The organism is Stenotrophomonas maltophilia (assembly GCF_047497515.2).
Classification (GTDB): domain Bacteria; phylum Pseudomonadota; class Gammaproteobacteria; order Xanthomonadales; family Xanthomonadaceae; genus Stenotrophomonas.
Map to the genome: position 1 here is coordinate 4,390 of NZ_JAXAXL020000026.1, position 42,072 is coordinate 46,461.

The 42,072-nt window shown below is 67.5% G+C and carries 37 protein-coding genes and 2 pseudogenes; 12 read left to right on the forward strand and 27 right to left on the reverse strand.

Annotated features, from left to right (window positions below; all coding sequences use genetic code 11):
* Positions 1-167: 167 nt before the first annotated feature.
* From ACMZPQ_RS21675 to moaA, 14 genes are all read right to left on the reverse strand, one after another.
* Positions 168-1,499: an MFS transporter gene (locus tag ACMZPQ_RS21675; RefSeq protein ID WP_197581709.1), complete on the reverse strand. Its 1,332-nt coding sequence runs from the start codon at positions 1,497-1,499 to the stop codon at positions 168-170.
* Positions 1,500-1,522: 23 nt separating this feature from the next.
* The gene (locus ACMZPQ_RS21680; RefSeq protein ID WP_197581707.1) at positions 1,523-2,422 is read right to left on the reverse strand and encodes a peptidylprolyl isomerase; all 900 of its coding nucleotides are present in this window, start codon (positions 2,420-2,422) and stop codon (positions 1,523-1,525) included.
* A gap of 3 nt (positions 2,423-2,425) precedes the next feature.
* On the reverse strand, positions 2,426-3,133 hold the full coding sequence (gene narI, locus ACMZPQ_RS21685; protein WP_006449390.1) for a respiratory nitrate reductase subunit gamma: 708 nt from the start codon (positions 3,131-3,133) through the stop codon (positions 2,426-2,428).
* A complete protein-coding gene (gene narJ, locus ACMZPQ_RS21690) occupies positions 3,130-3,810 on the reverse strand; it encodes a nitrate reductase molybdenum cofactor assembly chaperone (RefSeq protein ID WP_197581705.1) in 681 nt (226 codons plus the stop codon). The genes narI and narJ overlap by 4 nt, the downstream gene beginning before the upstream one ends.
* A complete protein-coding gene (gene narH, locus ACMZPQ_RS21695) occupies positions 3,810-5,354 on the reverse strand; it encodes a nitrate reductase subunit beta (RefSeq protein WP_008268109.1) in 1,545 nt (514 codons plus the stop codon). The genes narJ and narH overlap by 1 nt, the downstream gene beginning before the upstream one ends.
* Complete coding sequence (locus tag ACMZPQ_RS21700) at positions 5,354-9,097, reverse strand: nitrate reductase subunit alpha (protein ID WP_197581703.1); 3,744 nt, start codon at positions 9,095-9,097, stop codon at positions 5,354-5,356. Before ACMZPQ_RS21700 ends, narH begins: the two co-directional genes overlap by 1 nt.
* A gap of 71 nt (positions 9,098-9,168) precedes the next feature.
* Positions 9,169-10,587 carry a NarK family nitrate/nitrite MFS transporter gene (locus tag ACMZPQ_RS21705; protein ID WP_197581702.1) on the reverse strand — a complete coding sequence of 473 codons (1,419 nt, stop codon included), beginning with the start codon at positions 10,585-10,587 and terminating at the stop codon, positions 9,169-9,171.
* Between the two features lie 145 nt (positions 10,588-10,732).
* Positions 10,733-11,098: a DUF7009 family protein gene (locus tag ACMZPQ_RS21710; RefSeq protein ID WP_197581700.1), complete on the reverse strand. Its 366-nt coding sequence runs from the start codon at positions 11,096-11,098 to the stop codon at positions 10,733-10,735.
* Positions 11,095-11,643, reverse strand: a complete 549-nt coding sequence (gene mobA / locus ACMZPQ_RS21715; RefSeq protein WP_197581698.1) for an NTP transferase domain-containing protein — start codon at positions 11,641-11,643, stop codon at positions 11,095-11,097. The genes ACMZPQ_RS21710 and mobA overlap by 4 nt, the downstream gene beginning before the upstream one ends.
* 186 nt (positions 11,644-11,829) lie before the next feature.
* A complete protein-coding gene (locus tag ACMZPQ_RS21720) occupies positions 11,830-12,318 on the reverse strand; it encodes a molybdenum cofactor biosynthesis protein MoaE (RefSeq protein WP_197581697.1) in 489 nt (162 codons plus the stop codon).
* 3 nt (positions 12,319-12,321) lie between these two features.
* The gene (locus tag ACMZPQ_RS21725) at positions 12,322-12,582 is read right to left on the reverse strand and encodes a MoaD/ThiS family protein (RefSeq protein ID WP_197581695.1); all 261 of its coding nucleotides are present in this window, start codon (positions 12,580-12,582) and stop codon (positions 12,322-12,324) included.
* A gap of 2 nt (positions 12,583-12,584) precedes the next feature.
* Positions 12,585-13,835, reverse strand: a complete 1,251-nt coding sequence (locus ACMZPQ_RS21730; protein WP_197581693.1) for a molybdopterin molybdotransferase MoeA — start codon at positions 13,833-13,835, stop codon at positions 12,585-12,587.
* Positions 13,835-14,830, reverse strand: coding sequence for a bifunctional molybdenum cofactor biosynthesis protein MoaC/MoaB (gene moaCB / locus ACMZPQ_RS21735; RefSeq protein WP_197581691.1), 996 nt, complete (start codon positions 14,828-14,830; stop codon positions 13,835-13,837). Before moaCB ends, ACMZPQ_RS21730 begins: the two co-directional genes overlap by 1 nt.
* Before the next feature lie 8 nt (positions 14,831-14,838).
* On the reverse strand, positions 14,839-15,819 hold the full coding sequence (moaA, locus tag ACMZPQ_RS21740; protein WP_197581689.1) for a GTP 3',8-cyclase MoaA: 981 nt from the start codon (positions 15,817-15,819) through the stop codon (positions 14,839-14,841).
* A 194-nt stretch (positions 15,820-16,013) separates the two neighbouring features.
* Between moaA and ACMZPQ_RS21745 the strand changes: the two genes are divergently transcribed.
* Entirely contained in the window at positions 16,014-16,418 is a 405-nt protein-coding gene (locus ACMZPQ_RS21745; protein ID WP_197581687.1) for a ribonucleotide reductase subunit alpha, read from the forward strand.
* Here the strand turns inward: ACMZPQ_RS21745 and ACMZPQ_RS21750 are convergent.
* Positions 16,412-16,741, reverse strand: a complete 330-nt coding sequence (locus ACMZPQ_RS21750; RefSeq protein ID WP_197581685.1) for a hypothetical protein — start codon at positions 16,739-16,741, stop codon at positions 16,412-16,414. The genes ACMZPQ_RS21745 and ACMZPQ_RS21750 overlap by 7 nt on opposite strands.
* 573 nt (positions 16,742-17,314) lie before the next feature.
* On the opposite strand from ACMZPQ_RS21750, the gene ACMZPQ_RS21755 reads away from it, so the two are divergent.
* Positions 17,315-17,695 carry a hypothetical protein gene (locus tag ACMZPQ_RS21755; protein WP_197581683.1) on the forward strand — a complete coding sequence of 127 codons (381 nt, stop codon included), beginning with the start codon at positions 17,315-17,317 and terminating at the stop codon, positions 17,693-17,695.
* A gap of 90 nt (positions 17,696-17,785) precedes the next feature.
* On the opposite strand, the gene ACMZPQ_RS21760 is transcribed toward ACMZPQ_RS21755, so the two are convergent.
* Complete coding sequence (locus ACMZPQ_RS21760; protein ID WP_414486135.1) at positions 17,786-18,796, reverse strand: alpha/beta hydrolase family protein; 1,011 nt, start codon at positions 18,794-18,796, stop codon at positions 17,786-17,788.
* Between the two features lie 275 nt (positions 18,797-19,071).
* On the opposite strand from ACMZPQ_RS21760, the gene ACMZPQ_RS21765 reads away from it, so the two are divergent.
* From ACMZPQ_RS21765 to ACMZPQ_RS21780, 4 genes are all read left to right on the forward strand, one after another.
* Positions 19,072-19,914 (forward strand): aspartyl protease family protein, encoded by an 843-nt coding sequence (locus tag ACMZPQ_RS21765; RefSeq protein ID WP_197581679.1) that lies wholly within the window; start codon positions 19,072-19,074, stop codon positions 19,912-19,914.
* A 228-nt stretch (positions 19,915-20,142) separates the two neighbouring features.
* Positions 20,143-20,676 carry a hypothetical protein gene (locus tag ACMZPQ_RS21770; protein WP_197581677.1) on the forward strand — a complete coding sequence of 178 codons (534 nt, stop codon included), beginning with the start codon at positions 20,143-20,145 and terminating at the stop codon, positions 20,674-20,676.
* Positions 20,627-21,190, forward strand: coding sequence for a nuclear transport factor 2 family protein (locus ACMZPQ_RS21775; RefSeq protein ID WP_414486136.1), 564 nt, complete (start codon positions 20,627-20,629; stop codon positions 21,188-21,190). The genes ACMZPQ_RS21770 and ACMZPQ_RS21775 overlap by 50 nt, the downstream gene beginning before the upstream one ends.
* Before the next feature lie 155 nt (positions 21,191-21,345).
* The gene (locus ACMZPQ_RS21780; RefSeq protein WP_197581675.1) at positions 21,346-21,738 is read left to right on the forward strand and encodes a diacylglycerol kinase; all 393 of its coding nucleotides are present in this window, start codon (positions 21,346-21,348) and stop codon (positions 21,736-21,738) included.
* A 47-nt stretch (positions 21,739-21,785) separates the two neighbouring features.
* Here the strand turns inward: ACMZPQ_RS21780 and ACMZPQ_RS21785 are convergent, their stop codons facing one another.
* Complete coding sequence (locus tag ACMZPQ_RS21785; RefSeq protein WP_197581673.1) at positions 21,786-22,709, reverse strand: M14 family zinc carboxypeptidase; 924 nt, start codon at positions 22,707-22,709, stop codon at positions 21,786-21,788.
* Positions 22,710-22,853: 144 nt separating this feature from the next.
* On the opposite strand from ACMZPQ_RS21785, the gene ACMZPQ_RS21790 reads away from it, so the two are divergent.
* The 6 genes and pseudogenes from ACMZPQ_RS21790 to ACMZPQ_RS21815 all read left to right on the forward strand — a co-directional run bounded on the left by ACMZPQ_RS21790 (position 22,854) and on the right by ACMZPQ_RS21815 (position 30,843).
* Entirely contained in the window at positions 22,854-23,507 is a 654-nt protein-coding gene (locus ACMZPQ_RS21790; protein ID WP_197581671.1) for a DUF3348 family protein, read from the forward strand.
* A gap of 10 nt (positions 23,508-23,517) precedes the next feature.
* Positions 23,518-25,782, forward strand: a complete 2,265-nt coding sequence (locus ACMZPQ_RS21795; RefSeq protein ID WP_197581669.1) for a DUF802 domain-containing protein — start codon at positions 23,518-23,520, stop codon at positions 25,780-25,782.
* Positions 25,779-26,417, forward strand: a complete 639-nt coding sequence (locus ACMZPQ_RS21800; protein WP_006449800.1) for an OmpA family protein — start codon at positions 25,779-25,781, stop codon at positions 26,415-26,417. The genes ACMZPQ_RS21795 and ACMZPQ_RS21800 overlap by 4 nt, the downstream gene beginning before the upstream one ends.
* Positions 26,386-26,781, forward strand: a pseudogene (locus ACMZPQ_RS21805) (DUF2894 domain-containing protein); the annotation flags it as partial. The gene ACMZPQ_RS21800 and the pseudogene ACMZPQ_RS21805, both read left to right, overlap by 32 nt.
* Before the next feature lie 261 nt (positions 26,782-27,042).
* Complete coding sequence (locus ACMZPQ_RS21810) at positions 27,043-29,361, forward strand: TonB-dependent receptor domain-containing protein (RefSeq protein WP_197581665.1); 2,319 nt, start codon at positions 27,043-27,045, stop codon at positions 29,359-29,361.
* 21 nt (positions 29,362-29,382) lie between these two features.
* Positions 29,383-30,843, forward strand: a complete 1,461-nt coding sequence (locus ACMZPQ_RS21815; protein ID WP_197581663.1) for an esterase-like activity of phytase family protein — start codon at positions 29,383-29,385, stop codon at positions 30,841-30,843.
* A 188-nt stretch (positions 30,844-31,031) separates the two neighbouring features.
* Here the strand turns inward: ACMZPQ_RS21815 and ACMZPQ_RS21820 are convergent.
* From ACMZPQ_RS21820 to ACMZPQ_RS21865, 10 genes and pseudogenes are all read right to left on the reverse strand, one after another.
* Positions 31,032-31,151: pseudogene (locus tag ACMZPQ_RS21820) on the reverse strand (REP-associated tyrosine transposase); the annotation flags it as partial.
* Positions 31,152-31,179: 28 nt separating this feature from the next.
* On the reverse strand, positions 31,180-31,626 hold the full coding sequence (locus ACMZPQ_RS21825; protein ID WP_197581661.1) for an REP-associated tyrosine transposase: 447 nt from the start codon (positions 31,624-31,626) through the stop codon (positions 31,180-31,182).
* Positions 31,627-31,881: 255 nt separating this feature from the next.
* Positions 31,882-32,640 carry a 2,3-dihydro-2,3-dihydroxybenzoate dehydrogenase gene (locus ACMZPQ_RS21830; protein ID WP_197581659.1) on the reverse strand — a complete coding sequence of 253 codons (759 nt, stop codon included), beginning with the start codon at positions 32,638-32,640 and terminating at the stop codon, positions 31,882-31,884.
* The gene (locus ACMZPQ_RS21835; RefSeq protein WP_414486250.1) at positions 32,631-36,521 is read right to left on the reverse strand and encodes a non-ribosomal peptide synthetase; all 3,891 of its coding nucleotides are present in this window, start codon (positions 36,519-36,521) and stop codon (positions 32,631-32,633) included. Before ACMZPQ_RS21835 ends, ACMZPQ_RS21830 begins: the two co-directional genes overlap by 10 nt.
* Positions 36,518-36,775 (reverse strand): phosphopantetheine-binding protein, encoded by a 258-nt coding sequence (locus ACMZPQ_RS21840; RefSeq protein WP_008266045.1) that lies wholly within the window; start codon positions 36,773-36,775, stop codon positions 36,518-36,520. The genes ACMZPQ_RS21835 and ACMZPQ_RS21840 overlap by 4 nt, the downstream gene beginning before the upstream one ends.
* Positions 36,775-37,407: an isochorismatase family protein gene (locus ACMZPQ_RS21845; RefSeq protein ID WP_197581655.1), complete on the reverse strand. Its 633-nt coding sequence runs from the start codon at positions 37,405-37,407 to the stop codon at positions 36,775-36,777. Before ACMZPQ_RS21845 ends, ACMZPQ_RS21840 begins: the two co-directional genes overlap by 1 nt.
* Entirely contained in the window at positions 37,407-39,059 is a 1,653-nt protein-coding gene (locus ACMZPQ_RS21850) for an AMP-binding protein (protein ID WP_197581653.1), read from the reverse strand. The genes ACMZPQ_RS21845 and ACMZPQ_RS21850 overlap by 1 nt, the downstream gene beginning before the upstream one ends.
* On the reverse strand, positions 39,056-40,249 hold the full coding sequence (locus ACMZPQ_RS21855; protein WP_197581651.1) for an isochorismate synthase: 1,194 nt from the start codon (positions 40,247-40,249) through the stop codon (positions 39,056-39,058). The genes ACMZPQ_RS21850 and ACMZPQ_RS21855 overlap by 4 nt, the downstream gene beginning before the upstream one ends.
* Positions 40,246-41,442: an MFS transporter gene (locus tag ACMZPQ_RS21860; RefSeq protein WP_414486251.1), complete on the reverse strand. Its 1,197-nt coding sequence runs from the start codon at positions 41,440-41,442 to the stop codon at positions 40,246-40,248. The genes ACMZPQ_RS21855 and ACMZPQ_RS21860 overlap by 4 nt, the downstream gene beginning before the upstream one ends.
* Before the next feature lie 154 nt (positions 41,443-41,596).
* Positions 41,597-41,908, reverse strand: coding sequence for a DUF3817 domain-containing protein (locus ACMZPQ_RS21865; protein WP_197581711.1), 312 nt, complete (start codon positions 41,906-41,908; stop codon positions 41,597-41,599).
* Positions 41,909-42,072 lie beyond the last annotated feature (164 nt).

Consider the following 42,072-nt stretch of genomic DNA (forward strand, 5'->3'; position numbering starts at 1 on the left):
GCCAACCCCGTTCACCTGCCGCGCACCGTCCCGGTAGTGCCGGCCGCTGGCCGGCAAGCCCGTTCATCCGCCGCGTTCCGTCCCGGTAGTGCAGGCCGCTGGCCGGCAACCCGGTTCACCCGCCGCGCGCCGTCCCGGTAGTGCCGGCCGCTGGCCGGCAACCCCGTTCACCCGCCGCGCGCGCGATCGGCCGCGGCGGCATCGATGGCTTCGGGCAGATCGGTCTCGCGGTCGATCTGCGGGAAGTGGCGGCGCTCCATGCGGCGGATGGCGAAATGCATCCACGCCAGTGCCGCGGCCACCAGCACGAACAGCAGCATGAAGCAGCTGCTCCAGATGCCCAGCGCATCGTTCAGCGCACCGAACACGATCGGCAGGATGAAGCCACCCAGCCCACCGATCATGCCGACCACGCCGCCCACCGCGCCCACGTGCTGCGGGTAGTACACCGGGATGTGCTTGTAGACCGCCGCCTTGCCCAGCGACATGAAGAAGCCCAGCACGAACACCAGCACGGTGAACAGCACCACGCCGATGGCCAGGTGGAAGTGGATCGGGCCGTGGATGCCCTTCACCACGTATTCGGTGTCCGGGTAGGCCAGCAGGAAGGTGCAGATGGCCGAGACGCCGAAGGTCCAATACATCACCCGGCGCGCGCCCATCCTGTCCGACATCCAGCCACCCACCACGCGGAACAAGCTGGCCGGGATCGAGTAGCACGCCGCCAGCATGCCGGCGGTGCCCACGTCCATGCCGTAGGCGCCCACCAGGTAGTGCGGCAGCCACAATGCCAGCGCCACGAAGCCGCCGAATACGAAGAAGTAGTACAGCGAGAACCGCCACACCTGCAGGTTCTTCAGCGGTGCCATCTGCTCGGCGAACGGCACCGGCTTCACGCCGTCGCGGCGGCGCTGTTCCAGCGACGGGTCTTCCTTGCTGAAGAGGAAGAACAACACCGCAGTGACGGCCAACCCCACCGCCCAGACCTTGGCCACCATGGTCCAGCCTGCGGCCACCATCACCAGCGGCGCCAGCAGTTTGGTCACCGCAGCGCCGATGTTGCCGGCGCCGAAGATGCCCAGCGCGGTGCCCTGCTTGCTGGCCGGGAAGAACTTCGATACGTAGGCCACGCCTACCGAGAAGTTGCCACCGGCAATGCCCACGCACAACGCGGCGAACAGGAACTGGGTGTAGGTCTGTGCATAGGTCAGCATCCAGGTGGCCACTGCGCCACACAGCATCACCAGCACCATCACCTTGCGGCCACCGAACTGGTCGGACCAGATGCCAAGGAACACGCGGCTGACCGAACCGGTCAGCACCGGCGTGGCGATCAACAAGCCGAACTCGGTGTCGTTCAGTCCGAGCTGCTGGCTGATCTGGATGCCGATGATCGAGAAGATCATCCACACAGCGAAACACACGGTAAAAGCAAAAGTGCTCAGCCACAGCGCACGCTGCTGCTGCCCGGCACTGGCGAGGGCAAGGGCCTGGTTCATGGGTTCTCCTCGTTCACGATGGGTCAGCCGATATCCGCTTCAGCTTCGATCTCTTCCAGCCCGCGCACCGGATAGCGTTCCTGCAGCTGCAGCAGGTAGGCCTGTACTTCGCGCTGCCGCACCTGCAGTTCCAGATAGTCACGCAGCTGCGGCAGCACCGCCTTGAACGGCTGCGGCTGGCCTTCTTCGCGGGCGTCGATGCAGACCACGTGGTAGCCCCAGCGCGACTCCACCGGGAAGCCGGCCAGGCCTTCGCGCAGGCGGAATACCTGGCGATCAAACTCCGGCGTGGTCTGGCCACGTTGCAGCCAGCCGAGATCACCGCCCTCGCTGCTGGAGGGGCAACGCGAATGGCGCAGGGCGAAATCGGCGAACAGGTGCGGCGATTCCTTCAGCAGCCCCACCAGCCGCTCACCTTCTGTGCGTGCGGCGAACCGCCCGGCCACGTCGTCGGCCGGTGCCGCCAGCAGGATATGGCGCAGGCGCACGCGATCGGGCGAGCGGAAGCGCTCAGGATTCTGCTCGAAGTAACGCCGGCAGTCGTCGTCGGTCGGTACACGGTCCTCGATCGCATCTTCCAGCAGTTGCTGGATCAGCACTTCCTCATCGCTGACCCGGCCGCCCTCGGGCGCCTGCAGGCCCCGCCGCTGCGCCTCCAGCCGCAGCAACTCGCGCACCACCAGTGCACGCGCCGCCTCGGCGCGTGACTGTTCCGGGCGCATCGCCCGATGGTGCTGCATCTCGCGGGCGATCTCGGCCTCGCTGATGGCGGTCTCGTCCACGAACAGCCGGCACGGTGCCGGCTGCCCGAGTGAACGCGGCCCGTGCTCCGCTGCATCGTGGTGGTGCGAATGCGCCTCGGCGGGCACCGGTGCGGCGGAGTCGATCACGGTGATCGGCAGGAATTTCGGCAGGCTGCCCATGGCTTACTCCCGCGGCCCGTAGCGCAGCGTGGCCTGGCGCCGGCGCACCACCTGGTAGGGCCGCCACAGGTAACTGATCGGAATGCTCCACACATGCACCAGGCGGGTGAACGGCGCGATCAGGAACAGGGTCAGGCCCAGGAAGATGTGCATCTTGTAGACCCAGCTGACGCCTTCGATGTAGTCGGCGGCACCGGCACGGAAGGTCACGATGTGCTGGGCCCATTCGGCCAGCTGCACCATCACCCCGCCGTCCAGGTGGCCAGCCGAAATGCGGATGCTGTACAGGCCCAGGCACAGCTGGGCGAACAGCAGCACCAGCACCAGCGTGTCGCCAAAACTACCGGTGGCACGCACGCGCGCATTGAACAGGCGGCGCACCAGCAGGATGCTGATGCCGATGAAGCACAGCGCGCCGAACACACCGCCGACCACCATCGCCAGCATCTGCTTCTGCGAGGAGGTGATGAAGTGCTCGTACACCGCGTGCGGGGTCAGCAGGCCGACCAGATGACCACCAAGGATGGCCAGAATGCCGATGTGGAAGCAGTTGCTGCCGATCCGCATGCCCTTGTCCGACAGCATCTGGCTGGAGCCGGTGCGCCAGGTGTACATGGCCTTGTCATAGCGGGCCCAGCTGCCGATCAGCAGCACCGCCACGGCGATGTACGGGTAGTACTGGAAGGCGAATTGATGCAGGGAGTAACTCATGGCTGGACCTCTCGATGCGAAGGACGGGCCGGCGAACGCACGGGCGGCTTGCAGTCTTCGGCAGGGGCTTCGGCGCCGAAGCGCACCGCCTCCTCCTCCCACAAGCGGTCCATGGCTTCGGCGGTATCGTCGCGGACTTCTTCACTGGCTCGCTGGCGCAGTGCGTGCAGATCGGCCTTGCCGTCGCCGGCTTCGACCAGGATCTCGAACAGCACCCGATGCGGCAGCTCGCGCTCGGCGGCGCGCGCGGCCAGCATCCCGGCGATGTGGCCGATGTGGTGCAGCCACTCACGGGCCTCGCTGCCGGGCCGATGGGCCAGGAACTCCAGCAGCAGCGGCAGGTAGTCCGGCAGCTCGCGTGCGTCCAGCTCGAAGCCGTTGCGCCGGTAGGTTTCGACCAGATCGACCATGGCCTGGCCACGGTCGCGCGATTCGCCATGGATGTGTTCGAACAGCAGCAGGCTCATCGAACGGCCACGGTCGAAACTGGCCAGCCAGGCGGCCTGCGCATCCAGCGCATCGGTGCCCAGCAGCTGCTGCACGAAGCTGCGCAGCTGCTGGCGGCGGGCGGCGTTCAGCGCCGGGTCGTCGCAGGCGGCGAACAGTTCCTCGCCGTGCTGCCACAGTTCCTCGCGGGGGTAGTCCAGCAGCACCCCGACCAGCTTGAGCACGCTCATCACACCACCTCCTTGCGGCGGTGGTTCGGCCCCTTGTCCACCACGAACGTGCTGGTGCTGCGCTGGCCGAACAGGTCGGCCGGGCTGTCACCGTTGCAGCCATTGCCGAAGGTGAAGCCGCAGCCGCCGCGCTCGCCGAAGGCATCGTTGGCATATTCGCGGTGGCCGGTCGGAATCACGAAACGGTCCTCGTAGTTGGCGATGGCCAGGTAGCGGTACATCTCTTCCACCTGGGCAATGCTCAACCCGGTCTGCTCCAGCACCGCGGTGTCTTCCACGCCGTCCACGTTCTTGGCGCGGCGCCAGGCACGCATCGCCATCAGCCGCTCCAGCGCGCGCACCACCGGTGCCTCGTCACCGGCCGTCAGCAGGTTGGCCAGGTAACGCATCGGGATACGCAGCGAGGCGACGTCCGGCAGTTCGCCGCTCATGCCCACCCGGCCACGCTCGGCGGCCGACTGGATCGGCGAAAGCGGCGGCACGTACCAGACCATCGGCAGCGTGCGGTATTCCGGGTGCAGCGGCAGCGCCAGCTTCCAGTCGATGGCCAGCTTGTAGACCGGCGACTGCTTGGCCGCGTCCAGCCAGCTGTCCGGGATGCCCTCCTTGCGCGCGGCAGCGATCACCGCCGGGTCGTTCGGGTCCAGGAAGATGTCCAGGTGCGCCTGGTACAGGTCCTTCTCGGCCGCCACCGAGGCGGCCTCGGCAATGCGGTCGGCGTCGTACAGCATCACGCCCAGGTAGCGGATGCGGCCCACGCAGGTCTCCGAGCACACGGTCGGCTCGCCCATCTCGATGCGCGGGTAGCAGAAGATGCACTTCTCCGACTTGCCGCTCTTCCAGTTGTAATAGATCTTCTTGTACGGGCAGGCCGACACGCACATGCGCCAGCCACGGCACTTGTCCTGGTCGATCAGCACGATGCCGTCTTCCTCGCGCTTGTAGATCGCGCCCGACGGGCACGCCGATACGCACGCCGGGTTCAGGCAGTGCTCGCACAGGCGTGGCAGGTACATCATGAAGGTCTTCTCGAAGGCGCCGTAGATCTCCTTCTGCACCTGGTCGAAGTTGTAGTCACGCGAGCGCTTGCTGAACTCCGAACCGAGGATTTCCTCCCAGTTCGGGCCCCACTCGATCTTCTGCATGCGCTCGCCACTGATCAGCGAGCGTGGCCGCGCGGTGGGCTGGTGCTGGCTGTCCTTGGCGGTGTGCAGGTTCTGGTAGTCGAAGTCGAACGGCTCGTAGTAATCGTCGATCTGCGGCAGGTCCGGGTTGGCGAAAATCTTGGCCAGCATCCGCCAGCGGCCACCGGCACGCGGCACCAGCTTGCCGGCACGGGTGCGCACCCAGCCGCCATTCCACTTGTCCTGGTTCTCCCATTCCTTCGGGTAGCCGATGCCCGGCTTGGTTTCCACGTTGTTGAACCAGGCGTACTCGACGCCCTCGCGCGAGGTCCAGACGTTCTTGCAGGTGATCGAGCAGGTATGGCAGCCGATGCACTTGTCCAGGTTCAGCACCATCGCGATCTGTGCACGGACCTTCATCACACCACCTCCTTGGCGGCGGCCGGCACGGCCTCGCCATCAAGCCAATCCACCTTGTCCATCTTGCGTACGATCACGAACTCGTCGCGGTTGGTGCCGCAGGTGCCGTAGTAGTTGAAGCCATAGGCCAGCTGCGCGTAGCCACCAATCATGTGGGTCGGCTTGAGCACGATGCGGGTCACCGAGTTGTGGATGCCGCCGCGGGTGCCGGTCACTTCCGAGCCGGGCACGTTGATGATGCGTTCCTGGGCGTGGTACATCATCGCCATGCCCGGCATCACGCGCTGGCTGACCACCGCACGCGCGGCGATCGCACCGTTGACGTTGAACAGCTCGATCCAGTCGTTGTCGACGATGCCGGCACTGCGCGCGTCATCCTCGCTCAACCATACGATCGGGCCACCGCGCGACAGCGTCTGCATGATCAGGTTGTCGCTGTAGGTGCTGTGGATGCCCCACTTCTGGTGCGGGGTGATCCAGTTCAGCACGATCTCCTTGTTGCCGTTCGAGCGCTTGTTCAGCAGCGGCTCCACCGTGCGCGTGTTGACCGGCGGCCGGTAGCCCATGAAGGCTTCGCCGAAGTCGATCATCCACTCGTGGTCCTGGTAGAACTGCTGGCGGCCGGTCACCGTGCGCCACGGAATCAGTTCGTGCACGTTGGTATAGCCGGCGTTGTAGCTGACGTTGTCGTCTTCCAGCCCCGACCAGATCGGCGAGGAGATGATCTTGCGCGGCTGCGCCTGGATGTCACGGAAGCGGATCGCCTCGTGCTCCTTGCCCACCGCCAGGTGGGTATGCTCACGGCCGGTGAAGGTACCCAACGATTCCCAGGCCTTCACTGCCACGTGGCCATTGGTTTCCGGCGCCAGGTGCAGGATCACTTCGGCCGCGTCGATCGCGGTCGAAATGGCCGGGCGACCGTGGCTGACGCCCTCGTCGTGCACGGTGTGGTTGAGCTTGCCGAGGAATTCGACCTCGTGCTTGGTGTCCCAGCTCATGCCCTTGCCGCCGTTGCCCAGCTTGTCCAGCAGCGGGCCCAGCGAGGTGAACTTGCGGTACAGGTTCGGGTAGTCGCGCTCCACCACCGTCATCGACGGCATGGTCTGGCCCGGAATGGCCTCGCACTCACCCTTCTTCCAGTCAGCCACCCCGAATGGCATGCCCAGCTCGTTGGGGGTGTCGTGCAGCGTGGGCACCAGCACCAGGTCCTTTTCCACGCCCAGCACGCCCGGTGCCATCTCGCTCACGGTGCGGGCGACCTCCTTGAAGATCTCCCAGTCACTGCGCGATTCCCACGCCGGGTCCACCGCCTTGGACAGCGGATGGATGAACGGATGCATGTCCGAGGTATTGAGGTCGTCCTTCTCGTACCAGGTTGCGGTCGGCAGCACGATGTCCGAGTACAGCGCGGTGGTGCACATGCGGAAGTCGAGCGTGACCAGCAGGTCCAGCTTGCCCTCCGGTGCCTCGTCGCGCCACTTCACCTCCTCCGGCTTGATCGCGCCCATCTCGCCCAGGTCCTTGCCCTGCAGGCCATGGCGCGTGCCGAGCAGATGCCGCAGCATGTACTCATGGCCCTTGCCCGAAGAACCGAGCAGGTTCGAGCGCCAGATGAACATCATGCGCGGATGGTTCTGCTGCGCATCCGGATCGGCGAAGGCAAAGTCCAGCGAACCGTCCTTGAACTTGCCCAGCGCATAGTCGGCCGGGGCCACGCCGGCCGCTTCCGCCTCGCGCACCAGCTGCAGCGGATTGCGGTCCAGCTGCGGCGCGCACGGCAACCAGCCCATGCGCACGGCGCGCAGGTTGAGGTCGGCCAGGCTGCCGCTGTACTTGCTGGCATCGGCCAGCGGCGAGAGCAGCTCATCCACCTGCAGCTTCTCGTAACGCCACTGCCCGGTGTTGAAGTAGAAGTACGAGGTGCCGTTCATGTGCCGTGGCGGGCGGCTCCAGTCCAGGCCGAACGCCAGCGGCTGCCAGCCGGTCTGCGGGCGCAGCTTTTCCTGCCCCACGTAATGCGCCCAGCCGCCACCGGTCTGGCCCACGCAGCCACACATGATCAGCATGTTGATCAGGCCGCGGTAGTTCATGTCGTTGTGGAACCAGTGGTTCATGCCCGCGCCGACGATGATCATCGAGCGGCCATGGGTCTTGTCGGCGGTACGCGCGAACTCGCGGGCGATCTCGATCACCTCCGCACGCGACACGCCGGTGATGCGTTCCTGCCAGGCCGGGGTGCCCGGCACCATGTCGTCGAAACTCGATGCCACGTTGCCGCCGCCGAAGCCACGGTCCACGCCGTACTGGGCCAGCAGCAGGTCGTAGACCGTGGCTACCAGGGTCTGGCCGCCGTCGGCCAGGGCCAGGCGACGCACCGGAATGTTGCGGTCAAGCACGTCATCGGCCGGTGCTGCGGTCCAGCCGTCGGTCTCGATGCCACCGAAGTACGGGAAGCTCACCGCCTCGATGCCGTCGTGGGTTTCAGACAGGCTCAGCTGCAGGCGCGTATCGGCGCCGTTGCTGGCCTTCTCTTCAATGTTCCAGCGGCCCTTCTCGCCCCAGCGGAAACCGATCGAGCCGTTCGGCACCACGATCTGGCCGCTGGTTTCGTCATAGGCAAGGGTCTTCCAGTCGGGGTTGTTGGCTTCGCCCAGCCCGCCCAGTTCACTGGCGCGCAGGAAGCGGCCCGGCACCAGCCGGCCATCGTCGCGACGTTCCAGGCGCACCAGCATCGGCATGTCCGAGTACTGGCGGCAGTAGTCCTGGAAGTACTGCGACGGCGAATCGACGTGGAATTCGCGCAGGATCACGTGGCCAAAGGCGAAGGCCAGCGCTGCGTCGGTGCCCTGCTTGGGGTGCAGCCAGTGGTCGGTCAGCTTGGCCAGCTCGGAATAGTCCGGGCAGATCGCCACCGTCTTGGTGCCGTTGTAACGCACCTCAGTGAAGAAATGCGCGTCGGGCGTGCGCGTCTGCGGCACGTTCGAGCCCCAGGCGATGATGTAGCGGCTGTTGTACCAGTCGGCCGATTCCGGCACGTCGGTCTGCTCGCCCCAGATCTGCGGCGAGGCCGGCGGCAGATCGCAGTACCAGTCGTAGAAGGACAGGCAGGCGCCGCCCAGCAACGACAGGTAGCGTGCGCCGGCCGCGTAGGACACCATCGACATCGCCGGGATCGGAGAGAAGCCGACCACGCGGTCCGGGCCGTACTGCTTCACCGTGTACAGGTTGGAGGCCGCAATGATCTCGTTGGCCTCTTCCCACTGCAACCGCACGAAGCCGCCCATGCCGCGGCGGGTCTTGTACGAACGCGCCTTTTCCTTGTCCTCGACAATGCTGGCCCAGGCATCGACCGGTGCCTTGCTCTTGCGCGCTTCGCGCCACAGGCGCAGCAGCGTGCCGCGGATCAGCGGGTACTTCAGGCGATTGGCGCTGTACAGGTACCAGGAATAGCTGGCGCCACGCGGGCAGCCACGCGGTTCATGGTTGGGCAGGTCCGGGCGCGTGCGCGGGTAGTCGGTCTGCTGGGTTTCCCAGGTGACCAGGCCGTTCTTGACGTAAATCTTCCAGCTGCACGAGCCGGTGCAGTTCACGCCATGGGTGGAGCGCACGACCTTGTCGTACTGCCAGCGGGCGCGGTAACTGTTTTCCCAGTCGCGGCCCTCGCTCTTGGCAAATCCATGGCCATCGGCAAAAGACTGGGGGTCACGCTTGAAGAACTGCAAGCGATCGAGGAAGTAACTCATCGGGGGTCTCCCTTTGCGGACATCTGCAACGTGGCTGTGGTGTTCATTGGCTGCGGTGCGTTTTCATGTTGTCAGCAGGGTGTCTCGGCACCGCGCCGGTAGTACCACCACCAGGTCACGGCCAGGCAGGTGATGTAGAAAACAACGAATCCGTACAGCGCCATGTCGGGGCTGCCGGTCAAGGTGATGGACGAGCCGTAGCTCTTGGGGATGAAGAAGCCGCCATAGGCGCCGATCGCACCGGAGAAGCCGACCACGGCGGCCGACTCGATGCTGGCCTGGTGCGCGGCCGCCGCCTTGCCTTCGGCGCTGTCGTTGGCCGACCAGCGCTCATGCAGGGTGCGGAAGATCACCGGAATCATGCGGAAGGTGGTGCCGTTGCCGATGCCACTGAGCACGAACAGCGCCATGAAGCTGAGCAGGAAGCCATGGAAGTGGCCGCCCTGGCCGTGGCTGGGCAGGAAGTGCAGCACCCCGAACACGGCGGCGATCATCAGCGCAAACACCCAGAAGGTCAGGCGCGCGCCGCCCCAGCGGTCGGCCAGGCTGCCGCCCACCGAGCGCATCAACGCACCCAGCAGCGGGCCGATGAAGGCGTAGGCCAGCGGATTCACGTCCGGGAACTGGCTCTTCACCAGCATCGGGAAGCCGGCCGAGAAACCGATGTAGGAACCGAAGGTGCCGATGTACAACCAGCACATCAGCCAGTTGTGCTTGCGGCGGAAGATCACCGCCTGCTCGGAGAACGACGAGCGCGCACTGGTCAGGTCATTCATGCCGAACCAGGCCGCAACCGCACAGATCGCGATCGCCGGCACCCAGATGAAACCTGCGTTCTGCACGAACAGCGGCGCCCCGCCCTCCACCGTGGGCTGCGGTGCACCACCCAGCGCACCGAACACGCCCACGGTGATGACCAGCGGGATCACCGCCTGCGCCACCGACACGCCCACATTACCCAGGCCGGCATTCAGGCCCAATGCCAGGCCCTGCTTCTGCTTGGGGTAAAAGAAGGAGATGTTGGACATCGACGACGAGAAGTTCGCGCCACCGAAGCCACACAGGATCGCAATGACCACGAACACCCAGTAGGGGGTGGCCGGGTCCTGCACCGCAAAGCCCAGCCAGATCGTCGGTGCCAGCAGCGAGGCGGTGGACAGCGCCGTCCAGCGGCGGCCACCGAAGATCGGAATCACGAACGAATAGAAGATGCGCAAGGTTGCGCCGGACAGGCTGGGCAGCGCCACCAGCCAGAACAGCTGGTCGGTGCTGAAGTTGAAACCGATCTTCGGCAGGCTGATCGACACCGCCGAGAACAGTACCCAGACCGAGAAGGCCAGCAGCAGCGAGGGGATCGAGATGACCAGGTTGCGGGTCGCCACCCGCTTGCCGGTGCGCTCCCAATAACCGGGGTCTTCCGGCGTCCAGTCGCTGATGACGCGGCCCGGACGGGCAGTGCTGCGGACAACAGGATCGCTACCGACGGTCATACATGGCTCCAAGGCTGTGGAATGACGTGGGTAAAGCGTTTCAAGTTGTGACCCGTCGTCATGCAGCCATTAGGCGGCGCAGCCAGGACGACGGGGTTGATCTGGATCAATCAGGGCCGGGTTTTCACCCTGGCCCTGACAAATGTCAAACCGATGAAGCGGTGCTGCGCCGGGTTACCCCGCGTTGGCGCACGCTGTCACGCACGTCCACGTCGAACTGCAGCTGAAGCTGGCCGCCCTCATCCAGGGCGATGTCGAACGGCAGGCCGTCACGGCACGGCAGGCGGGCCGCCAGTGCCTCGACCGCCGCACGCGGCAATACCAGGCGGCAGAAGGTACCGCCATCCAGCAGCACGGGCTGCTCACCGGCATGCAGCGAGACCGCCATGCCCCAGCCTTCGATGCCGCCGAAGCGGGTCATGTTCTCGACCGATTCACCGGCCAGCAGGCGCGCCAGCTCGGCCTCGTCCAGGCGAAGCCGTACCGACTGGTCCTGCAACTGCACTTTCATGACGCAACATCCTCCCATTGTTCGGGGGTATTGCAGTTGACCAGCCCAGCCTCGTCAACGGGGGCCAGGGTGACGGTGCTCACGCCCAGGCGGCGCTGCAGCGCCTGCAGCGAACGCGGGCCGTTGGGGTCATCCAGCATCGATGCCAGCGCGGCCCGGCAAGCATCGTCCAAATCCAGCAGCATGGGCAGGGAGTGGCCCGTAAAGATCGTGCACGGACTGCGATGACCGTCACGCAATTGCTGTAACAGACGCGGGGGCAGCAGCGGCGTATCCACCGGCACCACCCAGGCCGGGCCATCGGGCATGTGCATGGCCACACTATGGAGCCCGCCCAGCGGGCCACAGCGCGCCACCCGGTCGGGGATGCCGCCGAAAGCCGGATAGTTGCCGCTCACCCAGACCCGCTGGGCGCCGGCCCGCAACAACAGGCCGCGCATGTGCTCCAGCAGCGTGCGCCCCTGCCACGGCAGCAGGGCCTTGTCGCGGCCCATGCGGGTGGACAGGCCACCGGCCAGCACGATGCCGTTGATGGTTCCGCTCACGGTAGAGCCACGCCATGCGTGGCTGCGCCGGTTGGATACGTGGGAACGGCCCCATCCACGCATGGCGTGGATCTACTGAACCCCACCGCCATCCGGGCATTCGGTGGTAGAGCCACGCCATGCGTGGCTGCATCGGCCGGGTGGGCCGGGAAAGCCCCATCCACGCATGGCGTGGATCTACTGGCGTCAGGGGCTGTGGCTGTGCGCATGTGCGGGCTCGCTGTCCGCGTGGCAGAGGCTGCAGCCCTCGCTCCACGCGCTGTCGCCGTCCTCGTAATGCTCCTGCTTCCAGATCGGGCACTGGTGCTTGACGGCTTCGATCAGCTGCCGGCAGGCCCGGAACGCCTCGTCGCGGTGCGGGCTGCCTGCGGCCACCACCACCGCCACATCGCCGATGCCCAGGCGGCCCCTGGCGTGCGCCACGTACAGCTTCAGTTTCGGCCCGAACGCCGCCTCCACGTCCGCGGCCAGGCGCTTGAACTCGTTCAGCACCAGCGGCTCGAACAGGTCATAGGTGATGCCGGTTACCGGCCGGCCGACATTGACGTCGCGCACCTTGCCGATGAACACATCGATGCCGCCAAAGCCCGGATCGGATACTGCCGCGATACCCTCCGCCGGATCGATCCCCGCATGCGCGCGGTCCACCACCTTCGCGATGATCTTCTCGCTCATGGCTCAGCCCCCGCTTACCGGCGGCAGGATCGCCACCCGGCCATCGTCGGGCAGTGCCTCGTGGTCGCGCAGCACGCGTTGCTGGTCGGCGAATGCCGAGTAGTCCAGCAGGCCGGCGCGGAAAGCGGGCCAACGCACCGGCAACAGCTCGCGCAGCGCCTGGCGCAGGTCGGCCACGGTGCCACCGGCCACCTCGACCGCGATTTCGCGGCTGGCATCCAGATCGGAAAAGGCACCGAACAACTGCAGATTCACCTGTTTCATCATCACTCCTGGCTCACCAGCTGCACTGGTTCGTGGTGACCCCAGCCCTGCACGCGCACGTAGGTGCCTGCGTTGGCCAGGTCTCCCTCGGCCTCCAGCACCACCCAGGCGTTGGCCTGCAGCATCGACATCAAACGGAACGACTCCTGCCCGGACAGCACGCGCGCACTCAGGCGCCCCTGCGCGTCCACTTCCACCCGCGCACGCGCGTGGAAGCGCAGCCCCGGCGGCTTGCGCACGTCGGCCTGCAACGGCAGCTGCAACACGGTTTCCGGCGCCAGCCCCAGCAGGCGGCGCAGCACCGGCTCCACGAAGAAGCGCTGGCCGACGGCGGCCGAGACCGGGTTGCCGGGCAGGCCGAAGTACAGCGCGCCATTGGGCAGCACCGCAAACAACAACGGCTTGCCGGGGCGGATCGCCACCTTGTGGAACACGATGCGCGCACCGCGACCGCGCAGCGCATCGGGAACGAAATCGTAGCGGCCGGCCGACACCGCGCCGGTACTGATCAGCAGCTGCGCACCGGCGGCCAGCGCTTGATCCAGCACCGCGTTGAACGCGGCCACGTCATCGCCCACCGTGCCCTGCCAGACCACCTCGGCACCGGCCGCCTGCAGGCGCCCCACCAGATACGGCCGGTTGCTGTCACGGATCTGGCCGGATTCCAGCGTCTGCGCAGCCTCGGTCACCAGCTCCTTGCCGGTGGCGATCACCGCCGCCTTCGGCCGCGCCACCACCGCTACCTCGCCCACGCCGATGGCGTGCAGCAGCGTGCGCGCGTTGATGTCCAGCACCTGCCCGGCCTGCAGCACGCACTCGCCTTCGCTTACATCCTGGCCACGCAGGCGCACGTGCTGGCCCGGCTTCACCACGCCCTTCAACGCGATGCGGGTCGGGCGGCCGTCCTCGCTGGCGAGGACCTCCACATTCTCGATCGGCACCACGGTATCCAGTCCGGACGGCATGCGCGCGCCGGTCATGATTTCCCAGGCACCCTCGCCGCCCTCGGCACCGGCATCGCCGGCAGCCTGCCAGCCCTGCACGGCGAATTCGGTACCCGCGTCGAACGCAGCACCGCTGGCGCGCAGCGCGAAGCCGTCCATCGCCGAGTTGTCGAACGGCGGCAGCGACTGACCACTGATGATGTCACTGGCCAGGGTGCGTCCACCCGCCTCATGCAACGGCAGGCGCTCGGCGGGCAGTGGCGTGGCCGCCTCCAGCAGGTGCTGCAACGCTTCGCTGTAGGCAATCATCAGTGGCCACCACCGTCGATCATCGCCAAGGCGTGGCCCAGGACCGGCGCCAGGATGTCCAGACACTGCGCCGCCGCCTTCGGGCTGCCGGGCAGTGCGAACACCAGCATACCGCCCAGCTGCACCACCTCGGCGCGGCTCAGCCAGGCCATCGGCGTGTGCTGCGCGCTCAGCGCCCGCACCATCTGCGCCAGGCCATGCACCGGCCGCGCGTTCAAGGAACGCAGCGCCTCCGGCGTCAGGTCACGGGGGCCCAAGCCGGTACCGCCCGTGCACAGGCACAGGCGTACACCGTCGGCGGCCAATGCCTGCAGGCGCCCAGCCAGCGGCTCGATGCCGTCGGGCAGCAGTTCAGCGGCCAGCACCTCGCCACCCAGCTTCTCCAAACCGGCCACCAACGTTGGGCCGGACACATTTTCGTAGCTGCCCTCGCTGGCGCGGTCGCTCAGCGTGATCACCGCGCACGCAGCGCCCTCCAGGCCCTTCGGTGCACGCGGGTTGAAGCGCGCGCGCTCGGCCTCGTCCATGCCGTCGGGGTGCAGCCACACACCGCGCTTGCCACCTTCCTTGAACAGCAGGCGGATACCTTCGATGCGCAGTGCTGGCTCCACCGGCTTGCTCAGGTCGTACAGGGTCAGCAGCGCCGCGTTGACGCCAGCCAGTGCCTCCATCTCCACACCGGTGCGCGCCTCGCTGGCGCACTCGCACCACACGCGGATCGCCTGCCGTTCCGGTACCGGCGCGCAGAACACCTGCACCAGCTCCAGCGGCAACGGGTGGCACAGCGGCATCAGCATCGAGGCCATCTTGGCGCCCTGCAGGCCGGCAATCTCGGCCATCACCAGCGCATCGCCCTTGGGCAGGCGGCGCTCGACAATCAACGGATACGCCACCGGGCCGGCATGCAGTTCGCCCACCGCCACCGCGCGGCGGCGGGTGATGCGCTTGTCGCGGACATCGGCCATATGGAAGGCCGCATTCAATTCCCCACTCATCGTGTTGCTCATCCTCCGATGGAGGCCAGGTGCGGGGTGAGCCCGGTCTGGCCCTGGTGCAGGCCATGCCCGGCCGCTTTCAGGCCAAGCTGGGTGGTGATGCGCGCCAGCAGCGCGTCATGGTCATCGTCGCTTTGCAGCAGCGGCCGCAGCGGCACGCCGAACTCGCCGAACAGGCACAGCCGCAGGTCGCCCTTGGCGGTCACCCGCAGGCGGTTGCAGCCCTTGCAGAAGTCACGCGAATACGGCGCGATGATGCCGATGCTGCCGCGATGGCCGGGGTGGCCGAACTCGCGCGCCGGACCGGCGTCGGCCGCGCGCGGGCGCTCGTGCCAGCCAGCGGCCAGCAGCTGCTCGATCACCACGTCGGCACGCAGGTGGTGGCGCTGGAAATAGGCTTCGTTGTCGCCAGTGCGCATCAGTTCGATGAAGCGCACGCTGAAGGGGCGGTCGCGCAGGTAGTCCATCCATTGCGGCAGCTCGTCGTCGTTCAGGCCGCGCAGCAGCACCGCATTGAGCTTGATCGCCGGCAGGCCCCGTGCCTGCGCCAGGGCCAGGCCCTGCTCGATCTCCGGCAGGCGGTCGTGCCCGGTAATGGTCCTGAAGCGCTCGCGCTGCAGGCTGTCCATGCTTACGTTCAACGCGGTCAGCCCCGCCCGGTGCCAGCCCGGCAGGCGCCGCGGCAGCAGCGTGCCGTTGGTGGTGATGGCCACCTTGCGGATGCCCGGCACCGCCGCAACCGTGGCGATGATCTCGTCCAGGTCCTTGCGCAGGCTCGGCTCGCCACCTGTCAGGCGGATCTTGCTCATGCCCAGTGCCGCGAACGCGCGCACCAGGCGCGCGATTTCATCCACCTGCAGGAAACGCGGCCGGCCATCGGCCTGGTAGCCGTCGGGCAGGCAGTAGCTGCAACGGAAGTTGCAGGCTTCGGTCAACGACAGGCGCAGGTACGGAAAGCTGCGTCCGAAACCGTCGGTGAGTTGGCTCATGGCGGGTCCACCTTGTTGCTCCACGGTCTTGCCTGTGCCCGGAACGGCCCGGATACCCTCGTCTGCTGGAGTGATTGCCACACTACGCGTCGCGCACATGCGTGGGCATGACTTAAATCAATCGTCTCCGGCCCCGCACGGTGGGCGTTGTGGCAGCATGCGGCTTTCCGTGCAGCGGGCGTGTGACAACTCTCATGATGATGAACGATTTCCAGCAGCTGCTGCACGCCGCCGGGCAGCAGGCCGAACCGCAACGATTGTTGTTCGTATTCGCACGCGCCGAACTCCCCGAGTCGCCGACCGACGACCAGCGCGACCGGCATGACCGCCGCGAGGGCGGCACCCTGTCGCCGGTGCTGTGCGTGGACAAGCTGCCCGCCGAAGTGCCCAGCTTCCACGCGCTGGCGGCTGAATCGACCACCACCGGCATCGACTGGGACCTGGTGTTCGTGGCCGCGATGGACGGCCGCGCCGGCATCGCCCCCAACAGCGACGAGGCCGCGCGCCCGCTGCGGTTGATGGTCAATGCGATCCACGATGGTCAGATCGGTCGCTTCGCCGCCTTCGACCGCGACGGCGAGCCCGTTCAGTTCTATTGAGCCACCCGCTGCAGGGTCAGGAAGAAGATCACCAGCACGGTGTTCAGGCCCCAGGCCACGGTCAGCCCGCGCGCGGCCACGCCCAGGTTGGGGGTGTGTGCGCTGGGCGCCGCCCGCCAGACCGCCGGGATGATCCAGCCGGTATAGAGCAGCAGCACGGCAAATACTCCCAGCAGCAACGGGGTGCGCTGGTTGGCCAGCGCCCAGAGAGCCACCGCCCACAGGATATTGCTGGGAATGACGCCCTGCAGCCAGAACACAGTCCAGAGGCGGGAACGGCCCGGGGTGTCGGGCGCCGGGTGCAGCGAGGCAGTGGCGGTCATAAGTCTCCTTCTGTGTAGGAAACGTGCCGGGCAAGCGTGCGCTTGGTGGCTGGGCGCGTCAACCCGAGTCGCATGTCACGCTTTGGCGTCCGCAGAGTCCTGCGATGCTGAACTCAGCGCCCCTCCCTAGGGGTGCTTGTCGCCATTGCCCCTCCCCGCCCCCTCCCTTCCACCCGTCAACCTCGACTCCTGTCGCAGATTGCATGGTGCGGGCGGATCACCGCGCCAGCCAGCACTGGCGGTGCTTAACAGCGTGGGAGAATGCCGAAAGCGTCTCCAATCGCGTGAAGTTTGCAACTCTTCTGATTGGCATTGCACAGCGCCAGGGGCTCAGATGGCGTGCCACCGGAAAAGGGTGGCCGGGCTTCGAATCCCGTGTTGGCTTTGAGTAAGTGCGCTTGCCAGCCGGCGTCACCATGCGTGGCGCCGGCTGGCAATCCGTCTGCCGGCTATGGCGGGCGGTGCGTTGGGGGCGTTCGCGCCCGCCGGCTTGAGGCCAACCCGGATTCGAACCACGTACCGCCCGCCACCTTTCGGGTGGCGGCTACCGATTGCCCTGCACGGAGCCCTGTCATGAACGAAACCGACTTCCCCCATCCGCACGCCTACCGCGGCCCGACCGATGCGGACGAACCCTCTGCGCCCCCAACATCCGCCAATGCCACCACCTTCATTGCCCATCTGAACCGCATCGGCAACGGCGCAGCGGCGGATGGCCAGCCGTGGCCGGAACGCTACCTGCTGCCCGGGCGCCGCCTTGCACTGGCCGACGCCGATGGCGCGCTTGCCGGGCTGCGGGTGGTGCACGAAATCCTGCTGGCCGCCGAGCGGACCCGGCAGAACGGCGAACCCGAAGAATACGTGGGCGACAGGGTGATGGAGGGACTGAAACTGGCGTGCCTGGCACTGGGCTCGCAGGCAGGGGTGCGCCTGCAGGTGGACGCGGCGCCGTAACACGACGCGCAGGTCGACGAGGCAGCGCCATCACGCTGCCTCGTTCCCTCTTTGCCTGCCGCCCTCGGGCGTGCAGCCCGCATCGCCTGCTCAGGACTGCCTCGTCACCCACGCCCACACGCGCGTCCAGATCTCCGGCGCGATCGAGACATGCTTGCCCGGATTTGCTGGATCAGCCACGCGCATTCCGTGGTCGGCCTCCGGGTACACCCAGTAGTCCAGGTTGCTGCGGCCACGCGACAGGAACGCCACCATCGCAACGTCGGTGTTGATGATCGGAGCCTTGTCATCGTCCCCGCCCTGCACCAACAGCAGCGGGATCTGCAACGCCAGCATGTCGTCCACCACGGCGTGCGCCCCGAACCCGGACCAGCGTCGGTTGGTCTCGCCCATGAATGTCTGTTCCAGGCCAAGTGGATCGGCATGGATCGCCCTGATGGCGGCGAAGATCTCCTCGATGGCGGCCTGCGCTTCTGCGCGGGTGATCTCGCCCCGTTCCGCACGCAGCCGTTGCTCGATGATGAAGTCCTGGTACTGCGGCAAGGCCAGGCCGCCCCAGCCCACGGCCTTGTCCGCGCGCACCAGGCCGGCCACCGCAAAGACGTACTGCGCCCCCTCCGACCCACCCATGATCACGACCTGGTCAACCCTGTCGCCCAGCGTGCGGCGCGCTGCGGCAACGGCCAGCACCGTGCGCGCGATCAACGTGTCGCGCGCGAGCCCCGCACGGTAGGTGGGCCCATCCAACGGAAGCGGTCGTCCCTTGGCCGGGTCCAGGCGCATCTCGGCTGAAAACGGAACGCCGGGCTTGTCGACCAGCAGGAAATGCGCGCGGTCGCGGAATGCGAAGAGATCGCGGGGAAAACTGGTTCCCTGGCTGCCGTCGCTGAAGCGCTGGAAGTGCGGAAAGGCGCCTGAGCCTGGCAGCCAGACCACCAGCGGTCCCTTTTCCTCCGGGTTGACGTTGTCGATGTGCCAGCCAATGTCCCCCAGGGCCGGGTCATGTACCACATGGCTATCGAACTGCGCAGGCGTTGCCGCCTCCAGCGCAGCCGCAGGGCTTGCCAGCACCGCCAGAACCACCGCCAGAATCAAGCGCATCACCTTCCCCTTGATGTGTTACTGCACTGCTCCGATACGTTGCACAGCCCGGTAGCGGGCCACAAGTGCGCAACGTACCCGTGCCGGGGCGGGCGTCGCAGGGTAGACCTGGACCTGGCCGGTGCGTGCCGATTGCGTGCGAATTCCGTGCAACCGGCATCGCCTTTCCCGCATCAATCTGTCTGGACATCACCCGGAACCTGACCATGGACAGCGCACGATCCCACCCACGATGGGCAACACTTGTTGCGTTGGCATGCCTCTGCCAGCCCAGCATGGGCGCAGCCGCGCCGGCATGCGAGGCCGCACGCGCCCCTGCCCCGGCGCTCTTCGACGTTCCGTTCGACCTCGTTGATGGGCGCATCTATGTGCAGGCCCAGGTCAACGACACCGGCCCCTTCCGCTTTGCCGTGGATACCGGCGCCAGCGGCATGGCCCGCGCCGACAGCAGGCTGGTGCGCACACTGGCCCTGCCTCCCGGTGGCAGCGCGTTGAACTTCGACGGCCTGCAGAACGCCGAAGCCACTACCGTGCACATCGATTCCCTGAGCCTCGGCGCGTTGCGCCACCGCGACATCACGGCCATCGCCCGCGACTACAACGCCCGGCAACTGGAACCGGAGACGTTTGACGGCATCCTCGCGCGCGGGTTCTTCGGCGACGGCCTGCTGACCATCGACTACCCGCGCCGGCGCCTGCAGTTCACGCGCGGGCCCGGGCTGTCGGCCGACCAGCCGGATACCCTGCCCTACACGCGTGCATTCCGTATTCCGGTCACGATCGGCACGCTGCAGACCGAGGCCCAGCTCGATACCGGTGCAAACGTCACCCTGGTGTTGCCGAGCACGCAGTACGCAAAGGCATCTGCGGCCGGCCTTCCCGCCCAACGCGAGCGGCTGACGCTCGGCCATGGTGAACTCAGCAGCGGGCGCGTGCACTTTGGGGGAACGCTGCAGGCCGGAGCGCTGACGCTGCGGGATTTCGAGGTGCGCGTCGCCGAGCGCTACCCCGAAGCGGTGATCGGCGCACATGCACTGCAGGCCAGCGTGGTTTTGATCGACCAGGGCTCGCAGCGGGTTGCGATCTGCCCGGCCACAGCAGCGCCCGCATCGCCCTGATCATTCTGCGTGATCGCGCGGGCCTGTCACTGCCGTCGTTCTTCTGATTGGCATTGCACAGCGCGAGCTGCGCATTCCAGCGCCATGGCCACTTGTTGACGTGAACAGCCATGCTTAATATCCACGCGTATCGGCAATGCCAGCCCGCCCCAAGGCGCACCGCCGATGGACACGCAGACCGGCGGCCAAGGCCCCGGCACAGGAAGTACCCGCCCTCAAGGAAGAACCATGGCCCGTTCGTTGAAGCTTCTCTTGATCGCCATCCTGCTTGCAGGCGCGGCTGTATTCCTCTGGAACTACACCACACTGCAACAGCAGGCCCGTGATGTGCGTACGACGGATTCCCGCAATGCAGGCATCGAGGTATTCACGCACTATGGCTACTTCGTCAATCCGAAAGTGCTCGTGTTCGACCTCCGCGGACTGTCCGGTGACAACAGTCCGATGGATGTGACCCGGACACTGCTGCAGTTTGCCGAACGGCAGAAGCACCGCAGGTTCGATCGGGTAATCCTGGCGTACAAGGGCACTGCAAAGTTCGAGCTGAAGGGGGACTACTTTCATACCCTTGGCAACGACTACGAGCACCAGAACCCTGTCTATACGCTGCGCACGCTGCCGGAGAATGTCTACCGGCTGGATGGCGCGCCGGCTTTCGGAACCTGGACTGGCGGACTGCTGGGCGTGGTCGGCAAACAGATGGAAGACCTGAATGAACTGCACAAGCAGTGGTATCTGGCGGAGTACGCGACCGGTGGCTGATGCAAGGTTCATCCTCCCGCTTTTTAGCCTGATTGCCTGCCTGCCCGCCCACGCCGCGCAGAACGCCCCCGCCGACGTCAAGGCGATCGAACAGGTGGTCGAGTCTTTCCGCACCTCGCTGATCAACAAGGACAAGCCGACCTACATGGGCCTGTTCTTCTCGGACAAACCGGAAGATATCGGCTGGCAGTACGTTTCGGAGGATGTGCGCCTGCAGGACATCCGCAAGGCCAAGCCCGATGCGATCAAGGCGCGGAAGATTCCCACCAATAATTTCATCGCGCTGATCGATGGCGCCGTAGCATCGCCGAAACCGAGGGAGGAGAAATTCTTCAATACGAAGATCGAAACGGATGGCGATGTGGCCTCGGTGTCGTTTGACTACAGCTTCCACGACGATGGGGCGAAGATTAACTGGGGCAAGGAGATGTGGCAGCTGATCCGCACCGAAGGTGGCTGGAAGATCTTCTCGGTGATCTATTCGATCCGCGATTCACGCAGCCCGGCGGAGTGAACCGCCAGCGGCCGCGCCCAGCAGTTCTTGCGTAGCAAGGTGGCTCCGTCCTTCGCAGCACTACGCCGGCTGAGCGCAATGCTAACGAGGGTCCGACGCTTTCCCGACGCCCGCCTGCACATCCTGTCGTGAGGTCAATTCACGGCAGGAGCGGCATGCAGCCACCTCACCCCAGGGACAGCGGCAAGTACCCGCATGTCAAGACCGGCCTTCGCCGCATCTTCCACACGCTGCTCCATTCACGCGACGGCTTCATCGCCACCTTCCGTGGCGAAGCCGCCTTCCGGCAGCTGTTGCTGCTGCACGCGCTGTTGATGATCGCGGCCTTCGTGCTGGACATCAGCACCGTCGAACGTGCGGTAGTGCTGGCCGTCTGCTTCATCAGCCTGCTGGTGGAGCTGCTCAATTCGGCCATCGAAGCGGTGGTCGACCGCATCTCGCTCGATCATCACCCGCTGTCCAAGAACGCCAAGGACATGGGCAGCGCTGCCCAGACCACCGCGCTGCTGATGGTTGGCACGGTGTGGGGCGTGATCCTGCTGGGCTAGCCTTCCAATCCGCCGGGCATGACCCGGCGCTGCCCCGCGTTGATGCGTTACTGCGTGGCCAGGGCGAAATCCAGGCCCGCACACACCGCCGCCACCTGGGCGTCGTTGCATTCCTGCGGGTTGGTGCGCGGGCTGTCCGGGTAGACCTCGGTGGTGGTGGCAAAGCGCGCGTCGGTGAAGCCGGCGCAGGCACCGATCGAACGCGACTCGCCCCACACCACGCCCGGCGACTGCAGCGGCAGGCCCACCAGGTTGCCTTCGGCATCGGCCGGGGCGATGTGGGTGACCGGCGCAACCGCGGTGATCAATGCCTTCTGGAACTCGGCCTGCGGATCTTCGCTGTTGCCGATCACGTAGAAGCCGTCCGGAATGGTGTCGCGCTCGAACGGCTTGCCGTCGCGGGCGCAGCGGGCCGGATCGAACTCCTGCAGGTCGCTGTCGGTGGTCTCGTGCAGGTCCAGGTGCACCAGCAGGTTCGGCTTGCGCTCGGCCACCCAGCGCATCAGCGCGGCGGCCTCTTCGATCTGGCCACCGTCACGGAAGCTGCGGTTGGGATCGATCGCATCCGGGTTCCAGCGCTGGATGCGCTCGTAGCCCCACGGGCTGACGCACGGCGCCACGATCAGGTTCAGCCGGCCCAGGTAACGCTCGGCCTGCTGTTCCAGGAACTGCAGGGCGCCATGCACGCCGCTGGTCTCGTAGCCATGCACGCCGCCGGTGATCAGCGCGGCCGGCAGTGCCGGGTTCCAGTCATGGTTGACCACGGCGAACAGCGGATAGTGGTCCGGGGCGTAGTCCAGCTGGCCGTACTGGATCACATCGAAGATGCCGTCATCCAGCCGCTCGAGGGCGGCCACCACGTCGTCGTGGTAGCTGCGCTGGCGCTGCTGGCGGGCCCGCCACTGTGCGCGTTCCGCATCGCCCCAGGGCTGTCCGGGGGTGCCGATCGGATAGAACTGCGCAACAGTCATGGGGTACTCCAAGGGTCGAACGGGTGGGTGCAGCCGGTCATTCTAAGCCTTGTCGCGCCTGCGGATCCTGCCTTGCCGCCGCGCCTTCATCCAGCCGGGGTCATCTGGTTGTAAAATCAACGGTTTTTGGCCCCCAACCCCTTGATGGCGAACGCAGCGCAGCCGGTCCTGGGTGGACCGGAGTTCCTCCGCCTGCTCGCCCGTCTCAGCGACGGCGCGATGCCGGCCAGCAGTCCCGCCCTGACCGATCGCCTCGGCCAGTGGGTGGACTGGAGCCGTGCCGTGGCCCTGTCCGGGGCGCTCGGCGGACGCCTGCCCGAGCCGGATGAGGCCGCCGAAGCGGCCGGGGATGTGCTGGACGACTGCGCCCAGGCCCATGCCAGCCTGCTGGCCTCGATCCGCGAGGATGCCGAGGCCGAGCGCCTGCTCGACCTGGCCGAAGCCGCCGCCGCACCCAACTTCGCCTCGCTGCGCCAGCGCTATCGAGTGCTGCAGCAGGCCATCCAGACCGCCACCGGGCGCCTGCGCGGCCGCCTGCGCGACCAGCTGGTACAGGTTTCACCCGAGCTGGCACGGCTGGCAGAGGTCGATGCGGTGATGGAACAGACCCTTACCCCGCGCGAGCACAGCCTGCTGGCCACTGCGCCGGCGGTGCTCGGCGCCCGTTTTGAACGCGTGCACGGCCAGCCCGGCTGGCGCGCAGCCTTCCGCCATGACATGCGCACCCTGCTGCTCGCCGAGCTGCAGCTGCGCTTCCACCCGATCGAAGGGCTGCAAGACGCCCTGCGCTCCCACTGACCGGAACACCATGTCCAGAACTGCTTTCCATGTCGTTGTTTTCCTTGTCGGCCTGCTGGCCGTGTGCTGGATCGGCATTGGCTACGTTTCGGTGCATCCGTTGGGGGCAGCGGTGGCCGCGATCATCGCCGCCTGCTACATCGCCGGTGGCGTGGAGCTGTACCGCTACCGCCAGGCCAGCAACGGCCTGCGCACTGCGCTGAACGACCTGTCCAGCGCGAAGGGAAGCCTGGCCCCGTGGCTGGAGCGCGTGCCGGTGGGCCTGCGCAACGCGGTGCGCCTGCGCGTGGAAGGCGAGCGCACCGCCCTGCCCGCGCCGGTACTGACCCCGTACCTGGTCGGCCTGTTGGTGCTGCTGGGCATGCTCGGCACCCTGCTGGGCATGATGGATACCCTGCGCGGCACCGGTCTTGCGCTGCAGAGCGCGACCGACATGGCCGCCATCCGTGGCTCGCTGGCGTCGCCCGTGCAGGGCCTGGCGGTGGCGTTCGGCACCTCGATTGCCGGTGTCGCCAGCTCGGCCATGCTCGGCCTGCTCGCCGCCCTGCTGCGTCGTGACCGCCTGCAGGCCGTGCAGCAGCTGGACCGCGCCATTGCCGGCGACCTGCATCCGTACTCGCAGGCCTGGCAGCGCGCCGAATCGCTGCGCCTGCTGCAGGCGCAGTCCGCCGCCCTGCCAGCGCTGGTCGACCGCCTGCAGGCGATGACCAGCACCTTCGAACAGCACAGTGCGACCGCCAATGAGCGCCTGCTGGCCGGCCAGGCCGAGTTCCTGACCCAGAGCCAGGCCCTGCAGGAACGCCTGGCGGTCTCGCTGCAGCAGTCGCTGCGCGAAGGCGCCGAGGCCAGCGCCGCCGCCATCGGTGGCGCGCTGCAGCCGATGGCCGAGACCACGCTGGCCGGCCTGGCCCAGCATGGCCAGGCGCTGCATGCCCGTGTCGAGCAGGCGGTACAGCAGCAGCTGGCCGGCCTCAACGACGGTTTCGAGCGAAGCCGCGTTGCTACCGAAGCCAGCTGGGCCAAGGTGATGAGCGAGCAGACCCAAGCACAGCAGGCGCTGGTGGACGATCTGCGCCAGCACCTGCAGGCCTTCAGTGAGGGCCAAAGCGCACAGGCGGAAGCAGTGGTCACGCGTATCGGCGAGCGCCTGCAGGCCGATGCCAGCAGCAATACCGACGCCTGGCGTGCCGCCGCCGAACAGCAGCAGGCGCTGAACACCGCGCTGGTCGAGCGCCAGCAGCAGGCACTGCTGAGCGCCAGCGAGCATCTGGACACGCGCGCCGAGGCACTGCTGCAGGCACTGGACCAGCGCCATGCTGCCAGCCAGTCCTTGCTGCAGGAGCACGAAAACCAGCGTTCGCAGGATTGGCAGGCCGTGCAGGCCGCCGCCGCTGTCGCACACGCCGAACTGCAGGCCAGCCTGGACAGCCGCGAGCAGCAGCGGCAGGCGCGTTGGGATGCGGTCAGTGCCGAACTGCAGCAGGCGCACGCCACGCTGCGAGCGCAATTGCAGGCCGGTGACGAACAGCGCCTGCAGCGCTGGAGCGATGCCCTGCAGCACGTCTCCACGGATCTGGCCGAGCGCCTGCAGGCCAACGGCGAACGCCTGGCCGCGCAGCAGCAGCAGGTCTGTGACACGCTGGCTGAGACCGCGCAGCAGATCGGCGAGAACGGTCGCGCCCAGGCCAGCGCCACGCTCGCCGAAGTCTCCACCCTGCTGCAGACCGCCGCCGCCGCGCCCAAGGCCGCCGCCGACGTCATCAACGAGTTGCGCAGCACGCTCTCCGAGAGCCTGGTGCGCGACAACGCGATGCTGGAAGAACGCGGTCGCCTGCTGGCCACCGTGCAGACCCTGCTGGATGCGATCAACCACGCTTCGCACGAGCAGCGCACCGCAGTGGACGCACTGGTGGGCGGCTCGGCCGAGCTGCTGGAACGCGTCGGCAACCGCTTCACCGACCATATCGCCGCCGAGACCGGCAAGCTGGATGGGATTGCGGCAGCCCTCAGCGGCAGCGCGGGTGAGGTTGGCCAATTGGCCGGCACCTTCGGCGCCGCCGTCGAGCAGTTCGGCAGCGCTTCCACCGAACTGTCCGGCCGCCTGCAACAGATTGGCGGTGCACTGGATGCCTCGCTGGCCCGCAGCGACGAGCAGCTGGCCTACTACGTGGCGCAGGCGCGCGAAGTGGTCGATCTCAGCCTGCTGTCGCAGAAGCAGGTGATGGAAGAACTGCAGCAGCTGGCCGCGCGCCGCGGCAAGGCCGGCAGCGCATGAGTGACGAACTGGAGGTCGACGGCGGCTCGCACGCCCCGATCTGGGCCGCCTTCGGCGACCTGATGTCGGTGCTGCTGGGCGCATTCGTGCTGATCCTGGTCGGCGTGGTCGCGGTGCAGCTGGAGCTGTCGCAGCGGCTGGACCAGGAAGTGAAGCAGCGCCAGGCCGAAGCCAAGCGCCTGCAGACGCTGGAACAGGCGCTGGCCGGCCCGTTGGCCGCCGGCCGCGTGACCCTGGTCGATGGCCGCATCGGCATCAGTGGCAGCGTGCTGTTCGCGCTGAATTCCGACCAGCTGCAGCCGGAAGGCCAGGAACTGCTGCGCAGCCTGGCCGCCCCGCTGGCCGCCTACCTGGGCAGCCGCGAAGAAATCCTGATGGTCAGCGGCTTCACCGACGACGCCCCCGTGCGCGAAGGCAACCGCCGTTTCGCCGACAACTGGGAACTGTCCGCGCAGCGCTCGCTGACCGTGACCCGCACCTTGATTGCCGATGGCGTGCCCGCCGATGCGGTGTTCGCCGCCGCGTTCGGCAGCGAGCAGCCGGTCAGTTCCAACGCGAGCGAAGACGGGCGCGCGCGCAACCGTCGCGTCGAAATCGCGCCGATTCCCAAGCCCAAGGCCCCGGATGCCAAGTAAGCCGCCCGCTCTGGAAGGCCTGCGTGCGCTGGTGCGCGATCTCGATGCGGGGTCACGCTCGCTGCCGCACTACCCGCAGGTGCCGATGCTGCAGCAGGTGCAGCGCGAGTGGTCGGAACTGCGCAGCGAACTGCAGGTGCGTCGCTCGCTGCGCACCGAGGCCCCGGCCGACGGCGGTCCGCTGAACTCGGCGGTGCTGGTGCAGCGCATGCTGGACACGATGCAGGCGACAAGCCCCGGCTACCTGCGCCACTTCATCGACTACGTGGACACCCTGTCGTGGTTGCAGGCGCTGCAGGACGGTGCCGCCAGCGGCAGCGGCAGCGACACGGCAAAGCCGAAGCGCACGCGCAAGCCGCGCTGAACACCCATTGGTAGTGCCGGCCGCTGGCCGGCAACTGCACATTGCCCGACGGGTCCATGTGGCCGCCGGCCGGCACTACCCACCGCACGGAACGCCTCACAACACCTGAACATGTCACCAGACAGTCATCTGTCTAGCGCACCATTTTCACGTTGACCCACGGCGCCTGCAGCGCCCGCAGTCGCATCGGCTGTCCCTCCTTTCGAATTCCATGAGCTCCGCGCCCACGCGGTGGCTCGTGCCTGCCTGAGTGTCCGTAACATGACCAAGACTTTGTTGGCCGCTGCGCTGTCGATCGCGCTCGCTCCCGCGGCCTGGGCGCAGGATGCTGCCCCGACCTCCAGCACGCCCTCCGCCACCAACCTCGATGCGGTCTCGGTGATCGGCAGCGGTGAAGCGCGCCAGGTGCAGCGCATCACCCGCGAGAACCTAGACATCCTGCCGCCGGGTACCAGCCTGCAGAAGACCCTGAACCTGCTGCCGGGCGTCAACGCGCAGTCGGCCGATGCACTGGGTACCAACGAGCAGTCGATGACGCTCAGCCTGCGCGGCTTCAACTCCACCCGCCTCGGCTACACGCTCGATGGCGTGCCGCTGGGCGATGGCGCGTACAACAACTACAACGGCCTGACCATCAACCGTGCGCTGATCAGCGAGAACATGGCCGGCGCGGAACTGGCGGTGGGCATCGGCAGCCTCGGTACGCCGTCCACCAGCAACCTCGGCGGCACGATTTCCTATACCTCCGACCGCCCGGCCCAGGAACTCGGCGGCCGCGTGGTGCAGACCTTCGGCAGCGATGCCAACCGCCGCACCTTCGTGCGCGTGGACAGCGGCGAGTACAACGGTTTCTCCGGCTACGTCTCCGGGATGAATGCCGTCTCCGATCTGTGGAACGACCAGACCGCCTACAACACATCCACCACCAAGCAGTTCAACGCCAAGGGCGTGTGGAACTTTGGCCGCGGCCAGATCACCGGTTTCGTCGATACCTCGCGCACGACCCAGGCGGACTACTTCTACCTGTCCAAGGACGAGATGTCGCGCGGCCTGGGCTGGGACTGGGGCGGCTACGCGCCGGACTGGAACAAGGCGGTGGCCAAGGCCTACTGCAACACCGCCAGCTTCAATGCGAAGAAGTGCGACAGCAGCGGCCCGGACAAGGACGCCGATGGTGCCTTCACCGCCGGGCAGATCCTGCGTGACGACAACCTGTACTACCTGGCCGGCGACTTCTTCCTGGCCGACGGCTTCAGCCTGCGCGCGCTGGCCTACCACCATGATGACCGCGGCGAAGGCCACAACTGGAACAGCGGCGCCTGGTCGAACAAGGGCACCGCGCAGGAAATCCCGATCATCTTCCGCAATACCATCTACACCATTGACCGCGATGGCGGCACGCTGTCGTTCGATTGGGAACTGGGCGCGCACCGCATCGAAGGTGGCGTCTGGTACGAGCGCAACACCAGCAGCGCCGAGCGCTACCAGACCGCAGTGGATGGCCCGCGCGACCTGAGCGGCATGAACACCCTGCCCTCCGATGTCGGCGTTTTCGCCCAGCGTACCCGCTGGAAGACCCATCAGTTCTTCCTGAAGGACACCTGGCGCCTGCTCGATGATCGCCTGACCCTGGAGTTCGGCGCCAAGAGCCCGCACGCCACCTCCGATGCACAGGCGCTGCCGGGCGACGCAAAGACGCCGATCTCGCCGAGCTCGAACAACCAGTTCGCCACCGGTTCGCTGAAGGCCAGCAAGAATTTCCTGCCCAGCATCGGCGCCAACTTCCGCCTGGCCGAGCACCACGAACTCTTCGCCAGCTATGCCGAGAACATCGCCATGTTCCAGGGCGGCTTCAAGCTGGGCCCGCAAGCGGTGAGCCAGGCCACCTGGAATGCGCAAGGCAACCTGAAGCCGGAAGAGTCGCGCTCGGTAGAAGCCGGCTACCGCTTCGTCACCGATACCCTGCAGGCCTCGGTCGCGGCCTACAGCGTGCGCTTCGACAACCGCCTGCTGCAGTACAATCCCTGTGACTCGCGGCAGCCGGTCGGCCCGACCTGCGGCAACCGCTTCTACAACGTCGGCGGCGTCGACAGCCGTGGTGCCGAGCTGACCGTGCTGTGGACCCCGAACGCGCACTTCAGCTGGTACACCTCGGCCTCGCTGAACCGCTCGACCTATGCCTCCAACTACGTGCAGGCCGGTGTCGAGCAGCAGATCAAGGGCAAGATCCAGACCGACACGCCGAAGCAGCTGCTGGCCACCGAAATCACCTGGCGTGACAACGGCTGGTTTGCCAGCCTGCGCGGCAAGTACACCGGCGAACGCTTCTACACCTACACCAACGACCAGGGCTTCGGCGGCTTCACCGTGTTCGACCTGGCCGGTGGCTATGACTTCGGCCAAGTCGGTTTCGCCAAGGGCATGCGCCTGTCGTTCAACGTGACCAACCTGACCAACAAGCGTTACGCCAGCAACCTGGATTCGAGCGTGTTCGCGCCCAGCGACCCGGCCGGCAAGCTGTACGTGTTCCATGCCTCGGCACCGCGCCAGGTGTTCGGTACGATCGACCTTCGCTTCTGATCGACTGCCCGGAGTCCACCGATGCTCGCGACCACCCTGCTGCTGGCCACCCTCTCCGCCAGCGGATATTCCGCTCCGCACGAGGCCGCTGGCGCACCGCCACGCACCCTGCAGTTGGGCGGTCGTACTTACGTGGACAAAGGCCTGGTCGCCGCCGGGCGGCTGCCGGCGGGCACAGTGGACTTCCTGGGCGATACGCTGGGCTCGTTCTCGTCGCTGGCGGTGCAGCCCGGCACCTGGAAGCGCACCGCCACCGGCTACGAAGGCGTGCTGTGGACCCTGCCCGACCGTGGCCGCAATGATCCCGAGGCCGGCCTGTTCTACGACTACGCCGGCCGCGTAGAGCGCATGCAGCTGCTCATCGATACCACGCCGGGCAAGACCGGTGCGCTGGGCACGCTGAGCATGGTGCCGGGCAAGGGCGTGGTGCTGATGGACTTCAACGGGCACCCCTTCACCGGTGCCGACCCCGGCGACCACACCATCACCCAGCGCGACGTGGTGCTGCCCTCGCCGGCCAGCGGCGCCGGTGCGGGCAAGGTCTCGCTGGATGCGGAATCGCTGCAGTTCACCGCCGACGGTCATTTCTACATCGGCGACGAGTACACCGCCAACGTCTACTACTTCGATGCCAAGGGCCAGCTGCAGGGCGTGATCGTGGCGCCGCCCGCGATCAGGCCGCAGCGCGAGGGAAAGCCAGCGTTCGGTTCCCTTGCGCCACCGAAGAGCGGCCGCCGAAACAACCAGGGCGTGGAAGGCATGGGCCTGTCGCCCGATGGCACCCGGCTGTTCGTGGCGCTGCAGAGCGCGACGCTGCAGGACAGCGCGCAGGGCAATGCCGCAGGACGCATCAATACCCGCGTGCTGGTCTACGACGTGACGGCCTCGCCGACGCCACAGCAGCCTATCGGCCATTACGTGATGGCCCTGCCCGCCTACGCGCACGACGGCAAGGGCAAGCTCGACCGCACCGCTGCGCAGAGCGAACTGCGCGTACTGGACGCCCACCGCTTCCTTCTGCTGGCCCGTGATGGCAACGGCCTGGGCAAGGACGGCAACGACCCGATCGTCTACAAGTCGGTGCTGCTGGTGGATGTGGCCGCTGCCAGCAACCTGGCCGGCAGCGCCTACGAAACCGGCACGACCTCGGTACTGGCCGGCCCCTCCGATACGGCATTGAAGGCCGGCATCGTGCCCGCGCGCAGTGACGAGTTGCTGAACCTGCTCGACCGCCCGCAGCTTGCACGTGCGGGGCTGGACCTGGACACCAAGCGCGGCCCGCATGCCGGCCTGCTGTCAGAGAAGTGGGAAGCCATGGACGTGCTGCCGGCGCTGGACCCGCAGCACCCGAACGACGTGCTGCTGTTGATCGGCAACGACAACGACTTCATCGCCCGCCACTGCCGCATGCAGGGCGAGGCCTGTGACAGCCCTTACGACAACGACAACCGCGTGCTGGTCTACCGCCTCACCCTGCCCTGAAAACAGGGGGTGCAAGCCACTGGCGGGCAACTGCCATGGGCGCAATCCTGGTAGTGCCGGCCGCTGGCCGGCATCACGCCCAGACCGACCACGCAAGTGCGTACTCGCCAATCTGCCCCGCAAGACCAGCGCGTACCAGCGACTGCTCAGCCCTCAACGCAACGGGTAGTGCCGGCCGCTGGCCGGCATCACGCCCAGACCGACCACGCATGTGGGTACTCGCCAATCTGCCCAGCAAGACCAGCGCGCACCGGATTCCCGAGGATGTACAGAGCTTGCCGCGCCAGCGACTCCCCAGCCCTCAACGCAACGGGTAGTGCCGGCCGCTGGCCGGCATTACGCCCAGACCGACCACGCATGTGGGTACTCGCCAACCTGCCCCGCAAGACCAGCGCGCACCGGATTCCCGAGGATGTACAGAGCCTGCCGCGCCAGCGACTCCTCAGCCCTCACCGCGTGATCGAAGTAGCCAGGCTGCCAGACCGTACTTCGACGACCCGCCAGGCGATTCAGCGCAAGCGCACTCGACGACTTCATTCGGCGCGCAATGTCTGGAAGGTGAGCTGCGCTCAGCTCGAACATCCAGTGGACGTGATCCGGCATGACGACCCATGCGAGTGACTGCACCAGCCCGCGCTGTTCGATGTAATGGAACTGGTCGATTACACATGCTGCTGCAGCTTCGCTTTCAAAGAGCCGGCAGCGCTGATACGTGGTAGTTGTCAGAACGTAGACCTGGCCGATGATCGAGCGACGGCCCAGGCGGAGGCGATGGCTGCTCATGCCCCATAGTGGAGCGATCAGTGGGTGTTGAACGTCAGATCACGCCTCGACGGGTGTTGGGGGATGTCTGAAGTTGAATGAGGTTGCCGGCCAGCGGCCGGCACTACCAGGAATTATGGCTTGCCGGCCAGCGGCCGGCACTACCAGGGATTATGGCTTGCCGGCCAGCGGCCGGCACTACCGGGGATCATGGGTTGCCGGCCAGCGGCCGGCACTACCAGGGGCATGGGTTGCCGGCCCGGCCGCCGTCGGGGCTCACCCGCGCAGGGTGGCGCCGCCGTCCACGTACAGGTCGCTCATCGCCACGTGGCCGGCCTGTTCGGACAGCAGGAACATCACCGCATGGGCGATGTCGTCGGGCGTGGCCAGCTTGCGCAGTGGAATACCCGCCTTGTAGGTCTCCGGGCTGCCGGCGATCACCCGCTCGGCGCCGTGCTCGTCCTGCCACATGCCGGTCTGCATCGGGGTCAGCGTTGAACCCGGGGCGACGATGTTGCAGCGGATGCCAAGCGGCGCCAGTTCCAACCCGAGGCAACGGGTGAACATGGTGGCGGCAGCCTTGGACGCCGCATAGGCGGCCATGCCATGCCGCGGCACCCCCGCCGCGTTCGAGCTGACAGTGACAATCGTGCCCTGCCGGCGCGGCGACATCACCCGCGCCAATGCGCGCCCGACATGGAATACGCCATCGGCGTTCACCGAAAATACCCGGCGCCAGTCGGCATCGGTGGTGCCGGCGACGTCGCCCACGTGCAGCACCCCGGCCACGCTTGCGGCCAGGCCGATTGGCCCGAGGCTGGCTTCCACCCGATCCACCAGTGCGTCCACCGCCACACTGTCGGTCACATCGAGCGAAAACGCGTGCACGCGCGCATCCTCCACGCGGGGCGCCTCGCGATCGGTTGCCACCACCGTGCAGCCGGCCTCGGCCAACAGCCGTACCAGTGCTTCACCGATGCCACCGGCAGCGCCAGTCACCAGCGCCACGCGACCTTCAAAGCCGGTCAACTGCATGTTGTGATCTCCTGTTGCTCATCCCAGTGGCGCAGCCGCGCCGACAGCCACGGTGCCAGCTGCGCCACCGCATCGCGTCCGGTCAGCTCGGCGTGCAGGAACGGCAGTTCCAGCGCCTGCACCTTGCGCGCATGTGCCCGCCACAGCGCCGACTGCAGCTGCGGGCGGGCCTGGTGGTCACGACCGGCGCGCACATGCACCAGGGTGCCGTCGAACGGCCGGTGGATGTGTTCGCGGATCAAGCCGTTGGTACCGGTCACCGCGCGCACCACGCCGTCCAGCACCACGTCCGGCAGGCTGCCGAGCGCGCTGCCACCTCGTCGCAGGAATGCAAGGATGCGTTCGCGGCTGTCCAGCTCCGGATGCGCCTCCGGATCATGGCCGGCGATCGCCAGCAGGGCGCGCAGCGCAGCAATCGGGTCGGGCTCCGGTTCGGCGCGCCAGCACTCGCTGGGGTAGGCATCCAGCAGTACCAGCTCCCCCACCTCACGGCCGATCTCGTGCAGGCGCACCGCCATCGCCTGGGCGAGGATGCCACCCACCGACCAGCCGAGCAGATGCACTGGACCCTGCGGCTGCAATGTCACGATGCGCCGTACGTAGTCGTTGGCCATCGCTTCGATGCTGGACGGCATCGGTTCGCGTGCATCCAGCGCGGGTGACTGCAGGCCGTACACCGCGCGTGCCGGCTGCAGTGCCTTGGCCAGGGCCCGGTAGTTCCATGCGATGCCACCGGCCGGATGCAGCACGAACAACGGTGCAGGCCCGGTGGCATCGGTGGCGGCCAACGCAATGACCGGCCCCAACGCATGGTCGGCCAGTGCCGGGGGTTCAGCGATGCGCGTCGCCAAAGCGGCCACGGTTGGCTGGGCGAACAAGGCACCCAGGCCAAGATCGCAGCGCCAGCGTTGTTCGATGGCCAGCAGCAGGTGCACCGCCGACAGCGAATCGCCACCGAGGCTGAAGAAGTCGGCATCCACCGCTACCGGTGCCTCGCGGCCCAGCGCCTGCGCGAACAACACGGCCAGTTCCTGCTCCAGCGGCGTGCGCGGCGCCAACCCGCCCATGTCCTGCTGCGGCGGCTTCGGCAACGCATTGCGGTCCAGCTTGCCGTTGGCGGTCACCGGCCAGTGATCGATGCCAACGAACGCCGAGGGCACCATGTAGTCCGGCACGCGCGTGGCCAGATGGCTGCGCAGTGCGGTGGCATCTGCCAGCGCGGACGGCACGTAGGCCACCAGCCGGGCATCACCGGGCGCGTCCTGGCGCAACAGCACTTCCACGCGCGCCATGCCCGGCAGCTCGCGCAGCGCCGCCTCGATCTCGCCCAGCTCGATGCGTAGGCCGCGCAGCTTCACCTGATGGTCGCTGCGGCCGAGGTACTCGACCGCACCATCGTCGCGCCAGCGCGCCACATCGCCGGTGCGATAGATGCGTTCGCCCGGCAGGAATGGGTCGGCAAGGAAGCGCTCGGCGGTCAGATCATCCCGGCCCAGGTAGCCACGTGCCAGCTGCACGCCACCGAGGTAGAGAGCACCGGGCACGCCAACCGGCAGCGCCTGCATCCGCGCGTCCAGCACGTACATGCGGGTATTCCAGACCGGGAAGCCGATCGGCACCGGCCGTGAACGGTCCTGCGCCGACGCCGGCCAGTAGCTCACGTCCACGGCCGCTTCGGTCGGGCCATACAGGTTGTGCAGTTCAGCGTGCACGCGTGCATGGAAGCGGTCACGCAGCGAAGCGTCCAGCGCCTCGCCACTGGTGAACACACGACGCAGCTGCAGGCCTTCAGAGGCCGGTGCGGCAAGGAAGGCATCGAGCATCGACGGCACGAAGTGCGCCGTGGTGATGTCATGCGCCAGGATCAACCGCGCCAGCTCGGTGGGATTACGATGCGCGTCCGGGCCGGCCACCACCAGCGTGGCCCCGCACAGCAGCGGCAGGAAGAACTCCCAGACCGAGACATCGAAGGTGGCCGGGGTCTTCTGCAGCACGCGGTCGTCGGCGCGGATGCCGTAATGCTCGCGCATCCACAGCAGGCGGTTGACGATGGCGCGGTGCTCGATGACCACGCCCTTGGGTTCGCCAGTCGAACCGGAGGTGTAGATCACATAGGCCGCATCGTCCGGTGCCGGATCGGCCCACGGCGCGGCGAAGCTCAGTGCGGTCCACTGTTCCGGTGCGAGCACCGGCACCGTGGACATCCGCGCCGACACATCCGCCGCCGCCAGCACGCAAGCCGGCTTCGCCGAGGCCAGGATACGCGCCAGGCGCTCATCAGGATGCGCCAGGTCCAGCGGCAGGTAAGCGGCTCCCGCACGCAGCACGGCCACCAGCGCGATCACCAGCTCCAGCGAGCGTGGCAACGCCACCGCCACCACGCTGCCTGGGCCGACGCCCATCGCGCGCAGCTGGGCGGCCAGCGCAAAGCTGCGCGCCTCCAGCGTGGCGTGGTCCAGCTCGGTATCGCCGAACACCAGTGCGGTCGCCTGCGGATCGCGGTCCATGCCCTGCTGCAGCAGCTCGACCAGCGTGGTCTGCGGCAGCGCATGCGCGGTGGCATTGAAGCGGTGGACCACCTGCTGGGCTTCCTCGGCCGTGGCCAGCGGTACCGTCGCAATATCGTCAGCGCCCAGCGCCGCCGACACGAAATGCAGCAGGCGCGCGGCATGGGCCTGCACCTCCTCACGGTTGTACAGCGCAGGGTTCGCTTCGATTTCCAGGTCCAGCACGCGCTGGCCATCGCCACGGAAGCCCAGCGTCAGGTCGTCCACCGGACCGGTGCACAGCACCTCCAGCGTCGCCTGCACGCCCGGCAATGCCAGCGGCGCGTAGAACGGCTGCACATTTACCAGCGGACCATGCAGCCGCTGCTGTGCGCCCACCAGGCCCAGATCGCGACGCAGCTGTTCGCCACGGTAGCGGCCATGCTTGCGGCCCTGGCTGAGCTGCCGGCCCAATGCCCGGGTAAACGCCTCGACACTGCCCTCGCCCGCCGCGACACGCAGCGGCAGCACGTTCATCACCATCGCCGGCACGCGCGCCGACGCGTTGCCGAGCCGCCCCATGAAGGGGACGCCCAACACCACTTCGTCGGCCGCGCTCATCCGCCGCAGGTACTCGGCCGACAGCGCGGCCAGCACATCCGGCCAGGGTTGCAGCCAGCGCGCCGACGCCTGCAGCAGCTGCTCGCGGAACGCGGCGTCGAGGGGCTGCACCCAGCGCAGCGCGTCATCGCTGGCCGGCTCGGTACCTGCCAGGCCCACGCCCGCAGGTGCCCCGTGCAACTGCTCGCGCCACCACTGGCCGGCCAGTTCACGACGTGCATCTACGCGATAGGCCGCATCGTCGGCCAGCACCCCAGCCAAGCCCGGCAGGGGCTCACCCGCGCGGCCGGCATACAGCGCGCAGACACGGTCGCTGAACAGTGCCATGCCATAGCCATCGGCGGCCAGGTGATGCACACGCAGGTACCAGGCCCAGCGCTGCCCGCCCAGGTCGAACAGCACCTGCTGGCTGATCCGGTCGCGGGTCGGATCGACCGCGCTGAGCCGGTCGGCCTGCATCTGGGCGCGCGCCGCCGCTGCAGGATCGGCCTCGCCGGACAGGTCGCGCACCGACAGCAGCGGCACGTGTGCCGGGTCATGCCACTGCAATGGCTGCCCGTCGGAGCCTTCGGCAAAGCGCAGCGCGAAGGCCTCGGATTCAACCGCCGCCTGGTTGGCCGCCGCCACGAACGCGGGCACCTCCAGCAAGCCGTCGATCCACACCGCATGGGCGGTATTGAACGACGGATTGTCGGGTGCAAGCCGCTGCGCAAACCATAGCCCGGCCTGCGCCTCGGTCAGTGCCAGCGGCGTGGCCAACGCGGTGGCGTTCATGCGCGCTGCGCAGCCTGCAGCGTCTGCACCACACCCCACCACTGGCGCAGCGTGGTGTGTTCGGCCAGCTGCGAGAACTCCAGCGGCAACCCGGTGTTGCCCCAGGCCAGCACCAGGCCGAGCATGCGCATCGAATCCAGGTCCAGGTCGATCAGGTTGTCGTCGTCACCGATCTCGGCCGGCGCACAGTCCAGCACCCGTGCCACATCGGCACGCATGCGCTCCAGGTCAAGCACCTCACCCGTAGCGGTCATTACAGCGCCTCCAGCAGCTGGTCGGTTGTCATCGGCACACCGCTGGTACGCGCGATCCAGTGCAGCGCCTGATCGTGGTCGGCGCGCGAGAAATCCGCCACGGCATCGGCGGCGATGAAGGCTTCGATGTCGCGCTGGAACGCTTCCACCACCGTCGCCTTGCAACCGATATGCGCATACACACCGGTCACCAGCAGCTGGTCGCGTCCCCGCACCCGCATCAGCGTTTCCAGGTTGCTGCGCTGGAACGCGCTGTAGCGGTGCTTCACCAGCACATGCTCACCCGGCTGCGGTGCGACGGCGTCGATGATCGGCTCATGGTCGGCGATGCGGCGCATGCCCGGCCCCCACAGGTCGGCCTGCAGGCCGCGATCACGACGATCCTGGTCACCGTGCTGGGCAGTGTAGAACACCGGAATGCCGTGGGCACGGCAATGCGCCAGCAGCCGCGCGATGTTGTCCACGGCCGGTCGCAGCGGCGCGTTGCCGGCATCGAACGCGGCCAGGAAGTAGCGCTGCATATCGTGTACCAGCAGCGCGATGCGATCGCGCTGCGGGCGCCACGGCCCGCGCGCCTGCGGCAGTTCCGCGGCGGTCGGCAGGGAATAGGGGGTGATGCGGGGCAGCGCCATCAGCGCGTTTCTCCTGTCTGTTGCAGATGACGCGCGCGCAGCTGCGCACGCAGTTCGCGGCGGCTGATCTTGCCGACCGCAGTGGTATCGAAACTGTCGACGAACACGACCTGGTCCGGCACCTTGAACGCAGCCAGGCCGCGCGTGCGCATCCAGGCTTTCAGTGCGGGCGCCTTGATCGGCTCACCCTGCTGGATCACGAACGCGCAGCTGCGCTCACCGAGATACGCGTCGGGAATGGAGACCACGGCCGCGTCGAACACCGCGGGGTGGGCCAGCAGATGGTCCTCGATCTCCTCGGCGGAGATCTTTTCGCCGGCCCGGTTGATGTGGTCACCCGCGCGCCCCTGCACCACCAGGTAGCCGCCGGGCAGCTGCTGCACGCGGTCGCCGGTGCGGTAGAAGCCATCGTCGGTGAACGAGCGTGCATTGGCCACCGCATCGTTGTGATAGCCGCGGATCGTATACGGGCCGCGGGTCAGCAGATGGCCCACCTCGCCTTCGGCCACCGGCTGGTCATGGTCGTCGACCACGCGCACTTCGTCGTCCGCACTGATCGGCCGCCCCTGGCAGGCGACGATCAGGTCCTCCGGATCATCCAACCGGGTGTAATTGACCAGGCCTTCGGCCATGCCGAACACCTGCTGCAACGTGCAGCCCAGGCCGTCGATCACCCGCCGCGCGGCCTCGGGCACCAGCTTGGCGCCCCCCACCTGCAGCACCTGCAGGCTGGACAGGTCGTGCGGGGTGGTCGCCGCCGCCTGCGCCCACAGCAACGCCAGCGGCGGCACCAGGCCACAGCAGGTCACCTGTTCGCGGGCGATCAGCGGGAACGCCGCGTCCGGGCCGGGGCCGGGACTGAGCACCACGCGGGCACCGGCATACAGCGCGCCGAAGAAACCGGGCGAGCTCATCGGGAAATTGTGCGCGGCCGGCAGCGCGACCAGGTACACGCTGTCGCGGTCGATGCCGCAGATCGCGTTGCTGGCGCGGAACGAATAGATGTAGTCGTCGTGCGTACGCGGAATCAGTTTGGACAGGCCGGTGCTGCCACCGGAGATCTGCAGGAACGCCACCGACTGCGGGTCGGGGTCGGCCGGCAGCTGTGCGCGGTCGCCCTGCAGCCCGTCCAGCGCGATGAACTCCTGCGCGTCGCCGTCGATCACCACCGTGCGTATCGCCGGCACGTCGGCCTGCAACGCCCGCGCCAGCCCGCGATGATCGAAGCCGTCGTGCAGATCGGTGGTGATGTAGGCACTGGCTTCGGCCTTGCTGGCGAAGTGCACCAGCTCGGTGATGCGATGCGCGGGCAGCGCATACACCGGCACCAGGCCAGCGCGGAACAGGCCACAGACCGTGGTGATGAAACCGGCCGTATTGCCCAACTGCACCAGCACCCGCTCACCCGGCTGCAACCCACGTTCCAGCAGCCCGGCACCGATACGGCCGGCTTCGTGCCACAGCTGCGCATAGCTCAGGCGCACGTCGCCAGCGACCACGGCAATGTCATCGGCATAGCATTCCGCGCGCTCGCGCAGGAAGGCCGGGAAGGTTTCGCCACGCCAGTGACCGGCCTCGCGATAGCGCGCCACCAGGTCATCAGGCCATACCTGCCGCAGCGGCATGCGGGAAGACGTGTCGGGGATGTTCATGCTGCAGGCTCGATCGCAGGCGCGGCGTCGTGGACGCCCAGCGCATTCAACAGGGCAGCGAATTTCGCTGCGGTCTCGGCCACTTCGGCCTCGGGCTGCGACTCGGCGACGATGCCGGCACCTGCGTACAGGCGCAGCTGCGTACCCTGCAGTCGCGCACAGCGGATCGCCACGTACCAGTCGCCGTCGCCCTGGGCGTCCAGCCAGCCGACCGCGCCCGCATAGAAGCCGCGCGGCACGGGCTCAAGCTCACGGATGCGCTGCAGTGCGGCCGCTCGTGGCGTGCCGCAGACTGCCGGGGTGGGGTGCAGCTGCGCCAACAGTTCGGCGGCCGAGGTCTGCGGATCCTTCAGCGTGGCATGGATGCGCGTGCCAAGGTGCCACATGCTGGCAGTGGCATGCAGCGCCGGGCGCGGCTGCACATCGATATGGCTGCAGTACGGGGCCAGGCCATCGACAATCGCCTCAACGACGTGGCGGTGTTCGTCATGATCCTTGGTCGAAGCCTGCAATGCCTGCGCGGCGCGTTCGTCCTCGCCGGGATCGGCACTGCGACGTGCCGATCCGGCCAATGGATGCGACAACAGCTGCGCTCCACGCTTGCGCAGCAGCAACTCGGGCGTTGCGCCGATCAGCCAGGCGGGCGCCTCCCCCAGTTCGACCGGAAGCGGAACCGCGTAGGTGGCCACCGAAGGATCGGCGCCCAGACGCGCCAGCAGCACCTCCGGCGACAGCGCGTTGCGGGTACGCGCCAACAGGCTGCGCGCCAACACCACCTTGTGCAGGTCCTGTTCGGGTGCGCGCAGCGCCTCCACCGCAGTGGCAACGGCGGCTGCATAGTCCTGCGCTGCGGGCTCGGCCTGCAGTGCGCCCTGCAGCGCGGGTGCCGCCTGTGGCTGCAGCGGCAACGCCGGCAGCAGGCGCTCGGGCTGGTACAGCGCATCGTCGGCGCGCGGCTCGAACGGCACCGCCCCGACCAGCAGGCCCGGGCCACCGCGCTGCTGCGCGAAGAAGGTAGCGGCACGCTCGGCCAAGGTCGCCAAGGCGCCCGTCGGCAGCGCTGTACGGCACCCGCGTGCGTGTACATGCTGGCCAGCGTGCTGCAACAGGAACAGCGAGGCGTCGTCGCCGTGTTCCAGCGTCGACGGCACAGCCTCGGGCCACGCGCCCTGCATCAGGGAATCGTTCATGCGGTCTCCTTCATCCGATGCGCTGCGGCCAGCACGCACAGCAACAGCAGCAGCGCGCCCACCAGCAGGTATGGCAGGCTCGGCCCGCCGCGATACAACAGCGTGCCGAGCATCGGCCCGGCCACCATGCCCAGGCCCTGCGCGGCGGCCACAGTGCCAGCGGCGGCGCCCTGCTCGTGCGCCTCCACGGCATCGGCGGCCAGCGCCTGGAACGAGGGGAACACGAAGCCCATGCCGAAGGCGGCCAGTGCGTAGGCCGCCGGCAGCTGCCAGCCGTGCTGCACGCCCGCCACCGAGGCGAAGCCGATACCGGAAATGAGCGCACCGAGGATGATCCAGCGGCGCGGGTGCACGTCCAGCTTCATCACCAGCGCCTGCGCCACGATCAGGCCGACGCCGACCGCGGTAAGCGCGATGCCGGCCATGCGCGCGCCGGCTGCAGCATCCAGACCCAATCGATCGATCGCGAAGAAGCCGACGGTCACCTGCGCGATGGTGACCGACACCATCGCAATGAACGCTGCCAGCTGCGGCAGGCGCAGGCGCGGGTCGAGACGGCGCATGGGCGGGCGGTGTTGTGCGCCGACTCCCGCCGCCGGGGGCGTGGCCGGCAGCCGCCAGGCCAGCAATGCCAGCGCCAGCAGCGGCAGTACGGCGGCCACATACAGCGCCAGCGACAGATTGGTATAGGCCAGCCAACCCGCCGCTGCCGGACCCAGCACCATGCCCAAGGCGTTGGCGCTGCCTAGGCGCGCGAGGAAGCTGGCGCGCTGTCCGGCCGGGGCCTTGTCAGCGATCAGTGCGGCGGCCGTGGGCGGGACGGCCGCATAGAACAGCCCGATCAGGCCGCGCGCACCCACCAGCACCAGCACCGACACCAGCACCGGCGGCACCGCTTGCAAAGCCACGTCGATGAACACCGCCAGCGCGATATAGACCACGGTGTAGGCACTCATCGCCAGCATCAGCACGCGCTTGCGGCCGATGCGGTCGCTGAGCTGCCCCCAGGGGCGCGCGGCCAGCATCCACAGCACGCCAGCGGCGGTAACCGAGAGCCCGGCATGCCATTCGGACAGACCGAGCATGCGGACCACCGGGCCGATCACGGCGACGAAGGACATCATCGCCATGGTGCCGATCAGGGCCGCCAGGACCAGCGCCGGCAAGCCGGGGACGACGGGACGTGCGTGCATGGAACACCAGCCGTAAACAGGAAAGGATCACCGGGCGCTCACCTGCGCCCCGCCCGGCATCGGCCCTGCTCAGGACCGGATGCCATCCTCAAATGATAACGGCTCGTATTTGCATTTGATACCCATTCTCTTGAACGGGCATGCAACAGTGGATTCAGCGCGTTGCACGCAGGCCCAGCAGACCACGCCGCTTGAACCACCATTCCAGGGGCAACGTCACCAGCGGCGGGATGGCCGCCAGCAGCGCCACGGCGCTCGCCCACCACGGCCAGCGCAGGCGCACGGCCGCGAACAGGGTGACCGCCACGTAGACCAGGAACGCCACGCCATGCAGTGGGCCAAACAACTTCACCAGCGCCACATTGGCCATCGGGCCGTACTTCATCCACATGCCGATAAGCAGGCCGGCCCAGGTCACGGCCTCGATGAAAGCGACCGCCGCGAACAGGCGTCCGCTCGGGTGCATGGGGGAACGTTGGGTCACGCGGGGCTCCGGCATCGGGATGTCAAATGCGAATGATACGCAGATGCACACCGTCTGTAGCAACTGTCTTGTCAGGCGGAGGCCATCTGGGCCTCCGCTTCCCGTTTGCGGGCGTTGAGGATCACCAGCATCTTGCGCATTACCGC

What these genes read in the sequence shown, in the direction of transcription:
- ACMZPQ_RS21775 (WP_414486136.1), top strand. Translation starts at nt 20,627, where the DNA reads ATGAACTGCACAAGCAGTGGTATCTGGCGGAGTACGCGACCGGTGGCT.
- narI (WP_006449390.1), bottom strand. Translation starts at nt 3,133, where the DNA reads ATGAGTTACTCCCTGCATCAATTCGCCTTCCAGTACTACCCGTACATC.
- narH (WP_008268109.1), bottom strand. Translation starts at nt 5,354, where the DNA reads ATGAAGGTCCGTGCACAGATCGCGATGGTGCTGAACCTGGACAAGTGC.
- ACMZPQ_RS21800 (WP_006449800.1), top strand. Translation starts at nt 25,779, where the DNA reads ATGAGTGACGAACTGGAGGTCGACGGCGGCTCGCACGCCCCGATCTGG.
- ACMZPQ_RS21765 (WP_197581679.1), top strand. Translation starts at nt 19,072, where the DNA reads ATGGGCGCAGCCGCGCCGGCATGCGAGGCCGCACGCGCCCCTGCCCCG.
- ACMZPQ_RS21680 (WP_197581707.1), bottom strand. Translation starts at nt 2,422, where the DNA reads ATGGGCAGCCTGCCGAAATTCCTGCCGATCACCGTGATCGACTCCGCC.
- ACMZPQ_RS21855 (WP_197581651.1), bottom strand. Translation starts at nt 40,249, where the DNA reads ATGAACGATTCCCTGATGCAGGGCGCGTGGCCCGAGGCTGTGCCGTCG.
- ACMZPQ_RS21700 (WP_197581703.1), bottom strand. Translation starts at nt 9,097, where the DNA reads ATGAGTTACTTCCTCGATCGCTTGCAGTTCTTCAAGCGTGACCCCCAG.
- ACMZPQ_RS21865 (WP_197581711.1), bottom strand. Translation starts at nt 41,908, where the DNA reads ATGCACCCGAGCGGACGCCTGTTCGCGGCGGTCGCTTTCATCGAGGCC.
- ACMZPQ_RS21790 (WP_197581671.1), top strand. Translation starts at nt 22,854, where the DNA reads ATGGCGAACGCAGCGCAGCCGGTCCTGGGTGGACCGGAGTTCCTCCGC.
- ACMZPQ_RS21860 (WP_414486251.1), bottom strand. Translation starts at nt 41,442, where the DNA reads ATGCACGCACGTCCCGTCGTCCCCGGCTTGCCGGCGCTGGTCCTGGCG.
- ACMZPQ_RS21710 (WP_197581700.1), bottom strand. Translation starts at nt 11,098, where the DNA reads ATGAAAGTGCAGTTGCAGGACCAGTCGGTACGGCTTCGCCTGGACGAG.
- moaCB (WP_197581691.1), bottom strand. Translation starts at nt 14,830, where the DNA reads ATGAGTGGGGAATTGAATGCGGCCTTCCATATGGCCGATGTCCGCGAC.
- ACMZPQ_RS21795 (WP_197581669.1), top strand. Translation starts at nt 23,518, where the DNA reads ATGTCCAGAACTGCTTTCCATGTCGTTGTTTTCCTTGTCGGCCTGCTG.
- ACMZPQ_RS21785 (WP_197581673.1), bottom strand. Translation starts at nt 22,709, where the DNA reads ATGACTGTTGCGCAGTTCTATCCGATCGGCACCCCCGGACAGCCCTGG.
- ACMZPQ_RS21825 (WP_197581661.1), bottom strand. Translation starts at nt 31,626, where the DNA reads ATGAGCAGCCATCGCCTCCGCCTGGGCCGTCGCTCGATCATCGGCCAG.
- ACMZPQ_RS21810 (WP_197581665.1), top strand. Translation starts at nt 27,043, where the DNA reads ATGACCAAGACTTTGTTGGCCGCTGCGCTGTCGATCGCGCTCGCTCCC.
- ACMZPQ_RS21755 (WP_197581683.1), top strand. Translation starts at nt 17,315, where the DNA reads ATGAACGAAACCGACTTCCCCCATCCGCACGCCTACCGCGGCCCGACC.
- ACMZPQ_RS21845 (WP_197581655.1), bottom strand. Translation starts at nt 37,407, where the DNA reads ATGGCGCTGCCCCGCATCACCCCCTATTCCCTGCCGACCGCCGCGGAA.
- ACMZPQ_RS21675 (WP_197581709.1), bottom strand. Translation starts at nt 1,499, where the DNA reads ATGAACCAGGCCCTTGCCCTCGCCAGTGCCGGGCAGCAGCAGCGTGCG.
- ACMZPQ_RS21745 (WP_197581687.1), top strand. Translation starts at nt 16,014, where the DNA reads ATGATGATGAACGATTTCCAGCAGCTGCTGCACGCCGCCGGGCAGCAG.
- ACMZPQ_RS21720 (WP_197581697.1), bottom strand. Translation starts at nt 12,318, where the DNA reads ATGAGCGAGAAGATCATCGCGAAGGTGGTGGACCGCGCGCATGCGGGG.
- ACMZPQ_RS21760 (WP_414486135.1), bottom strand. Translation starts at nt 18,796, where the DNA reads ATGCGCTTGATTCTGGCGGTGGTTCTGGCGGTGCTGGCAAGCCCTGCG.
- ACMZPQ_RS21705 (WP_197581702.1), bottom strand. Translation starts at nt 10,587, where the DNA reads ATGACCGTCGGTAGCGATCCTGTTGTCCGCAGCACTGCCCGTCCGGGC.
- ACMZPQ_RS21840 (WP_008266045.1), bottom strand. Translation starts at nt 36,775, where the DNA reads ATGACCGCTACGGGTGAGGTGCTTGACCTGGAGCGCATGCGTGCCGAT.
- moaA (WP_197581689.1), bottom strand. Translation starts at nt 15,819, where the DNA reads ATGAGCCAACTCACCGACGGTTTCGGACGCAGCTTTCCGTACCTGCGC.
- ACMZPQ_RS21750 (WP_197581685.1), bottom strand. Translation starts at nt 16,741, where the DNA reads ATGACCGCCACTGCCTCGCTGCACCCGGCGCCCGACACCCCGGGCCGT.
- ACMZPQ_RS21730 (WP_197581693.1), bottom strand. Translation starts at nt 13,835, where the DNA reads ATGATTGCCTACAGCGAAGCGTTGCAGCACCTGCTGGAGGCGGCCACG.
- ACMZPQ_RS21830 (WP_197581659.1), bottom strand. Translation starts at nt 32,640, where the DNA reads ATGCAGTTGACCGGCTTTGAAGGTCGCGTGGCGCTGGTGACTGGCGCT.
- ACMZPQ_RS21835 (WP_414486250.1), bottom strand. Translation starts at nt 36,521, where the DNA reads ATGAACGCCACCGCGTTGGCCACGCCGCTGGCACTGACCGAGGCGCAG.
- ACMZPQ_RS21770 (WP_197581677.1), top strand. Translation starts at nt 20,143, where the DNA reads ATGGCCCGTTCGTTGAAGCTTCTCTTGATCGCCATCCTGCTTGCAGGC.
- ACMZPQ_RS21725 (WP_197581695.1), bottom strand. Translation starts at nt 12,582, where the DNA reads ATGAAACAGGTGAATCTGCAGTTGTTCGGTGCCTTTTCCGATCTGGAT.
- narJ (WP_197581705.1), bottom strand. Translation starts at nt 3,810, where the DNA reads ATGAGCGTGCTCAAGCTGGTCGGGGTGCTGCTGGACTACCCCCGCGAG.
- ACMZPQ_RS21850 (WP_197581653.1), bottom strand. Translation starts at nt 39,059, where the DNA reads ATGAACATCCCCGACACGTCTTCCCGCATGCCGCTGCGGCAGGTATGG.
- ACMZPQ_RS21780 (WP_197581675.1), top strand. Translation starts at nt 21,346, where the DNA reads ATGCAGCCACCTCACCCCAGGGACAGCGGCAAGTACCCGCATGTCAAG.
- ACMZPQ_RS21815 (WP_197581663.1), top strand. Translation starts at nt 29,383, where the DNA reads ATGCTCGCGACCACCCTGCTGCTGGCCACCCTCTCCGCCAGCGGATAT.